The sequence below is a fragment of the Microbulbifer maximicatervae (SeqCode) genome, from assembly GCF_052467385.1.
Window position 1 is genome coordinate 1959558 of sequence record NZ_CP174311.1, and the last position, 57671, is coordinate 2017228.

General features: G+C 45.6%; 40 protein-coding genes and 3 pseudogenes (1 of these 43 only partly in view). 25 read left to right on the forward strand and 18 right to left on the reverse strand.

Annotated elements, in window-relative coordinates; translation table 11 throughout:
* Nucleotides 1-87: 87 nt before the first annotated feature.
* Together ACJJIR_RS08425 and ACJJIR_RS08430 are read right to left on the reverse strand one after the other, a co-directional pair.
* A complete protein-coding gene (locus ACJJIR_RS08425) occupies nucleotides 88-927 on the reverse strand; it encodes a right-handed parallel beta-helix repeat-containing protein (protein ID WP_444908006.1) in 840 nt (279 codons plus the stop codon).
* 679 nt (nucleotides 928-1606) lie between these two features.
* Nucleotides 1607-2035, reverse strand: a complete 429-nt coding sequence (locus ACJJIR_RS08430) for an Rrf2 family transcriptional regulator (RefSeq protein WP_444908007.1) — start codon at nucleotides 2033-2035, stop codon at nucleotides 1607-1609.
* A 115-nt stretch (nucleotides 2036-2150) separates the two neighbouring features.
* On the opposite strand from ACJJIR_RS08430, the gene ACJJIR_RS08435 reads away from it, so the two are divergent.
* Complete coding sequence (locus ACJJIR_RS08435; protein ID WP_444908008.1) at nucleotides 2151-3050, forward strand: NAD(P)/FAD-dependent oxidoreductase; 900 nt, start codon at nucleotides 2151-2153, stop codon at nucleotides 3048-3050.
* Between the two features lie 107 nt (nucleotides 3051-3157).
* On the opposite strand, the gene ACJJIR_RS08440 is transcribed toward ACJJIR_RS08435, so the two are convergent.
* From ACJJIR_RS08440 to ACJJIR_RS08455, 4 genes are all read right to left on the reverse strand, one after another.
* On the reverse strand, nucleotides 3158-4543 hold the full coding sequence (locus ACJJIR_RS08440; RefSeq protein WP_444908009.1) for an L-serine ammonia-lyase: 1386 nt from the start codon (nucleotides 4541-4543) through the stop codon (nucleotides 3158-3160).
* Nucleotides 4544-4731: 188 nt separating this feature from the next.
* Nucleotides 4732-5709, reverse strand: a complete 978-nt coding sequence (gene cmoB / locus ACJJIR_RS08445) for a tRNA 5-methoxyuridine(34)/uridine 5-oxyacetic acid(34) synthase CmoB (RefSeq protein ID WP_444908010.1) — start codon at nucleotides 5707-5709, stop codon at nucleotides 4732-4734.
* A 7-nt stretch (nucleotides 5710-5716) separates the two neighbouring features.
* Nucleotides 5717-6460: a carboxy-S-adenosyl-L-methionine synthase CmoA gene (gene cmoA / locus ACJJIR_RS08450; RefSeq protein ID WP_108733518.1), complete on the reverse strand. Its 744-nt coding sequence runs from the start codon at nucleotides 6458-6460 to the stop codon at nucleotides 5717-5719.
* 101 nt (nucleotides 6461-6561) lie between these two features.
* Complete coding sequence (locus ACJJIR_RS08455; protein ID WP_444908011.1) at nucleotides 6562-9471, reverse strand: insulinase family protein; 2910 nt, start codon at nucleotides 9469-9471, stop codon at nucleotides 6562-6564.
* Nucleotides 9472-9648: 177 nt separating this feature from the next.
* Between ACJJIR_RS08455 and ACJJIR_RS08460 the strand changes: the two genes are divergently transcribed.
* The 3 genes from ACJJIR_RS08460 to ACJJIR_RS08470 are packed head-to-tail and all read left to right on the forward strand — an operon-like array spanning nucleotide 9649 to nucleotide 11489.
* Entirely contained in the window at nucleotides 9649-10380 is a 732-nt protein-coding gene (locus ACJJIR_RS08460) for a DUF599 domain-containing protein (protein ID WP_108733516.1), read from the forward strand.
* The gene (locus tag ACJJIR_RS08465; protein WP_444908012.1) at nucleotides 10367-10705 is read left to right on the forward strand and encodes a nucleotide pyrophosphohydrolase; all 339 of its coding nucleotides are present in this window, start codon (nucleotides 10367-10369) and stop codon (nucleotides 10703-10705) included. Before ACJJIR_RS08460 ends, ACJJIR_RS08465 begins: the two co-directional genes overlap by 14 nt.
* Nucleotides 10698-11489, forward strand: coding sequence for a methyltransferase (locus ACJJIR_RS08470; protein ID WP_444908013.1), 792 nt, complete (start codon nucleotides 10698-10700; stop codon nucleotides 11487-11489). Before ACJJIR_RS08465 ends, ACJJIR_RS08470 begins: the two co-directional genes overlap by 8 nt.
* On the opposite strand, the gene ACJJIR_RS08475 is transcribed toward ACJJIR_RS08470, so the two are convergent.
* Entirely contained in the window at nucleotides 11486-11995 is a 510-nt protein-coding gene (locus ACJJIR_RS08475; protein WP_444908014.1) for a DnaJ domain-containing protein, read from the reverse strand. The genes ACJJIR_RS08470 and ACJJIR_RS08475 overlap by 4 nt on opposite strands.
* A gap of 157 nt (nucleotides 11996-12152) precedes the next feature.
* Between ACJJIR_RS08475 and msrA (ACJJIR_RS08480) the strand changes: the two genes are divergently transcribed.
* The 7 genes from msrA (ACJJIR_RS08480) to ACJJIR_RS08510 all read left to right on the forward strand — a co-directional run bounded on the left by msrA (ACJJIR_RS08480) (nucleotide 12153) and on the right by ACJJIR_RS08510 (nucleotide 23133).
* Entirely contained in the window at nucleotides 12153-12776 is a 624-nt protein-coding gene (gene msrA / locus ACJJIR_RS08480) for a peptide-methionine (S)-S-oxide reductase MsrA (protein ID WP_444897012.1), read from the forward strand.
* A gap of 623 nt (nucleotides 12777-13399) precedes the next feature.
* Nucleotides 13400-13879 carry a YopT-type cysteine protease domain-containing protein gene (locus tag ACJJIR_RS08485; protein WP_444908015.1) on the forward strand — a complete coding sequence of 160 codons (480 nt, stop codon included), beginning with the start codon at nucleotides 13400-13402 and terminating at the stop codon, nucleotides 13877-13879.
* Nucleotides 13880-15601: 1722 nt separating this feature from the next.
* A complete protein-coding gene (locus tag ACJJIR_RS08490; protein WP_444897014.1) occupies nucleotides 15602-16171 on the forward strand; it encodes a hypothetical protein in 570 nt (189 codons plus the stop codon).
* Between the two features lie 871 nt (nucleotides 16172-17042).
* Nucleotides 17043-18818, forward strand: coding sequence for an FG-GAP repeat protein (locus tag ACJJIR_RS08495; RefSeq protein ID WP_444897015.1), 1776 nt, complete (start codon nucleotides 17043-17045; stop codon nucleotides 18816-18818).
* Between the two features lie 1133 nt (nucleotides 18819-19951).
* Complete coding sequence (locus tag ACJJIR_RS08500; RefSeq protein ID WP_444897016.1) at nucleotides 19952-20182, forward strand: hypothetical protein; 231 nt, start codon at nucleotides 19952-19954, stop codon at nucleotides 20180-20182.
* A 750-nt stretch (nucleotides 20183-20932) separates the two neighbouring features.
* A complete protein-coding gene (locus ACJJIR_RS08505) occupies nucleotides 20933-22819 on the forward strand; it encodes a VCBS domain-containing protein (protein WP_444908016.1) in 1887 nt (628 codons plus the stop codon).
* 32 nt (nucleotides 22820-22851) lie between these two features.
* Nucleotides 22852-23133 (forward strand): hypothetical protein, encoded by a 282-nt coding sequence (locus ACJJIR_RS08510; RefSeq protein ID WP_444908017.1) that lies wholly within the window; start codon nucleotides 22852-22854, stop codon nucleotides 23131-23133.
* A 1301-nt stretch (nucleotides 23134-24434) separates the two neighbouring features.
* Here ACJJIR_RS08510 and ACJJIR_RS08515 read toward each other — a convergent pair.
* Nucleotides 24435-27896 (reverse strand): hypothetical protein, encoded by a 3462-nt coding sequence (locus tag ACJJIR_RS08515; RefSeq protein WP_444908018.1) that lies wholly within the window; start codon nucleotides 27894-27896, stop codon nucleotides 24435-24437.
* A 1536-nt stretch (nucleotides 27897-29432) separates the two neighbouring features.
* Between ACJJIR_RS08515 and ACJJIR_RS08520 the strand changes: the two genes are divergently transcribed.
* Nucleotides 29433-29636, forward strand: a complete 204-nt coding sequence (locus ACJJIR_RS08520) for a transposase (RefSeq protein WP_444897020.1) — start codon at nucleotides 29433-29435, stop codon at nucleotides 29634-29636.
* 326 nt (nucleotides 29637-29962) lie between these two features.
* On the opposite strand, the pseudogene ACJJIR_RS08525 reads toward ACJJIR_RS08520, so the two are convergent.
* A pseudogene (locus ACJJIR_RS08525) lies at nucleotides 29963-30167 on the reverse strand (integrase core domain-containing protein); the annotation flags it as partial.
* Nucleotides 30168-30431: 264 nt separating this feature from the next.
* Nucleotides 30432-30563 (reverse strand): annotated as a pseudogene (locus tag ACJJIR_RS08530) (IS481 family transposase); the annotation flags it as partial.
* 1375 nt (nucleotides 30564-31938) lie between these two features.
* On the opposite strand from ACJJIR_RS08530, the gene ACJJIR_RS08535 reads away from it, so the two are divergent.
* Nucleotides 31939-33252 (forward strand): alpha/beta fold hydrolase, encoded by a 1314-nt coding sequence (locus ACJJIR_RS08535; protein ID WP_444908019.1) that lies wholly within the window; start codon nucleotides 31939-31941, stop codon nucleotides 33250-33252.
* 127 nt (nucleotides 33253-33379) lie between these two features.
* On the opposite strand, the gene ACJJIR_RS08540 is transcribed toward ACJJIR_RS08535, so the two are convergent.
* Both ACJJIR_RS08540 and ACJJIR_RS08545 read right to left on the reverse strand, forming a co-directional pair.
* On the reverse strand, nucleotides 33380-33889 hold the full coding sequence (locus ACJJIR_RS08540; RefSeq protein WP_444908020.1) for an OTU domain-containing protein: 510 nt from the start codon (nucleotides 33887-33889) through the stop codon (nucleotides 33380-33382).
* Between the two features lie 310 nt (nucleotides 33890-34199).
* Nucleotides 34200-34553 carry a hypothetical protein gene (locus tag ACJJIR_RS08545; protein ID WP_444908021.1) on the reverse strand — a complete coding sequence of 118 codons (354 nt, stop codon included), beginning with the start codon at nucleotides 34551-34553 and terminating at the stop codon, nucleotides 34200-34202.
* 2038 nt (nucleotides 34554-36591) lie between these two features.
* Here ACJJIR_RS08545 and ACJJIR_RS08550 point away from each other — a divergent pair.
* From ACJJIR_RS08550 to tnpA, 6 genes and pseudogenes are all read left to right on the forward strand, one after another.
* The gene (locus ACJJIR_RS08550; RefSeq protein ID WP_444908022.1) at nucleotides 36592-37437 is read left to right on the forward strand and encodes a hypothetical protein; all 846 of its coding nucleotides are present in this window, start codon (nucleotides 36592-36594) and stop codon (nucleotides 37435-37437) included.
* 55 nt (nucleotides 37438-37492) lie between these two features.
* On the forward strand, nucleotides 37493-38395 hold the full coding sequence (locus ACJJIR_RS08555; protein WP_444897025.1) for a helix-turn-helix transcriptional regulator: 903 nt from the start codon (nucleotides 37493-37495) through the stop codon (nucleotides 38393-38395).
* Nucleotides 38396-39423: 1028 nt separating this feature from the next.
* Entirely contained in the window at nucleotides 39424-39768 is a 345-nt protein-coding gene (locus ACJJIR_RS08560) for a hypothetical protein (protein ID WP_444908023.1), read from the forward strand.
* Between the two features lie 32 nt (nucleotides 39769-39800).
* On the forward strand, nucleotides 39801-39995 hold the full coding sequence (locus ACJJIR_RS08565) for an EscU/YscU/HrcU family type III secretion system export apparatus switch protein (protein WP_444908024.1): 195 nt from the start codon (nucleotides 39801-39803) through the stop codon (nucleotides 39993-39995).
* Nucleotides 39996-40026: 31 nt separating this feature from the next.
* Nucleotides 40027-40494, forward strand: a complete 468-nt coding sequence (locus ACJJIR_RS08570) for a type III secretion system chaperone (protein ID WP_444908025.1) — start codon at nucleotides 40027-40029, stop codon at nucleotides 40492-40494.
* An 860-nt stretch (nucleotides 40495-41354) separates the two neighbouring features.
* Nucleotides 41355-41789: pseudogene (tnpA, locus tag ACJJIR_RS08575) on the forward strand (IS200/IS605 family transposase).
* A gap of 214 nt (nucleotides 41790-42003) precedes the next feature.
* Here the strand turns inward: tnpA and ACJJIR_RS08580 are convergent.
* Entirely contained in the window at nucleotides 42004-44058 is a 2055-nt protein-coding gene (locus ACJJIR_RS08580; RefSeq protein ID WP_444908026.1) for an FG-GAP repeat protein, read from the reverse strand.
* A 1181-nt stretch (nucleotides 44059-45239) separates the two neighbouring features.
* Nucleotides 45240-46256, reverse strand: coding sequence for an IS630 family transposase (locus ACJJIR_RS08585; RefSeq protein WP_444908027.1), 1017 nt, complete (start codon nucleotides 46254-46256; stop codon nucleotides 45240-45242).
* Nucleotides 46257-46565: 309 nt separating this feature from the next.
* On the opposite strand from ACJJIR_RS08585, the gene msrA (ACJJIR_RS08590) reads away from it, so the two are divergent.
* The 3 genes from msrA (ACJJIR_RS08590) to ACJJIR_RS08600 all read left to right on the forward strand — a co-directional run bounded on the left by msrA (ACJJIR_RS08590) (nucleotide 46566) and on the right by ACJJIR_RS08600 (nucleotide 49629).
* On the forward strand, nucleotides 46566-47036 hold the full coding sequence (msrA, locus tag ACJJIR_RS08590) for a peptide-methionine (S)-S-oxide reductase MsrA (RefSeq protein WP_444908028.1): 471 nt from the start codon (nucleotides 46566-46568) through the stop codon (nucleotides 47034-47036).
* 429 nt (nucleotides 47037-47465) lie between these two features.
* Complete coding sequence (locus ACJJIR_RS08595; RefSeq protein ID WP_444908029.1) at nucleotides 47466-48101, forward strand: YopT-type cysteine protease domain-containing protein; 636 nt, start codon at nucleotides 47466-47468, stop codon at nucleotides 48099-48101.
* An 808-nt stretch (nucleotides 48102-48909) separates the two neighbouring features.
* The gene (locus tag ACJJIR_RS08600) at nucleotides 48910-49629 is read left to right on the forward strand and encodes a YopT-type cysteine protease domain-containing protein (protein ID WP_444908030.1); all 720 of its coding nucleotides are present in this window, start codon (nucleotides 48910-48912) and stop codon (nucleotides 49627-49629) included.
* Between the two features lie 311 nt (nucleotides 49630-49940).
* Here ACJJIR_RS08600 and ACJJIR_RS08605 read toward each other — a convergent pair whose 3' ends face one another.
* From ACJJIR_RS08605 to ACJJIR_RS08615, 3 genes are read right to left on the reverse strand one after another with little or no spacing between them, the layout of a single operon-like run.
* Nucleotides 49941-50777, reverse strand: coding sequence for a sulfurtransferase (locus ACJJIR_RS08605; protein ID WP_444908031.1), 837 nt, complete (start codon nucleotides 50775-50777; stop codon nucleotides 49941-49943).
* Between the two features lie 59 nt (nucleotides 50778-50836).
* Complete coding sequence (locus tag ACJJIR_RS08610; protein ID WP_444908032.1) at nucleotides 50837-52489, reverse strand: alpha/beta fold hydrolase; 1653 nt, start codon at nucleotides 52487-52489, stop codon at nucleotides 50837-50839.
* Nucleotides 52490-52549: 60 nt separating this feature from the next.
* Entirely contained in the window at nucleotides 52550-53167 is a 618-nt protein-coding gene (locus tag ACJJIR_RS08615; RefSeq protein ID WP_413662328.1) for a trimeric intracellular cation channel family protein, read from the reverse strand.
* A gap of 215 nt (nucleotides 53168-53382) precedes the next feature.
* On the opposite strand from ACJJIR_RS08615, the gene ACJJIR_RS08620 reads away from it, so the two are divergent.
* Nucleotides 53383-54282, forward strand: coding sequence for an EamA family transporter (locus tag ACJJIR_RS08620; protein ID WP_444908033.1), 900 nt, complete (start codon nucleotides 53383-53385; stop codon nucleotides 54280-54282).
* A 412-nt stretch (nucleotides 54283-54694) separates the two neighbouring features.
* On the opposite strand, the gene ACJJIR_RS08625 is transcribed toward ACJJIR_RS08620, so the two are convergent.
* Nucleotides 54695-55879 (reverse strand): acyl-CoA dehydrogenase, encoded by a 1185-nt coding sequence (locus ACJJIR_RS08625; RefSeq protein ID WP_282932536.1) that lies wholly within the window; start codon nucleotides 55877-55879, stop codon nucleotides 54695-54697.
* 320 nt (nucleotides 55880-56199) lie between these two features.
* Here ACJJIR_RS08625 and ACJJIR_RS08630 point away from each other — a divergent pair, with 320 nt between their 5' ends.
* Both ACJJIR_RS08630 and ACJJIR_RS08635 read left to right on the forward strand, forming a co-directional pair.
* The gene (locus tag ACJJIR_RS08630) at nucleotides 56200-57636 is read left to right on the forward strand and encodes an efflux transporter outer membrane subunit (RefSeq protein ID WP_444908034.1); all 1437 of its coding nucleotides are present in this window, start codon (nucleotides 56200-56202) and stop codon (nucleotides 57634-57636) included.
* Nucleotides 57636-57671: the start of an efflux RND transporter periplasmic adaptor subunit gene (locus ACJJIR_RS08635; RefSeq protein WP_444908035.1), read on the forward strand. The gene runs 1203 nt beyond the window's last position; only the first 36 of its 1239 coding nucleotides appear in the window; it begins with the start codon at nucleotides 57636-57638; its stop codon lies off the right edge, out of view. Before ACJJIR_RS08630 ends, ACJJIR_RS08635 begins: the two co-directional genes overlap by 1 nt.

Sequence of the window (57671 nt, forward strand, 5' to 3'; positions counted from 1 at the left end):
AGAATGTGTCGCTTTAATAATAATACTTAAAACCGCATCACCACCCCTCTAATAAGTGGTGATGCTGGATTTCGAAATACAGGTAGTTCATTCCAGACAGGCTGGATCAGCAGTTACGAAATTATTGGCAACCCATTGGTTGCTGCCTGTACAGTTTGGATCTATTCTATCCTTTAGGTCGAAGGGTAGATTGTTCTCGGCAGTATTCCCAAGTATTAAGTTATTAGATGAAGATTGACTGGTAATTACAATCCCTCCAGAATCTCCGGAAATACCATCACCATTATTCATTACTGTATTTTGTACTATCGTATTATTGTCTGAGGCTTCCATCTCTATTCCAGCTCTCTGACTGCCTGTTACGAAGTTAAAAGCCACTGTACCGAAATCATTATCGGCCTCAATGCCGTCACGGTCACTGAATTCAATATAATTCTGTATAACGCTACTGAAATCTCCCTGCATGTCGATACCATCTTCACCACTGAACTGTATATGATTTTTTATGGCGGTATTATTGTCGCTTCTTAGATCTATGCCATCTTCTAAGCTGTTAGTGATTGTCATATCTGAAATGGTATGGAATCCAGTGCCAACTACAAATATTCCATAATTGCAGTTGTTTACCGTTCCATCAGTAACAAGAGATGCCATGCCGGTGATACGAATACCCGCTGCATCGGTAAATAGTGGGAGGTTGTCAAGATTGCATGTTAGCGTATACCCATTCATATATAGACTCCCTGAAGGACCTTCAACAATGAGACCATTTTGGTTATCTATGTCTATCGGGCAGGTAAGATTCTCTGTAAGTACAGTAGGGGTTGTAATAGTATCACCACAATTGACAGCAGTTGCGCTGTTGGATGCAACAAACAGAATTGCGGTAAAAGTGCTTATTTTATACGATTTTTGAAAATTAATCATTTGTATCTCCTTTATTGATTTGAAAGTTATTGATGGCGAGTAAGTTTCCTGGCTAATTAGATCTCGCATCAATTTTGCATTCTGTCTCAATAGTCGTTTTTCTTAAAAGTATGATTGGTAATTTACTATCTGTTTTTTATTTGATTTTATTCGGGTTTCTAAAGTTAGGTTTCTTAAGGTTTGGCAGGGTAGGATATATTGTGGTTATTAGGTGAGGCTCTTATTGGCGACTATTTTACAATAAATCTTTATAAGCCATTTTTAATGGGTGATTGCTAGGTGAGTCTGCTCATATTTTGGTTGGTTTTTGGGGGAGGTTTTTTAATTGTTTTAATGGTCAAAGTTCTAGTTTCTTTGTGGGGATTTTTAAGGGTGTGTTTGGGTTTTTGCTGCAAAATAATTTAACTTATATTAAGGTCCTTGAAAATGTTTATACTATTTTTCCGATTTGGATAGTTGCAGCCTGCTATGTAAACTAGATAACAGGGATGCCATAAATTTAGTTTTATTATTCTTAAGGAATACCTGGGGTTTCCAAAGTCTCTTGACGGAAAAAATATTTAATGAGCCCCCAGGCTTTCAATTTGAGGGGCAAGTCGCTTGCTAAATTTCTGGCAGAAGTGGGTGTTTGGGGGGCATTATAGGCAACGTAGCCTCGCTGGCCGTCTGGTTATAGTAGTTATTTCGAGGCTCCTGGTGGTTCGAAATCTCGCCCGAGCAGGTCTAGAGTGATCTCACCAAATCGCGTGAGCAAAATATTTTCTGCCTCATCCATTGCGTCTTTTAATGTGGCGTTAACGGCATGTTCAATAACGCAGTTAGTGTGTTCGTCTGTGAGGCCAATGGTAAAAACTGAGCTGTCTCCCAGTGCTTTATGGATATCCAGAAGTGTAATTTCATTCAGGGGCTTCGCCAGTGACCAGCCCCCATTGTGCCCTTTACTGGAGCGCACGTACCCCTGATCCCGCAATAGCGCCATAGTTCTGCGAGCCACCACAGGATTGGTGAGGAGCATAGCTGCCATCTTGTCTGAAGTAACCGGCTTGTCGGTCATGTTTAAATGAATCAGGACATGAAGTGCCCTGGATAGTCGGCTGTCTTTACGCATAAATCACCTAGGTTTCCGTCCTGTAGCTTATCACGAAACTTTTTCTGTTACGTGTATTGTCTAGGTTCGAATCTTTGTGTAACAATAAAAGTTACATGATATTGGAGAGGTGACTATGGATACGGATGTATTGATCATCGGTGGAAGTTTTGCCGGTTTATCTGCGGCGATGCAGCTGGTTAGGGGAAGGCGTAAGGTCGTTGTACTGGATGCTAAGAGACCTCGAAACCGCTATGCAAAAGCGTCACACGGCGTGTTTTGCCTGGATGGAAAGGCACCAGAGGAGATCCGAACCACGGCGCTTTCTCAACTACAAGCTTATCCGAGCTTCCAGCTGGTTGAAGGGGCTGCGGATAGTGTGGATGTCCAGGAAGAGGGTTTTGTTGTCGCTGCACAGGGAGGTGCCACTTTTAAAGCGAAGAGGCTGATTCTTGCAACGGGTATTACGGACCAGCTACCTGATATCCCCGGGGTAAAGGAGCGCTGGGGTAGGAGTGTGATTCACTGTCCCTATTGCCACGGTTATGAGCTGAGTGATCGCCCTTTAGGTGTGCTGGCTACCTGTGAGCTGTCTTTCCACCAAGCGGCGATGATTCCCGATTGGGGCGCAACTACCTTGTTTACCCAGGGCCAGTTCAATCCGCAGGGGGAAGTGCTCGATCATCTGCTGGCTCGGGGAGTCATGCTGGAAGAAGCCCCGATTACGCAGTTGGAGGGAGAGGGGGATAGTTTAAGTGAAGTTGTTTTAGCGGATGGCCGCAAGTTGCCACTGGAGGGTCTCTACGTGAGCCCCAAAGCGAAGTTGACCTCTCCGTTTATCGATCAATTGGGGTTGGAGCTGGAGGAGTCGTTTACCGGGCGGATTGTAAAGGTGGATCCCTTTAAGGAGACTTCTGTAAAGGGGGTCTTTGCTGCTGGGGATTTATCCAACCCGATGCAAAGCGGAACCTTTGCGATTGCATCCGGCACCATGGCAGGTGTTGGAGCTCATCGCTCATTGATATTTAACCAGTGATTTTTAAAGACCGGTGGGGGTTCGTTGGAGATATGCGACAAAAAGAATTTGGTATCTTCCGGGCTAAGTAAGCGGCAGGAGCAGATTTGTGCTCCTGCCGAAAAATATCAGCAGTTCACAGCGTTTACTGCGAGCCCGCCGAGAGAGGTCTCTTTGTATTTGCTCTGCATATCGATACCGGTTTGACGCATCGTCTCGATAACGCTGTCCAGCGGTACGATATGAGCGCCATCACCGCGCAGGGCCAGGCGCGCGCCGTTAATGGCTTTTACTGCACCCATGGTGTTGCGCTCGATACAGGGGACCTGCACCAACCCGCCGATTGGATCGCAGGTAAGGCCGAGGTTGTGTTCCATTCCAATTTCAGCAGCGTTTTCAATCTGCTGGTTGGTGCCGCCCTCTACGGCGGCCAAGCCGGCGGAAGCCATGGAGCAGGCTACGCCGATTTCTCCCTGGCAGCCCACCTCAGCGGCAGAAATAGAGGCATTCTTTTTAAACAGCATGCCGATAGCGCCGGCGGTGAGCAGGAATTTCACTACCTGGTCTTTCAATTCACCGTGAATATTGCTGTCGTGGACAAATTCCACGTAGTAGGCGATAACGGCGGGAATCACACCGGCGGCACCGTTGGTGGGCGCGGTGACAATGCGCCCGCGCGCGGCATTTTCCTCATTGACGGCGAGGGCAAAAAGGCTAACCCAGTCGAGAATGGCGAGGCCGTGGTTGCGCTCTTCCGGACTCTGTTTACTCAACTCCCGGTAGAGTTCAGCAGCGCGGCGGCGAACATTGAGGCCGCCGGGCAAGATGCCATTCTGGTGGCAGCCTCGCTCAATAGAGGCATCCATTACTTTCCAGATATTCCATAAACGGTCTTTGACTTCCTGCTCGCTGCGGAAGGCTTTTTCGTTTTCCATGGCCAGCTCGGCAATAGTCCAGCCGTGATGATCACAGATCTTCATCAGCTGTTCTGCACTGCTGAAGTCATAGGGCAGAAGGGTGGCGATCTCCTCTTTGTGAGCGAAATCTTCTTCGGAGAGCACAAAGCCGCCGCCGATGGAGAAATAGCTGCGCTCGAACAGTAGCTCTTCGCCAGCGTATGCCTGGCAGGTCATACCGTTGGAGTGCTGGGGAAGAAATTCCTCCATATGGAAAACCAGATCGCGCTCGCGAATAAACTCGACATCCTGGTCACCGTTTAATGACAGGTGGCGCTCGCTCTGGATTTGCGCCATTTTCTCATCGATTGAATCGACATCAATGGTGTCTGGAGATTGACCCAGAAGCCCCATCAGTACCGCCATATCGGTACCGTGACCAACCCCGGTCAGGGCCAGCGAGCCATACAAATGGACTTGAACGCGGTCTGTGTGTGGCAGCTGGTCACGGTCTTGCAAATCCTGCACGAATTGGCGGGCAGCGACCATAGGGCCCACCGTGTGGGAGCTGGAAGGGCCAACCCCAATTTTGAAAAGCTCAAAAACGCTAATACTCATAAATATTCTCTGCGCCGGGCTGCATCCTTCGGCAGCCCTCCCTAAAGGATATAGTTGCACTATTTAGGGGCGCACTTTGCCTTATGAGTCGCAACAATCAAGATGGTGCTCCCCATTCCGTACAAAATTCTATTAGCAGCAAATTTTGCGGAATTTATGAGTTCCCAGACCTTAAGCGTATAGACAAGCTACGGCGCTTCCGCGACCAAAACCGCTCTCTTGGGCGCGGGGTGACCTTCCACGGTTTTGTCTGGCGATTCCGGGTCGAGAAAATCTGCCAGGGATTCGAAGTGCATCCAGTCGGTGCGCCGCTGTTCCTCCAGGCTGGTGGTGTTTAAATCCACGGTCCTGGGGTTGCGGAAACCGCACTTGCGCAGCCAGCTCTCCAGGGTGGCGCAGCTGGGGAAAAACCACACATTGCGCATCTTTGCATAGCGGTCTTCGGGTACCAGGCAATCGCCGAGTCCGCCGTCGATAACCAGTGTCTCTAATACAAGCTGGCCACCGGGGCGGAGGGTCTCGCGCAATTCGCGCAGGTGGTCCATGGGTGAACGGCGGTGATAGAGCACCCCCATGGAAAAAGTGGTATCGAAAGCGCGTAAGTTTGCCGGGAGAGCTTCAATACCCAGGGGCAACAAATCTACCGGTGCTTCCTGGCCCAGGTATTTTTTCAGCGCGTAAAATTGCGCGACAAATTTGGCCGAGGGATCAATACCGATTACCCGGCGCGCGCCGGCGCCGTAGGACCGCCAGCAGTGGTACCCATTGCCACAACCCACATCCAGCACCAGTCGATTTTCCAGTGGTGCCAAGTGTGGAATTACCCGATCCCATTTCCAGTCGGAGCGCCACTCAGTATCAATATTTAGTCCAAATAACCCCCAGGGGCCTTTGCGCCAGGGATGTAATTTGCGCAGTTCCTGCTCCAGGGCTTCGAGTTGTTCCGGGCTGGCATCGGCGGCAGTGCCTGCGCTGACCTTGCTGTTGAGTTCGATAGCGGAGGGCGTGATTTCCGGTAGGGCTTCCACCGCTGCGCGCCAATCGGGCAGATCGCCCCAGCGATGAGGACTCAGGTTTTCAGCCACCTGTGTTGGCAGCTGGGCCAGCCAGGTGCGCAGGGCGGGAACGTGTTGCAGGCCTTGATAGAGTTGGGTGTAGTCGATCACGGGGTACTTACTTTTCCGGCGCGCCTTTGATGGCGATTAAAGAGGCAAAATTAAAACACTGGAACCAGACATCGACACTGGTAAAGCCGACATTTTTCAGTCGTGTGCGGTGGGTATCCAGGGTTTCCGGAATTAATACATTCTCCAGGGCAGAGCGCTTCTGTGCGATTTCCAGCGCGCTGTAACCGTTGGCGGCTTTAAAGGAGTGATGCAGTTCGATCATTAACTCGTTATGGGCTTTATCGGCGAAGTCCACTTTCTCGGAAATAATCAGAATGCCGCCGGGGCGTAAACCATCGTGGATTTTCTGCAGGATTTCTTCGCGCTCTTCCACTGGAATAAATTGCAGGGTGAAGTTGAGCACTACGACCGAGGCATTTTCGATAGCAACGTTTTGCAGGTTGTCGCAGATAAGTTGAACGGGAACCTCGCCGCTATCGGCTTCGAGGACCGTGCGCGCCTGATCAACCATGGCTTGCGAATTGTCCACGGCGACGATTTCACAGTCGGCAGCGGGAATGCGATGGCGCATGGCCAGGGTTGCCGCGCACAGGGAGCTGCCCAGGTCATAGCAGCGGCTTCCTGCTTGGGCGTAGCGCTCTGCCAGGGTGCCGATCATGGCTACGATCGTGGTGTAGCCGGGCACGGAGCGCTTGATCATATCGGGAAAAACTTGCACCACCTGGCGATCGAACTCGAAGCCGGCTACCTGGCCCAGTGGGTTTGCATAAATATTGTCGTGTTTACTCATTGGAACTTCGCTAGAGGATAACGGCGATAGATCGGCGCCGGTTTTTGGCCGGCGCCGCAGAGCTTCCCCGGACAAATTGCCGGGGAATCGTCGAGCTCCAGTTAGAGCTTCTCTTCCTTCAGGTTGAGTTTGGCTGCCGCTTCGCTACCTTGGGGACCGGTAACAATGGCGGTACTGGCCTTGCTCGGGTCCAGATAGGTGGCACCGACGCGTTGCAGGTCTTCCAGGGTAACTTCCGTAACCTGCTTGCGGAATTGTTGGCGCGTCTCGTGGGTGCGACCGTAAAGGCCCGAGTGGAAGTTCTTCTTGGCTTCACCAGCGGGGGAGCCGGGTTTATCCAGACCGCCGACGACGCCGAGGATCGCTTCCTCAACCTGTTCTTCCTTGTGCTTCTCTTCGGCCAACCACTTCAGGGATGCGTCGAAGTCCTCCAGGGTTTCACCCATACGCGGATCGCGGTAGGAGTAGAAGCGGAATACCCCGATATTGCTGTCGTGGCCGGCACCGCCGCCGTAGGCGCCGCCCTGTTCGCGGATGGTGCGATGCAGGAAGCCGTTGCGCAGGAAGCCGCTCAAAACCGACAGCGGTGCCGCATCCGGGTGGGACATAGGCACAGTGGCGTAGGCCTTGGCGCAGAAGTTCACCTGGCTGTTGGCAACCCAGAGTTCCTCGATTTGCTTGCGTTCGAAAGGTGCAGCGGGGTTGGCTGCGGCGATGCTGGAAGTCGAGGTCAGCGGCATCAGTGTCTGGCTGAAATCGCCAATTTTCTCTTCTTCACCCACCAGCAGGAACTGGCGCGGTGCTGCGAGGATTTTCTGGTGGATAGCCTGGAATTGGGTGGAAAGGTCTTGCAGGCCTTCCTCTTTTTCCAGTCCGGCAACCAGGGCTCGCAGGTTGCGCAATCCCAGCAGACCACCGCTGGCATGGCTCTCCCAGGCGGCGCGGTTGTAGCCGGCACTGGCGGCAGCCATGGCGAGGGCGTGGCCGTTGCCGACAACACCCTGTTCGCGGCGGGCGAGGGTTTGCAGTAGCAGTTCCTTGATGCGGGAGTGCTCGTCAAAACGCACCTGCTCCATGGTGGCTTGCATCAGTTCGGTGAGGCCGCCCTGATTGCGGGCCAGCGCTTTACCAGACAGGATAAAGTGGCCGGACAAGTGATCCAGGTTGTCGATAGCAGTGCGGCTGCTGGTGAAACCGTGCAGGGCACCCACCACGCTGGTCTGCCACTGCTGGACTTCCAGGTAGTCTTTTTCACCCAGACCGACTTCGCTCAGTACCTGGCAGTAGTAAGGGAGCAGTTGTTTTTCAGTTTCGGTGAATTCCGGCAGCGCGCAGACCATTTGTTGGTAAACCAGGCCGTTGGTGCCCGCGCTATAGCGAGTCAACTTCTGCGGGCCCAACTCTATTGCTTCGCCTTCGACATCGGGAAGCTCTGCGGGAATATCTTCCACGCCGACCTTGGGCAGGATAGAAGCGTCGTCCTCGCGGTTTTGTCGATCGGCCAGGGCTTTGGCGGTTTCGACAATCTGTGCTTTTTCTTTTTCGCTGAGAGCGGCTTTGATTTCCGCCAGCTGGTCTTTCTCCGCCTGCTCGCGGCGCGCAGCCAGCTGCTCATCGGGACTCAGAACCATACGTACGCGGTGCTGGTTTTCCAGCAGAAGTTCACGGGCTTTATTGGCGATAAACTTCGGATCTTTGATCTGCTCGCGCAGTCGCTCCAGGGTGGCATCGATATTCAGCAGGCCAATGGCATCGCCACGGTGAGTGGCGCCGGTCAATGCGGTGAGAATCAATTGCAAGCCGAAGGGGTAGCCGTCGCCACCAATCTCCCGCTGTTGCAATTCCAGCTGGTGCAAGCTGGCTTCTACCTGTTCGTAGGGGATGCCGTTTTCCGCCACGTCCCTCAGCACGTCGAGAACTTGTTGCTCAAGCTCGTCGGCACTTTCGCGTTCGCTACCCTCAATGCCACAGACAAACACCAGTTCGCGTTGGGAATCGTCCAGGCCAACCAGCGGAGAAGGGGAAGTGCCCAGGTCGGTGGTTTCCAGCAGCTTCATCAAAGGTGAAGCGCTGTTATCCAGCAGTACGCCGGCGAGCAGGTGTGCGGTCAGGGCTTCTTCAAGATCGGTGACATCACCCAGCAGCCAGCTCAATACGATATGGGTCTTGGCCTTCAGAGGCTCGCCATTTAACGGGTAGTGCTCTTCGACTTTCAGCGGCGCCTGGTAGCGGTCTTCGCGCCCAACGGAAATGGTCTTGTCGAGTTTCTCGAACTTGTGCAGCGCTTTTTCTTCAAACGCGGCCTGGTGTTCCGCTGCGGGAATATCACCGAAAGTCATAAAGGTGGCGTTGCTGGGATGGTAGTGGCTGCGGTAGAAGGCAACCAGCTGCTCGTAACTCAGCTTTGGAATATCAGTAGGTTCGCCACCGGAGTTGAAGTGATAGGTGGTGGTGGGGAACAGATATTTGCTCAGGGTGTGCCACAGCTGCGAGGTGACGGAGCTCATGGCGCCTTTCATCTCATTGAACACGACACCTTTGTAGACGAGCTCGCTGCTCGCATTATCCGCTTCGGCAAATTCCAGGCGATGGCCTTCCTGGGCAAAGTCCAGCGGGTCCAGGCGCGCAAAAAATACTGCATCCAGATAGACGTCGAGAAGGTTGTCAAAATCCTTTCGGTTCTGGCTGGCAAACGGGTAGGCGGTCCAATCTGAACTGGTGAAGGCGTTCATAAAGGTATTGAGTGAACGCCGGATCATCATAAAGAAAGGATCGCGCACCGGGTACTTGTCACTGCCGCACAGGGCGGTGTGTTCAAGAATATGGGCGACACCGGTGGAGTCTTCGGGCACGGTGCGCAGGGCGACAAGGAAAACATTTTCCGAGTTGTCTGCGGCGATGTGCAGGTGCTGGGCACCGGTCGTAATGTGTCGGTATTCCTCGACGCGCACGCCGAGAGAATCAATATCTGCGCTGGTAACCAGTTCAAATGCAGGATGTGAGTTGCTCAAAAGACAGCTCCCTGGAGTTATATGAATTTTCTGGCCGGCCACTGCTGCCGGCGAAAGGGCGCTATTCTACCGCTTGCACACATCGGAAAGACAGTGTTGACAAGGATGCCAGTAGGGCGAAGACTTCGCTTGCCGAAGCTACGGCATAAATGTAGACGAACACGGAGATATTAGAGGTTGTCCTGGTTGGATATTGCCAGTGTCATTGGCTTTTTTATCACATGGGTGGGTTACACCGTTTTTGCGCGAAAAAAAGCCAAAGAAACCTGGTGCCTTACTTCATCGCTTCAGTGGTACCGCGTTGAATGGATGATGCGTATGCTCGATAGGGATATGCGCATGGCGGATACCGCTATTCTCAGTAACCTGGAGCGGGTCATTGGTTTTTTTGCCTCCACCAGTATTCTTATCCTGGCGGGTTTAGTCACGGCATTGACGGCGAACAAGGCCGCCATCGAAGTGCTCACCAGTTTGCCTTTTGCGGAGCCCACCACCGTTGAGCAGTTTGAGCTCAAGGTGATGTTGTTGATCCTGATTTTTATCTTCGCCTTTTTCAATTTTACCTGGTCACTGCGCCAGTACTCCTTCGCCAATGTACTCATTGGTGCAGCACCGCCGCCGGAAACCGGTGATCTATCTGAGGAAGAGCGACGCCGGTTTGCCATCAGTACTGCCAAGGTGATCGACCATGCGGGCCACAGTTACAACTACGGTCTGCGCTCTTATTATTTCTCAATGTCAGTGCTGGGCTGGTTTATCCACCCAATCCTGTTTGTTGCCGGCTATCTGTTTGTTGTCTGTGTTTTATACAGGCGTGAGTTTTTGTCCCGCGCACTGAATTCAATTTTGGCGGCCCGGGAGGGCGGGCTGGAGCGCCAGCAGAGGAAAAAATTCGATGAAAGACCGTGAAATCCTGGCGGCTTTTGATGAAGTCGCTGAAATGCGCGGCTGGCAGTCACTGCATACCCCAAAAAACCTGGCCATGGCGCTATCTGTGGAAGTTGCAGAGTTAGGGCGACACTTTCAATGGTGCAGCGATAAAGATATCCAGAATCTAATGGCAGACGACAAGGCCGAGCAAGTTGCCGCTGAACTGGCAGATATTCAGATGTACTTGAGCAAACTGGCCGCTGTACTGGGGGTTGATATGGAAGAGGCGCTACAGCGCAAATTTGCCGAGAACCGCCGCCGATGCAATGAGGCTTTGCAAGGTGAGGGCTCCTCCGATGGGTGATAGCCTGCGTAAAGATCGGAACTTTGACGATCTCGCTCACCGTTTTCGCAACCGTATCTACGGTGGCCTCAAAGGGGATATCCGTCTGGCAGTGCTCAACCGGGATCTGGCGCCGCTGTTGGGGAGCGAGCAGCGTACTCTAAAAATCGTTGACGCTGGGGGTGGCCAGGGCCATTTTGCGATGGATCTGGCTGAAGCGGGGCACGAGGTTTTTCTCGCAGATATTTCTGCGCAGATGCTTGAACTCGCGGATGCGGAAATTCGCCAGCGCCATTTGCAAAAGCAAATGACCTTGCTGCATAAACCCCTGCAAGAACTGCCGCAAATAGAAGCATTAAAGGGCGCAGACCTGGTAATTTGCCACGCTGTGCTGGAATGGTTGGAACAGCCGCAACAGGCATTGCAGCAGCTGCGCAGCCTGTTAAAGCCTGGAGGGCATCTTTCGCTCACTTTCTACAATCGGCGTGCCCTTGAGTTCCGTCTATTACAGCGGGGCAGCTTTCGCCAGCTGGACCGCAATATTGAAGGGGATAATTGGGGTGGCCACCCTGGCAGCCTTACTCCACAGAATCCACTTCTGCCGGAATGGGTGGAAGACTGGCTGACCGAAGCGGGCTTTTCCGTGGTTTGTCACAGCGGTATCCGCTGCTTCCACGACTTTATGACGCCATCAATCCGGGAAAAGTTGCCCGCGTCGGCCATTGTGGAAAAGGAGCTTGAATACTCCCAGGTGGACCCCTATCGGCAATTGGCCAGGTATATCCACCTGCTTTGTAAGGTTTAACCAAGAATGCTTAGTAGTAGCTCCTTGGCGGCGTTGATACGCGATGCCAGGTAATCGTTGCCGCCGCGATCTGGGTGGAGTTTTTGGATCAATTTGCGGTGTGCACTAATGATTTCATCTCTGCCAGCATCGGCATCAACGCCAAGGATTCGGCGCGCTTCGTGTTCCGAGAGTGGCGGGCCCTCGGAGTTGTGTGGCGGAGGATGTTGAGTGGCCCCTGGATTTGGGCGCCTGTTTGAATACTTTTCAAACAGTGGCATCAACCAGGGTAAATAACGGGAGAGCTGACTGAGTAAACGGCCCAACACAGGAAGAATGAGCACCAGCGCTGCTCCTACCCAATGCAGGCGCCCGGTGATAGCCAGCACAACCACTATTACGGCGACGCCGGCGATACAGGCCATAAAAATCTGCTTGCGCCGCTCCTGCGGTGAGCTAGATTTGATTTTTTGCCAGAGATACCAGGCACCGATGGCGATTAAAATCAGTAGGATTAAGCGCGCCAATGACGACTCCTTATAGTGTTGATCTGCCAATGTTTGTTCTGCGTATCATAGAGTCCTCTTAACTACTTGATTCGCGGATTAATATTACTTGATCTGGGAGGATAAGCGCCTTAGAGCTATCCTGACAAAAGAAAATACCTGCACTTGAGAAAACAGTATGCAATACGACAAATTTCAGATACCCGATGCGGACCAGGTGCTGCCCGGTCGGCCCCAGCCGATGGAGATCAGTGGCACCCACTTTGTAAATGGCAACACCATTAAAGAGCCATTCCCTGAGCACTTGGAAGTCGCCATTTTTGGTATGGGATGCTTCTGGGGCGCAGAGCATGTGTTCTGGGATACGGATGGTGTGTTTGCCACTGCCGTTGGCTACACTGATGGCGCCACCGAAAACCCGAACTACGATGAAGTCTGCACCGGCCGTACAGGGCACGCAGAGGTGGTGAAAGTAATCTTTGATCCCAAAAAGGTGAGCTACGCAGAACTCCTGCGGGTCTTTTGGGATCACCATGACCCAACCCAGGGTATGCGCCAGGGTAACGATATCGGCTCCCAGTACCGTTCCTGTGTTTTCTGTCTGAACGAAGGCCAGAAACAGGAGGCGGAAGCGAGCAGGGCGGCTGTGCAAGAAGCGTTGGACGCCAAAGATCGTGGGTCAATCACCACCGAAATTAGCATGGCTCAACCGTTCTACTACGCCGAGGAGTACCACCAGCAATATATGGCTAAGAATGAAGACGCGGTTTGCCCAATTCTTCGCAACCCAATGCATGACTAAGAATTGATAGATTGCAGAAGCAGGCGGCGCGGTGACTGCTGCCTGTTTTTGTGATGCTTGGCACAGTTACTTTCCCGTCACTTTCTTTTTCCCACCTACCTTCACCAAGTTAGTTTTCCTGCATTTGGATGTAGACAAGTTTTGGCCAAAGTCTAAAAAATTAAGCCTGCAATCTAAAGTTATCTGCGCTCTCGGCGCGTAAAGTCTTATCTCTAGGTTAGCGTAGAGAGTGCCTTGGAACGCTTCATTACTTGATGTAGCGGTGGCTTAAATATAGGAACAGGTTACAAGTTTCGCTTTAGCCGCGTACTTAGGCACAGAGACATAGTAATGAAATACGATAGCAGGTTTAAGGAGAGATAATGTGGGTAAATAGAATTGCGAGAGCACATAGAGGGGTTAAAACCTGGGGATTTTCGCAAAGTTCACCTCGGAGCTGGGTGCACTATGCCAAGTATGGTCCGCGTGGAATATGTGCCGCGCTCAGTGCGCACTGGATCAAGACTCATGCGGTAGATGATAAAAGCCTACCAGACAAGCTTGGATTAACTCCATGCTCTATAACTCTAGGTCCAATAAGATATCCCACTTATAGATCGCTTAATACAGGTGAATTAGTCAAGGTGGCAAAGGATTTTCATTTTTGGACTAACGGGGGAGGTAGGCAGAGGGATAATATCGATAATTGGTTAATTCACAATGGTCTTACTAAGGCGAAGGAGTATTGCACTAGTTGGGCAGATTTAGCCCTACAAAACCTTGCACCAATAGTACCGGGCAATCCGCAGCCACCTGCGAACCCCATTCCACCGGTTAATAGATGTCTTGTAAATGCATTTGGACGCTTTCAAGAAACCTATGGATATGTTTCTATTAGTTCACGGCGTGCTGGACATGCAATAGCTGTTTGGATCGCGGATGAGCGTATTCCCACTGAGGTTGGTGCTCTGTTCTTTGACCCAAACTATGGTGAATACCGCTTCCCATCAAAAAATGATTTTCTTAATTTTTTTGATGCTTTTTATCGCCATGCTTATTTGTCACGTTGGCAAGCTTACTCGGGTCAATGGAATGTTAATGCTTACAAGATAAGCGCTTGGTAATAATTTTTAGTTTTGAGTAAGTAGTGTTGAGTTTCAGGTAATGAAATGGCAAGAATAAATCTGATTTAATCGCGACTTGTTGAGGGTGAGTTCACTGGTGTGCACAATAGTCGATCCAGCTGTCGGGATAGGAGGCCGGCAACTTGCCCGCCGTTACCGATAGAAATTAATTTAGGTGTAATGGGTCGCCACTGCTGTAAGTCCGCTAAATGTAATCACAATCCGTAGAGATATTGTGAGATTATTTAAAGGTTCCCTCGGTTATCAGGGGCTCTTGGAGGCCGGTCCCCTTAACTTACCTTTAATTACCCTATGTCGAAAAGCGCCTAAAACCTAAAAATATTTATCCAGTACCCAATGAGGCCGACTTTGTAAATGGCAATACCATCAAAGAGCCATTATATGGCTAAGAGTGAAGATGCGGTTTGCCCTATTCTTCGCAACCCAATGTACGACTAAAAATTGTTAGATTGCAGAAGCCGGCGGCGCGTTGAATGCTGCCTGTTTTGTGCTGAGCAGAGCTCCCCCCCCCCATCGATTTTCTTTTTTTCTGCATTCTCTAAGTTTATTTCCCGTTATTGGGCTGTCTTCAACTTATGTCCAAGATTTAGAAACTAGCGCTCATATCATTGAGTCGATTATGGGGTCTAGGGCATAACAGTGCACCTGGTTGTGGCTGCTTGACCTGAGGAGCTTCAAATTTCGATTAGCTTGAGGCAAAGGTGGTAAAGGAGAGGCTCATCTTACCTTAATTGCAAATCCAGGCTTTAGCGCGAAAGCAGCATGACGAAGCTTGTGATGACATCGGTACCCAGCACCCAGGCTATCTAGGCCCATAGGATACTTCATTATGCCGGATTGCTAAGGAAACCTAATTAATAGTTATGCGCAGTTGCCTCATGATCGGATGTATTCAATCAAAATACCACATTACTGTGGAGGAACTTCTGAAGGACCCTGTATTACTATTGCATCCAATAACTAATATTCTATTGATGCACATCCTAACTGTCTAGGAAGCGAGGTATCGAAGTAAATTAGGGGGATATGAATATGAGCAATATTGAACATGAATGAGATGGGGGACACTTAAAAGCGGACATCTGAAACAAAATAATAACTATATGCGTTATGGTATAACTAGTTTATAGGAATTCTGCCTGTTTTCATTATTTGGTGATTATCTATGGATTTGTTGGGGGTCTTCAGATGTATCTGGACGAGTGCCCCGTATTTTACAATAACGATCATGCTTATTGGGGGGTAAGGATATGGTGGATTATTATCTGAAACCAAGGAGTTAAAAACTAAAGCCCATAAAATAAAGCATTTAGAGGTTCCTCAAGATAAAATATAGAAATTATTAGCATCATAAGAAGAAGTGAAAACAATGGGTGTAAATTCAGTCGGTAGCACAAGAGCAACAAGTGGAGCGCCTCAGCATAAAAATAACACACAAGGCAAGCGATCCGCTGAGCGTAATACATGTCGAAAAAGATTAATCGAAGTGCGCAGGACCGATCTCTGTGCCCGAATTTTTACTAGATTCTGTGGCAGAAAACAAACTGATCACGCCCCAAAGCCGTCCGTCCGAATCAAATAAAGACTAAGTCACTAAGCCTAGGGGACATAAAACCTACGGTTATGTCCACATTAATTTACAAAAGTCCTCACCGTGCAGCCTTATTACTTACACATGTGAGTTCCGATCAACAGAATGGCATGATTGAACAGCTAGATCCAGGCCAGCAAATGAAGTTACTTGGAGGCTGTCGGGACCCAGGAATGGATAAGCTCGCGGACAAGCTTTGTCAAAATTTGAACAACAGTCAAATTTTTGATGGATATCTAAACGCAACCGATGGAAAGTACCTGAGACGGAACTATACATGCTTTATTCATAGGATTAAATCCGATAACAATCTATTCTTTGGGCTCGTATCATATCTTTTTGATGGCTCAGTAGCACTGATGTCTGTGATGATCCATAAGCAAAACCTTGCGCTCGCTGCAATTTTATCTACCCAGCTGAAACCTGAACAGCAACATAATATTTTCAAACAATTATTTCCTGATCGGCAGTTGAAGCTGTTGGTAAACCTTCGAAGTAATAACTTGGGTGCATTGGCAGATAAGTTGTGCGGAGAAATGAGCTATAAAGAAAAGGAATCTCTGATACACTTCAATGCAGTTTTACTGGACAAAGGGAAGCTTGGTGAAAACTGCGCACATGAGGTGAAAGATTTCTATAGTAGGCTCGGTGGTGAAGCACAAGAAAAAAATATTGGATGATATTAGGGTGCTGCATACAGGAAAGGGTGCGAACGAAGATCATTATCGGACAAGAGGGGATATGCTGCTAAATTTTTTAGGTGCATAAATTTAGAAGGTAATAGCTGATACCTAAGCTTTGAAATTTTCATTTTAGCTAATATTGACTCTAATAATTAAGGGGGTAGGCATCTGTAGATGAAATATCGCAGATGCTCCTTTCCCCTAGAAACTGTTTCATAACTTCTTTAGCGTAATTAACATGCAGGCAATATGGAAAAAACTCTGTAAGAAGATAACTATCGATCCCACTGACGACTAAACTGTAGTAGTTCAGATTTGGTCTGAACTAATCCAACTGATGCTTACTACCATATTTCCAACAGTCAGTCAGCCGTTTGACAAAATGCCGCATCAGCAGCACTGTCTGTTTACTGTGATTATGCTGATTCAGCGGTGTGCTGTCTTGTGGCCCAGGTGGGATCTGACGAACAATAAACCCGTTGGTCCCGCATCTTTGTGATTGCGACAGTCATTTTTTATGCGCTAATTTTATATCGCCGTCGCAGCGTTGAAGAAAAACACTTTCTACCCGGTGGGGCAGAATCAGCCTGGGTTCACTACTCCACTCTCATTGCCACAATTGCTGCCCTGTACCTGTTCTGCTGGTTTTCCGTAAGCAATACCCGGACTGGGAATTGCGCCTGTGTGCACCCAACTCCTCGGATCATCATCTTGACAGGTACATTGAACCTAAGACCCCACTGCTCAGTGCCGTCTTATTAGTTTTGTGACTCTGTGACCTATAAAAAATGCCCAAATCCTAAAGAAACAGCACGGGCGATATGAATAATTGAGCTGTTGTATTAAAAAGCGTAGAGATCCTATCACCATGCCCCCGCAGTCCATTAAAGCCATCTTTATAATAACTATCCTCTCCCTCCTTACTGCTTGCAGCAGTGGAGGGTCCGGTAGCAACGAGAGTAACAACGAAGAGACACCTGCCGTAGAAGAGACACCTGCCGTAGAAGAGACACCCGATATTCCTAATCCACCACAGGATTTCACCCTAAGCTTTGAGCCCGTTAAGTTGTTCCGCTTTAGTTGGACCGATACCGGCAACGCCAGTCATTACCATTTACTGGAAAACTCAGATGGGCTATCTGGGTTTACTCCTGTCGCAGAGCATATTCCCCAGGGGAGTGAAACCATAACGCTAGAAGTGCCGCTCTACGCGCGGGCAAATGCTCAGTACCTACTACAAGCTTGTAACGGGGAGGGTGAATTGGAGCAGTGCAGTGACTCAGACCTTATCTCAGTGAGCGACGCATTGGTCGCTGCCATTGGCTACCTCAAGATCGATGATACCGAAGAGCTCTTCTCTGTCAGCCTCAGTGGTGATGGCCACACCCTAGCCGTAGCTAATCACAGTGAAAATGCAGTCTTCCTGTTTATCAGAGAGGGGGGAGTGTGGGTGCAGGATGCCAATCTCAAAGGCAATAATACTGAAGAGGGTGACGAATTCGGGAGCTCTATCAGTCTCAGTGCCGATGGTCAAACTCTGGCTGTTGGTGCTCATTTTGAGGGTAGCAGCGCCCAAGGTATCAATGGCGATCAACACAACAATGATGCCCCAATTGCTGGGGCGGCTTACGTGTTTGTACGAGAAGCCAATACCTGGCAACAGCAAGCCTATCTCAAGGGTAGTAATACTGAAGAGGGTGACGCTTTCGGGAGCTCTATCAGTCTCAGTGCCGATGGCCAAACTCTGGCTGTTGGTGCTGTTTCTGAGAGCAGCAGCGCCCAAGGTATCAATGGCGATCAACATAACAATGATGCCCCAATTGCTGGGGCAGCTTACGTATTTGTACGAGAGGCCAATATCTGGCAGCAGCAAGCCTATCTTAAGGGCAGCAATACTGAAGAGCGTGATGAATTCGGGAGCTCTATCAGCCTCAGTGCCGATGGCCAAACCCTGGCTGTTGGTGCTGTTTCTGAGAACAGCAGCGCCCAGGGTATCAATGGCGATCAACACAACAATGATGCCCCATTTGCTGGGGCAGCTTACGTATTTGTACGAGAGGCCAATATCTGGCAGCAGCAAGCCTATATCAAGGGCAGCAATACTGAACAGGATGACTTTTTCGGAATGGCTATCAGCCTCAGTGCCGATGGCCAAACTCTGGCTGTCGGTGCTGATCTTGAGGACAGCAGCGCCCAAGGTATCAATGGTAATCAACACAGCAATGATGCTATAAGCTCTGGCGCAGCTTACGTGTTTGTTCGAGAGGCCAATATCTGGCAGCAGCAAGCCTATCTCAAGGGCAGCAATACTGAACAGGGTGATCATTTCGGGTTCCCTATCAGTCTCAGTGCCGATGGCCAAACTCTGGCTGTTGGCGCTATTTTTGAGGGCAGCAGTGCCCAAGGTATCAATGGTGATCAACACAATAATGGTGCTATAAGCTCTGGTGCAGCTTACATGTTTGCACGGCAGGCCAATACCTGGCAGCAGCAGGCTTATCTCAAGAGTAGCAATACTGAGCAGGGTGACTCTTTCGGAACGACTATCAGCCTCAGTGGCGATGGGCAAACGCTGGCTGTTAGCGCATATGAATACCCAGTAGACCCGGATGGATCCTCAGCGATAGAGATCTATACTTACTAATTATTTTTGCTCGCGACTCTAATACCCCCTCACATTAAAGCGGGGGGGATTAGCATGCGACAGACAGTTGTATGATTATTAACAGGTTACTGGTATTCTTAATACTTACAGTTTTCAGAAAGGTATAGGAGCAATCCCATATGCACATCCCCTCCGCCGTGCTGTTTATACTCGAGGGTACCTCTAAAAAATCACATCCTCATTTTTTCGCTCAACAGCCGCGTCGCTGAAGTGGTGGACTGGCCTTGAGTCTGCCTTCGCTAGCTCCCCTTTAATATTTCTATAAAGAGTTCTCGCCAGGCGTTCACCCGATACGCTGAAATGCCAACCAAAATCCGGGCCTATCGCATTTGGACTCTACAACCTATGAAAATGCCCGAAAGCATAAAGTCATTATGGTATCCGGGGTTAGTGGGTCACTTCATAAGCTACATTTAAAAGCCAAGAGACTCCAGCACTATACCCCCGCAATCCATTCTGGTGTTGACTCTAGTAATCACAAAGAGGAACCTGCCGTATCAAGCATACCCAGTACGCCACAGGATCCCGCCCTAAGTTTTGAAACCATTAAACTGTTTTGCTTTAATTAAATTGATACCTGCAATGACACAAATTGTTGGTTTCGGATAATAAGAGTAATTGGTAAGAGTGGGCTCAGTTGGTAGAGCCGGAATCTATCTCAATCAAGTGAAAGAAAATGATGAGCTGCTACCAACGGAGCGAGATCGAACGATGCCAGATTTACAGTTTTAGAACATCCATGCATTCTTAGAAAACAATAGCAAAACCGTTAGAGAGGTATCTCGCAATGATCGACTAAAAGCTGCAGTGTAATACTTAGGATATCGCCCGGGACAAGAACATAAGCTTGCAGCGCTAAGACGCTAGCAAGTGTATAAAGCACAGAGGGTGACTGATGGCATGTGGAAACAAATAGAGGCCCTAACTCAGACCACAGCAAGTCGTAAGCTATATGAAGAGGTGTACGGGGTTGTCGTTACACGGTGAGATGATCTACCAACAAATTTATTTAGATCGGAAAATTATGAAGCTAATACAAGCACCTTAGGATTGCATCAAAGCCCCATGGCAAGTGCTACGATAGGTGTGATCGACGCGGTTAATTACTGACTATGCCTGAACGCAAGACACTATTTACTGTTATTGTTACATTGATATGTAAACAATCAGACTTGCTGGCTGAAGCAGCGATTAGTCGCAAGGTAAGTTTCGAAGATAAAATCAAAACGATTACCTTTGATAGTAGTCTCGAATTCGCTGAACAAGAAACAATTGTAGATTGCTTAGAAGTAGATATTTTACTTTGTTCACCCATATTTATCTTGGTAGAGAAGAATCAGTGAGAATACAAACGGCTTGGAGCGAAAATATTTCCCAAAGGATGCCGGTTTTAATAAGGTGATGGCCGAGCAGGATCAATTTGTAATGGATCTTTTGAACAGTAGATCAGGAGCGAGTAAAAGAGGATGGCCGTCAAATGAATTATTTGCCAGGCCACATGGTGATCCACTTGTGGAATAAAGAATCGTAGTTATTCCTTGGAATAAAAATTAATCATCGTGTAAAGATTCTTCCATATTGTCTAGATGGTGGTTATGTAAATAAAAATGTGGAAAAGTAGACCAATGTAAATAAGCTGGAGTATTCCCTGGTTAAATAACATGAGTCGATAAACTTATTGTGTGGCGGTTGTGGAATATATAATCGAATAAGTTCGAATATATGAGGGGGTGTTGGATTCCGGCGAGGGTGTCGATAACTGAATAAAGTTCACAAAAGTAAGAAAAAATACCAAATACCCGTTAATAAAGACCAATTCCTAAAATTATCAGACCAAAAAATAATGAAAATAATGGGTTATGTAAAATAATGACGCCTTCACCATTTGACATCAGGTATAAGCATTTAATCAATATACGTCGAATGAGTGGTTGTATACGCAATATAAGGGTTGTATATAGATGGTTAATTGTTCTATCTGAAGTTTTTATTTCTATGACACCCGCAGTATTTACTTACTGATAGGTTTATGTTTATAGAAAATAATGTAGGACAAAGCCAAACAATCCTAGAGATAGTACTTTGGAGAATATGTGAAAAATATACGAGAGATTGCCGTTAGCATTTTGTTGTCTGTTCTTATAGCCTCATGTGGAGGTGGTGGGGGAAGCTCAGGCCAAGCTACCGATGAAAGTTCTGCTGGAAGTGGCGATAGCGCAGGAGGTGGCAATAACTCAGGAGGTGGCAATAACTCAGGAAGTGGCAATAACTCAGGAGGTGGCAATAACTCAGGAGGTGGTAGTAACTCTGGAGGCGGAGGTTCGTATCAAATAACAGGTGGAACCGGTAGAATTTCAGAAAATATCGAAGAGAAAATATCTGGAAAGCTCATCAGTGATACAAATAGCGGCCTTCAATTCGCTCAAGGCAGTTTTCAGGGAGCATATGGGGAGATTGAAGTAAGTATAGATGGGAGTTGGGTGTATGTACTTGATGAGGCTCTATCAGATCCAATTAAGGGAGAGGAAGTTGTCAGAGATAATTTTGTTATAGGTATTGACTCAAGTAGTGAAACAACACCTATTACGATTACTATTGTAGGTTTTGATGATCCATACGAATTTAACGTAGAGTCTCCAATTGGTACATTAGTCGTTGGCGATACAGAGTACTTATCTGGAACAGTAACTATTACTGATGTCGACGGAAATGCCCCAACATTTACTGAAGATACCATTGATGGTGAATATGGTGAATTTAGTGTAGATAAGAATGGTGACTGGGAGTACCGCCTTAATGATGGAGTTGAAAATATTGCCTCAGGAGAGTCAGCTACTGAAACGATAAGTCTGTCATTAAGCGATAATACTTCTCAGGTAGTATTGCTTTCTATTAATACGATAAAGGTAAAGGAAAGTAGTATTGTATTTGTTTACATGGAGTTCGATGGCAATTCATCCTTAGATAGTCTCGGTATATCTGATTTGGCTAATAGTGTTTTTAATAACCCAAATTCAATGAATAGAGTGTATTATTATAACTCTTTAGGTCAGCATAATTTTGTACGGCATCGTGTTAATGATAGCTCTCTAGATAATTATTGCTATGGAACCTCTGGCCAGGAAAACTCATCAATTGATTGTGTAATCTACAATGTGCCCGATGAAATAAATGGCGACATGCTCAGCTACCAGGAGTTACTCGATAGACAACACCTTGGTGGTCGATATACAGATAAAGGTATGACCTTTCGAGATGAAGCTGACGAATGGGCCAGAGAAAATTTATTAGATGAAAATAATGAACCTCTGGATTTAACAAAATGGGACCATCGAGTATATCTTTATCCGATATCTATATTTGGTGCGGCTGGAGTGGCCGCAACTTGGGGGAACTGGTCGTTTGTAGGGTTAGAGGGCGGGCCAGTTGCAGCCTTAGCCACTATTAAGCATGAGGTGGGTCATAACTTTGGACTAGGCCATGCAAATTTTGATGAGAATAACGATGGAAATCTTGAAAGTTATTATGGGGGAAGAGGAATAATGGGCTTAGGGTGGTCTAACCTATTTGGGAGTGGCCAGCGTGAATTTTTAGGGTGGTATGAGCAATTCCCTGAGTATACAAAGGTAGTCACACCATATCTGGGTGGATTACAAGAAATAGAAATTCAGTCAATTTATCTTGGTCCCGGAGAGCTTTCAAAAAATCTTCCTCAGCAAGTAAAAATAGGAGGTGAAGGTCATAGTCATGGAAAAGAATATTATTATGTTAACTATCATGCTTCCCACCCCATAATGAATCCCTACCAAATTGAGGATGAGTTATTTATCAGCTATGCTGATGGTGGGGCATATAATGATGTGGCGATTGTAAAGGTCGGTGAGTCTTTCACAGACTCCAGGAATGGCCTGTCTATTAAATTTGAATCGGTGGACTCTATGAGAAAGTTTGCAAAATTTACTGTAAAATATAGTAATTAATTTTTAAATACAGATCTTTTTTGGTGTAAATTATGTTTAGAATACTACTGATGGCGATTTCAATTTTTTTGTCGGTGAGTGTCGCGGCTGAAGATTTTATAGTCGGAAAGCTAGAGGAAGTCACTGTAGAAGATAAAAGCTTTAGTAAGGTTGAGCATCTTTTTTTGATTAAAGATGAGGTTTCTGGAAACTATTTTTTCTTAGATAAGAAGAAAATAAAAGGCCTTAGTGTGAAGCACGGAGATCGTATAAGTATTGATGCTGAATATGAGGGTTCTCAGATTGTTGAGGTTAGACATATTAGTTTGCTATGAAGTATATCATTAGGTACGAAATGTATATAAAGTAGAGATTGATGATTAGATTTAATCAATCATGCTAATATATTGCTGGAAGTCGGTAAGCTGCTTTCTACGCTCGATTATAAGTCGGTATAAGATCGGCTTCCAGTTTTGGATAAAATTATCGACTTTTCGATATATTCCCTGCATTGAAGGTTCATTAGGTGGTTGAAATTTATGTGTTTTTAGTTTATCCGATCATGCTGTTGTGGCGCTTTAGTATATTCGTTGTATAAGTTAATTTATGAATCCCGTACGGATTTCCAAACAGAATATAAAAGTTTGGCTAGTGTACTGCTCTTGGACTTGCTAGTCTGTGGGTAATTGCTGCCTCAATTCTCAGCAGAGAGTGGCTTATTCCCGGAGCTATTTTTTAGACCAGCGGCAACCGCCTCGAAGTCTGTCGATGAATCCTACCCCAGTTTTTACTTGATGCGAATCAACGTGATGTAAGATATTCTCCTGCAGTCGCTACGGAAAATACCTTCAACTCGATGAATACTACACGAACAACCAGAATTTAACATCCACTGTTCCTCTGAGATATAAGATCAGAGGGACCCTCTGGCCTTCCATATTGACGCTTAGTGCTTTTTGGGGCAGCGTGAAGCGCAATTTCTTTGAGATGGATAACTGCGGACTTCCAATCCAGAGGATGTGTGTGCCGACCTATCTCGACTTCATAAGCAGCTTAGTACCCTATAGCGCAAAATCTGCAGAAATATAGATCCACAGTTTCCTCATGGGTATTGACGATATTGCGGGTGCATACTGAGCCAAAATCCGGTTATCGATCTGTGTTAGATGGGTTGGCCCTGTATTAACAAGTTGACTTTTAAATTATCCGGTTTGACAGTAGAGACCACTTATTTCAACTCTACTATGTTGCCCTTTAAGGTGAGTGGAGTTATTACCGCTGTGGTTGTTGTCAAAACCTCGAACAGAGGGGGGGTGCGCTCAGCCAAAACCGCCTATTATGTTGATAGGCATCTGGGTGAGTCAACTAAGGGTGTTTTCAGTCATTATTTTACTCATGAGACACTTAGGTGTTGAGTGTTGGAAAGCAATTAGTTACACAGTTAAAAATAAATCAATAGTATCACCATAGTGCTGGCTGGTTGTATCACTAGCCCCTGCCTCAAGAGAACTGTTGCTAGTTACTATATCGGGAATTCAAATTCGTCAGATCAGTTTGCTGCTAGCACCTTTTTAAGATGCGCTTATGAAACCTCTTGTTAACGAACTCATAAGCGCTTAATGAGGTATAAGAATATTTAATCAGTTACCCGTTCAAAAAGCCATTTAGTGCTTGTTGAAGCATTTGATAGATTCCCAGCAGCTGACATATATTTGTTGTTCATATAGACAGACTTAATAGTATTTGCTCCCCCGCTAAGTGACTCGAGCCTAAAGTGTTGAGAATAATTTGATTCAAGCTCTTGGTCATTGTTGGGAATAGCCCTAGTAAAAAATTTCTCCGTTAATGAGTTAGGTTGAGTAAGGATTGTATTCTGGCTAGCAGAAATTATTCGAAACTCGAGTGGGTTGACGGCATCGAGTATCCATATTTGTGAAAGATCATCATCATTGCGCGGCGATATATCGACAATATCATTGTCTCCTGATCTCTTGTCTAAATAATTTCCCGTTTCAACATTTTTAATTCGATACCTGTAACCATTGGTTAACCCGCTAGTGTAGGGCTGGGCAAAAACAATTTCAGACATTTGAACCCGATAAAAAGATGCACTTTTTGCGGTGGCACGTACTGCTTCAGCAGTTAAGTGGTACGGCAGTCCTCTCGTAGTTGTTGGGGTAGATGACGTTCTACGTTCGATGCCACTCCAGCTATCACTATTACCACAGATTGAACTATAATGACTTCCAGTGGATGTGAGAGGTCCCTTTTTTGATAGGTCTACCTTGTGCCTTCCCACGCAAAGTTTATTTACTTGACCATTATCAACATCAAGGCCAAAATTGGTGAAAGCATATGCTTTAGTGTTGTCACCATCTACAAAATTAAAATCATAAAAATGCATATTGCCATTACCGCTATACTTATCACATGATTCAACAGTTGAGTTGAAAATAAAGAATGGCTCTTGTGGTTTATATGTAGGTAGGATTTCTCGTGAAAATATACCTATTTTGAGGTTGGCATCCGTACCAGGAGCTCTAATTACTGATTTGGCCTTCATTCCCACAATGATGGAGTTTGAGGGAATCGCACAATCTACATCACCTGAAAAAGAAGGGGTTTGACCGCGTGGCATTAGTAATCGGTTTCGAATTGGCATTTTGTTCAAGTTGAAAAGAACTTGCTCTTCTGACAGATAAGTTTTATCGAATTTATCTATTGAGTCGAAACACTGGGTTATTGTATTCAGGTTATTATCACATACGGATGAAAGATAAAATGCATCATTATTGATGCCGTCTACTTTTTCTCGCAAGGTGTCAATATCTGATATTAATCCCATTCTTATATAGTAATCTTTATCGGTACTGCTAATCTCTTCCTCATAGTATTTAAGGTGCTGACTAAGGCTAATTGCATAGTTTTCTGCAAAAGTGATTCTTCTTTGTGTTTCTTTGCTATATTTTACAGCCGTGGGGCTAACCGGTGTTTCTGAGATGTTCCCTAAAGTATTTTCTACTTTCAGGGTTAAGTTACCTAGATCGGAAATATTATTTACAGACTTGAAGTAGTTATTACTTCGTTCTCCGGATTCTAGTTTGGGTTTTAATGGGTTACATTGATTGCCATCGCATATCTCGACACTCTTTATTCCCAAATGATCATTAATGACTGCGTGCACTTCTATATTATTAGTAATTCCATTGTCACCATATAGCTGGAAAATATCATAGTTTTTCACTATTGGATACAGTGGGATTTGTTGAGTAATGGTTACAGTTGTTTTGGGTGGCAATCGTATATCCCAAAAATTAGAGCTGTTATTTTTTGAGGTTAGTTGCTCTACAAAATTTGGGTCATTAATTACGTTAAAATTGCTATCTGTAAATGTGAACTCAAAACTGGATGCGCGATCATTGTCGCCGCCAATAATAAAATCACCTTCTGAAGTACGATAACATAAGGCTGCATCTGTATAGCCACTGTTCTTGCAGTCTAGCTGGGTATAGGCTATATCAAATGCTTCCTTAATGGTTACCGACATGTCTGGTAATAAACTACCTTCATCATAGGCATGAACCCAGATATTGTGATTGAAGTCACTACCGTTCGCAGACACGCCTTTTACACTTATACGTGCGAGATCAGAATTGAATGAGTTAATAAGGGCTGACCAGTCCGCATTGTTATTGAGTTGACCTGTAGCATTGTTGAAGAGAGTCACTTTTGCACTTGCAATATTTGTGGCTAATCCAACTGCACCACCATTCGCTAAGTAATCTGTTTCCTCCACACTTAAGCATGACCCTTCTTCACTCCTTCCAAGTACAACTAGTCTCTCACTCTGACCAGCAGCTAGTGAGAACCCATTGCCTTCATAGTCAACGGTTCCCCATAATTGATCGCCAAAATATATATCCCAGAATGGAAATATTTGAGAGGCCGCGTCTGACCCAGTATTTGTTACCTTTAAAGTCAGTGCCATTGAGGAAAAGCAGCTATTTGAAACTTCAGTAGAAGTTTCACTGCTTAAAGACTCAAATGTGCTTGAGCCCGTCTCTATTGCCTCACTAGAGGACCATCCGGTGCTTTGACCGTAACCCCCACCGGTATTTACTCCGATGCTTAGGCCATCGGTACCAGCATTGCCTTCAAAGTTTAATGTAACAAACCATAGTTTTTCTTTGGTTTGACTATTTTCCTTTGTCTGATACTCACCGATTTCCTCGCCGACTTCGGTGCCGTTAGATTCACCAATTGTAGTCATATCATAAAGGGTTATGCCCTCGAGTGTTGTTACAAGTTGTGGCATTGCTCCAATTAGTGGGTGTGATGCTCCATGGACCGGTTGGGAGGCTCCAAAAATACCAATTGCCTCTTCTCGGTCACTATAAGGGTCAAAATCTGTGCTGTATCTAAAAGGGTCTGTAAAGAAGATTTCTCTAGCGGGGCCAAAAGAATCACTATTGATCATGATCGCCGCCATTACGGATGCGATGGTTCCATCTTCGCGGGGAGACCCGGTAATTACCTGATGTGTTTCCGGGTTGGCAACACCAAGTCCATCTAACTTACTGATAACATGGGAGCGGATAATATCGTACATCCCATCAACGATGAGAACTCTGAAGTCTTGCTCGCCTCCTGTATCGAGATTTGATAATTGTTGTGTAGTGACCTTTCCAGCAGCTTCGAGTGCTTTAATTGCCCACCTTGTAGTTCGAATAGTTATGCCGTTTAAAATGACATTATGTGAGGAGTTATCTCTCATATCTAGCCATATATCTGACGGAACAGCTCTTTGTGCCCCTCTCAATAAGTTTCCATCATTATAATACCCGTAGACTTCAGTGAAATCTGTAATTTGGTCTTCGTCGCTATCGATAGATGGGTTAACTAGAAAATGATCCCGGTTAATTGTGCGACCAGTATCGACCTCAATAAAATCTCTAAATTCATAAAACTCATCTGGATCAAGAATGCCATCTTGATCAGAATCGGAATTATTTGGGTTTAACCCTATTAGTTGTTCAACATGATCTTCGAGCCCATCTCCATCGGAATCCTTCGCGAAACTTTGAGTGCTTAGTGTCATTATAATGCAGCTTAAATAAGCTAGCGATTGAGGTATTTTTTTCAAAATTAAGTAATCTTTTGGTAATATAATCATTAATTTTAATGCAGTTGCTTAGAGGAATTTTGAATCTATTGGCCAGTATCAGTGTTATCTCATATGGTTGTTCCTTCCTGACTAATTTAAATATATTAAACATGTCTACCCCTTCCTTTTCTTGCTCTGAAAGGCCCCGTGTGGGGGATGAAAATCAGTAGTTATTGTAATTATGTTTTATTTTAGGTGTTGTTTCTTATTGGTGTTTTAACTATATATTTTTGGGTTTCTGGTTCTATCAATATTGGTCTTTTTTTTTTGGGGTGTAATCGATTGTATTTGTTTAGTGGGGGGCGAAGGTGGTCTTTTATAAAGCAAGTCGTTATTTCTTTGGGTGCTTTATGTGTGGCGGTAGTGTTTGCTTAATATTCATAGTTTCATGGGGTCGTATTGTCTTCGATCTGTGACTGGTAATACTTCCGTATTTACCAAAGAGATATGGATATGCTTTCTACTTTAGAAAAAGAATAAAGGCATAGGTAGAGTGTTGGGGTGAATAATAATGATCAGATCATTAGTATAAGTTCATCAACTTTGTCTGTGTGAGTTCGGACGATGGATGAAATGTTGTCCCCCCTAACTTTTTTTGTGAATATAGTGTTTCTAGGGGCCTTAATTTTATTTTTAATTTTCTTTGTGGTCATCATTTATGTCTGCATTTTTCATGAATGGATAGGTCACTTCCCTTTGGGGGTATGCATGTACCAATTACCATTCTTTCTCTCTATTTCTGACTTTTGGATCACAGAGATCGGTATTTATTTCTCTGCATGAATAAGGGCTTTCTGGTTCGAAAGCTCACATCTTTAATCCAAAACAATTCCTTTCAAGTTTTTTCTGAAAAATATTTTAGTTGTTATCTAGCGTGCAGGCTGTTTATACTGTGTCTTTCCTAGTAGCCAGGCTTTGTGTGTTCTTCGGTCTCAATAGATCGTCCACAGATGTAAATTACTTGAGGATATTCGACCCCTGTAGTTATTCTTCAAAACACCCCCATCAGTGCCCATCTTCTAGTCGGGAGAGGTGCTGACTCTACCAACTGAACCCTACTTTCCCAGCCACACTTATTATCTAAAATCAAGGATCATTAATATCTAAGGATTAAATGATGTGCATTACAACTATTTTCGGATAATATGTTAATTTTATTTTCCATCTCTAGGCGAGATATCCCCATTGTGCCGGTGGGAATGCTCACAGTTGCTGTAAGCCATTAGGTTCTGATTTTAATTTTATAAATGTATAACCTGGAGAAGGAATCCATTCAAATCCGAGGCTCAGAAACAGTCCTTCCATTGGTACACTTCCCTGAGCTTTATTCGTTGCTTCCATATTTTTTAAATGCTTTTAATCAATCGGACTTTTTAACTAATAGCTAGTAGGTCAAGTTCAGCGGCGCTCGATATAAGACTTACCCAGGTTAAGTAGACACCCTGTATAGTTAGGTTTCGGCCTTGTACCATGGGAAACAAAAGAACTCAGGCGTATACAGAGGAATTCCGAATCGAGGCAGTAAAAAGGGCGGAAAAGCCTGGAGTGACAACGGCTTCTGTGGCACGCGAGTTGGGTGTCAGTGCACAGCAGATCTATAGCTGGCGCGGTCAATTTAATCGTCTCTCAGATAAGCAGCTCAATAGATTAAATGGTATCGACTACTCCAAGTAGGAAAGTGCAGTAGTCCGCAGGCTCACGAAGGAACTGCAGGAGGCGCGTCAGGGGGTCGAGTGTCTAAAGAAGGCAGCTGCGTACTTTGCGAACCACTAAGAGTAAAGTACGCACTGATACAGGAGCATGTAGGGCTATTCTCGATTAACTTGATGTGTCGGTGTTTAAGGTTCTCAAGATTGAACTATTATTGGTGGCTTGGGAGACTGGTATCTTCTAGCACTATTAGAAAGTTGCGGGTAGCTAAAAGGGTCCGAGTGATCCTACCCATCAACTATAGTAGCTCAGGTTTGATCTGACAGTTACCGGTTTTTCAGGAGGTGCTATTTACCCTGATGGGTTCTCCAATTATTGTAATATGTGAGCCTTCGTCCAGATCCTTTTGTAACTCTTCTATTGATCCATAGATCTTGCGGCGTATGAAGGTTGGTAGAACGCTTGTAAAATGGTTTTATGGAGGCATTCACAGATCCCATTTATTTGTGGATGCCTGGCTTTTGTCTTAGTGTGTTCTATTTCGTTCACACTTAGAGAGCCTCTGAATAACTCCGTGATACCCCTGGCATGCGGAGCGGTTCACAATCAAGGCGCGGCTTCGCAGGAATGTCTAGACCTTTCAAGAAGTCGCAACGCGGAGTGTGAATCGCTCTGCAAGCCCCGAAGGGCGGGTCTTGAAGGCCGCATCTGCTGCGTTGCAGCTTTTGCAAAGGGCTACGGCCATTCGCGGCAAGCTGCGTCTTACATCTGCAGCTTTCAAAACCCGCAGAGGCATTACGGAGTTATTCAGAGGCTCCTTAGATATAACTGATAATCGTGCTGTTCCAATTTGCCACAATACTCGGTACCACGATCAGTTAGGATGCGCAGCACTGGAAGATCATGTATGGCATAAAACGGTAGTATAAAGTCATTCTGGAGGTCCGCCGCGCCGAGATATCAGTCATTATCTAATGACTTACTATAACTGGGAGCGCCCCCACCACCGCAATGATGGGGTCCCGACTGCAAAAGCGGAAGAAAAACTTAACTTATTTTCCGGAAACAGTTGGTCGCTACAGTCGTACTCTAGTTCCATAGGTTCTTTTCAATGATTGGTCTGGGCACGAGTGCCAAGGTAGATAGTGCCATATATAGATGTTGGGTGCTGAAGATACATAGAGAGGTTGTTGGCCGACTGGTCACATTTGGAGTTGGCTTGGTAGGGCATAGATAGTTTTAGGTTAGCCTTTGGGCCACTTTTCTGGGAGGGGACAGGTGATGCAAGTGCCTCTCAGAGCGGGTGCAGCCTGAGGAAAGCTTTCTAAAAATATTAGGTTTTTTGGAGGCCTTGTTGCGGATTATGAATTGATCATAGGATGCCGTAGGGCCAGCGTAATAACACTTGCAATGACTAAAAAGCTATTTCCTTTAAAGCTTAGCCTATCACCGATATTCTTTGAGGTCCGACGGGAAGTCTAGGCGTATCCAGAGCCCCCTGATTAATGTTTCTTTGTATCTAACAACAATCAAGTAAGTGATGCCAAAAAAGTAATACTCTGAGAACTTTTCTTTGAGACATCATCGATCATGTCTGATGCGCGGAGTAGTAAGAGGGAGATAAAAATCAAGATATTCGACTTTCTATAATACTTTAAGCCTAATAATGCATGAAAAATAGACAATGTGTAGTTTCTTCCTTTTTAACGTGACTTTAGTACCATCTATTACTAGCATACGATGACTGCTCTTGGTCAGGCAGGAGCATCCGAGCTCCTCAAGTTCGTGGTACAAAATATTTATATCAGGCTAATAGGAAAGCCACTAACTGGATATTTTCATAGGTATTACGGGTAGTCAGCTATTCGAGTAGAACCAATGGGTCAAAAAATTACTTTGGATTAAATATGTCTTTTTGATGGCTGCTACGATTGTATAGACGCTTCTTAAGGGCTAAGGCTAGGTGTGGCGAGTTGCGCTTTACGCTTCAGCCCAAAGATGATCTGAGGTAATTTGGGACTCCTTAGGACTTTGTACAAGAATTGGTAAATAGGTTGTTGTGAATATATCAATTCAAATGTTTGGCGAGTTGGCTGTCTACCATGATGGTTCAGCGATAAGTTTACCTCGCTCCAAAAAAACCCGAGCAATCCTCGCGTTCTTGTTATTGGCTTCAAGGCCACACCGTCGTGATCGTTTGTGTGAGCTCTTCTGGGATCTGCCAGATGATCCTAGGGCATCGCTAAGGTGGTCTCTTAGTAAGATCAGGCCTATTGTGAATGACCCGCACAATGCGCGCTTAAATGCAGATCGAGAAAGGGTTCGCATGGATACGGAAGATATTCATATTGATGTGAGGGAGCTAGCTTCAAAGCTTAAAGCTCCTGAGTTATCTTACAGTGAGCTTCTGTCAATTCATGATGAGCTAAAGGAGACTTTCCTAGACGGTATAGATTTGCCTGATCAGGAGCTTTTTCAGCAGTGGTTAGCAGCAGAGAGGGAGGAGGTGGGACGCTTGCGAGGGCAAACCTTATCGCGCTTGTCATCCCATAAAAACAGCCCGCCTCCAGAGCAATTAAAGTGGGCGCGAGATTGGGAAACGCTAGAGCCATTTAATCCTAACGCAGCAACTCAATTACTAAACAAGCTAGAAATGTTAGGGCGTATTGAGGAGGCTGATAGTATTCGCCCAAAACTTTTAGAAAGATTTAAAAGGGCTGGCATATCATGGGCACCAAAGAATAACTTTGCGATAACTTATGTAAAAGGATTTAAGAAGCAGTCATTAGAGCGTACATTAATTAAGAGCCAGAAAATTAAATTTTGTAAAGCATCAGATGGTGCTCGAATTGCCTACGCATCTATCGGTAGGGGAACTCCAATCATAAAAGCTGCGAACTGGTTAAGCCACTTAGAGTATGATTGGGAATCCCCAATTTGGAGCCCTTTGTTCCAAGCTTTATCCGCTGAACACCAGTTTATACGCTATGATGAGCGTGGAAATGGTCTATCCGATTGGAATGTGGATACCATTTCATTTGAATCATTTGTAACTGATTTAGAGACGGTTGTGGAAGCAAGTGGTGTTGATAAGTTCGCCTTACTCGGGATTTCTCAAGGGGCAGCTGTTTCTATTGAATATGCAGTACGCCATCCGGAGCGCGTTAATAAGCTGATTCTTTTTGGAGGGTATGCAGCAGGTTGGCGGACTGGGGCAACTGATAAGATCATTAAAGAGCGTGAAGCTATAATAACACTTACAGAGTCAGGTTGGGGGCAAGACAACCCTGCATACAGGCACATCTTTTCGTCCACCTTTATGCCTAGCGCGAAAGCTGATGAGTTAGATTGGTTCGACGAATTTCAGCGACTTACAACATCAGCGAATAATGCAGCCCGATTTCTTTCAGTTTTTGGTAGTATAGATGTTCGCGATAAACTTAAAATGGTTACTGTACCGACACTGGTTATCCACTCGCTGGGTGATCAAAGAATACCAATACAGCAAGGGATTGATATTGCAGCAAGCATCCCAAATTGCAAGTTCGTGGGTTTGAATAGCGATGGCCACCTTTTGCTTGGGCGTGAACCGGCTTCTAAGGTTTTTGTAAATGCAGTGAAAGAATTCATCTCTACTTAGCTCAAAGGAGGCGCAGATTTGTAAATCTCAATGCATGAGAAAGTTTCATTTCGAGTATAAGGTTGACGGATCAAAGAGGGAGGCAAGCCTTCCTGGACAGATTGGAAACACAACGCAGCAATGCAGACTAAATAATTTCATTAATGACAAAACCTTGAGCTAATGAGTGGTTAGGATTATCTGCTACCCAGTCACCAAGTTTCTGTCGAAGAGATGCATAATTAATCTGAAGGTTATTTAAATATTTAGCTGTTGCTGCAAATAAGCAATTTCCATCTTCTGGGGCATTAGTTGATTCTAGCTGCTTTGCTTTTTCTAACTCAATCAAATCTGATGGATTCTTGACTGCATTGTTAATTAGTTGATAGTGATTATTGTCTAGGAATAAATTTACTGCAGACGAACTAGAAAACTCTTCACCTATCGCCAAGACCTGGTTGTAGCCAGGAGAAATTATATTGATAGGCCTTATTATACATTGAGACAAAAGAGATGGGTGCATATCTGAAAGCTTGGTGTTCCAAGCTCCGCGCTTCTTAATATCATTTACACACTTATGTAAAGCTGATTTTTTTTGTATCGGAGAGGGTGGCTTTTCGATCGATGCAGAAGATGTTATTTCTGAGGGGGTTTCCATATGCTGACCACTATATACTCCACTGGTATCAGCAAAAACTATAATATACGATTTAAAAGTATATCTACGAAGTCTCTCAAAGCTTGATGCAGTGTTAGGTTCTAGTGTGCACTGTAGAGATTTCTTGGATGGTTTACTTGTATGGAAAATCTTAGGTGGACTAAAGTTAAAGGACAGCATAATTTATCCTGTTCATAATTATTAGATTCTTTAAGGGTGGTATAAAATTAATCAGTTCAGCGATTTTTGGGTAATCAAAAGTAGTAAATCTATATACGGTTGAATAAATTGACCGTTGTGCTAATTACCCTTATGATTTGCTATGCAAAATATCATTTTCAACATTCTCTACAATTTTTACAACTTCAGTGAGTTTTTCTGCAATATTTAAAGTGCTGGCCGCTCCTGTTATTGTACTTAGTTGTTGTAAAAAACGAATTAGTGCTCGTTTAGAAGTACTTGCATCAATAGACGCGTCGCCCCCAGTAATAAAATTGGGGGAGGAAAGAGGTAAGCGATTAAAGTTTATATCTATCAATCTTTGCATATCTTTACGCACATGGCAGAACTCCCCCTGATACTGGTCGACAGCAATGTCAGCTGAGTACTTAGAATCTATTTTACCTGTGCTAATTATCTGGTTTACATGAGTTATTTTAGACATAAAGTAGTAATTTCAAACCTTAACTATAAGACCTGCTAAGCTAATCCTATGAAGATCTCGGGTATTTTACAAATTAAAAAACAATATACGGCCCTCTATATCCATACAAAAGGTATATATAGGTGGAACCTAGTTATCATAGAGTGAAAATCCTATAAGTCATTTACTTGAGTTATGGTAACTAAATGCAGATTTTCCTGCTTTAGAATTCTTCGACGAAATTATTAGTTCTGGTCATTTTTAGTACCTCTGGTTACAGTAGATGCCAATTTCAAGCTTGTAAAAAATATATCGATTAAATAAAAAATATTCTAGCGTTGATTAACCAATATTCCGCAAAATATTTTACGGCAATTTTCGTGGGAGGCTTCCGCCATCAAGAATTAGGTGCCTCTGAACAACTTCACGATACCTCTGGATGCAGAGCGGTTCACAATCAAGGCGCGGCTTCGCAGGAATCGCTAGATCTTTCAATAAGTCGCAGCGCGGAGTGTGAATCGCTACGCAAGCCCCGAAGGGCAGGTCTTAAAGGCCACAGCTGTACAGCCATTCACGGCGATCTACGCTTAACCCTGCAATATTCAAGGCCTGCAGAGACATTGCGGAGTTGTTCAGAGACTCTCGAAGAGACTTCTGATTAAGGAGGTCTTATTATCGGACCAGCCTGGGCTGGATAAAAATTGGGCTTCTCACGAAGATAGCTTTAACTTTTGCACAAATCTCCCAAGTTTTTGTCTGAATTCCTCTGTGTACGGATTTCAGGCGCAATATCCCAAGGCAGCAAGATATTTTCTCCCTATCCATAAAATCGTAAAGCCTACCTGTAATTACAGGTGTCAAGTATTTTTCACCAACCCGCGTTATCGAGCATTATTGTAGCCAAGCTGACACTTGATATAGCGGAAGGGGTGACCCTAACCTGCATCTCTTTCTTTTCCACTTTACGAAGTGACATTTGACCTGGAAGGGATTTAGCTTGTTCGGTCTAAACGCTATGTACCAGCCCACCATTGTCTCTTTCAGCTATTCCCGCTTTACCATACCGATGTATCCAGAATCACCTTAGGTGATGCAAATCCAAAGAGCTGGCAGCTGATGTGGTATCCATAAGGAGATACTGATGATAGAGAGTGACAGTTTTAAATACAAACCATAAAGAAATCCGCAGATTAAGGAAGCTAAGATTATCTTTGTAGAACCTGCCAAATGGAAACACATGAACAGTATTGATGCCACGCTGAGTAAGTAGAGTATAAATCAGTCGCATCATCAAGACTGATAACTTGGCGGGGAGGCGGGGCAATCAAGGAGTGATAAAAATTTTCAGCTATCGGCCGTATAGCAGACAGAAGCTCGTAAAGAGCTGACCCCAATTGTTGATCACCGATAGGGTGTGGATGTTTGTGAGGTCGATGACTGAGTCGGGGCTGAAAACGGAAATGGAAGGGCACAGAACAATCAACTGATAGATCAAACGATACTTCAAACGCTAGATCAAATGGATACAGGGTTTAATAGGATTAAGTTGAATGAGGCTTAAATAGGTCAGCATAAATAACTTTGAGAGATGTCCAGCGAAGAACAATAAACTGGGAAGTCTCGCTTCAAAAAAATGTACTACTTCAGCATGAGTTAAATCAAATTTAGAGCGATAGATGTGAAGCAGAATGAACTTTAAGCCTTGCAGGACACTTAATACGCGAAGTCAGACACACATATTAGTGGAGTGATTGAGGGGGCTAAGCTAGATGAAGCACTGTGCCACGAAACAGGGAAAAAAGTCTAAAATCAAAAAAAAAAACAGGAAAATCTAAAGCGTGAATTCTGATACTACGTAACATGGCTACTAAATATTGTACTGAAACAAGAATTTTCCCCGGGGCATTTAGCAAAGCCGAAAATTCTTACTGGGTCACTCGATAACATATAGATTTCGCACAAGATGTATACAAAACTGGTGTAGGCTCAAAGGAGACAGTATGACCGGAATCAATTGGGGGCGAGCCTAAGGGTTATTAGTATGGCCTCCCAGAATAGTATGAAAGCGACCAAAAGTGAAGAAACTAACCTATCTGATAGTGGTGGGGATGTTTGGCTTTTTGGAGCATCGAAATTTCGCTATGACAGTGATGGGAATGTACGTGAAGCAACAGAAGGTGAGATTCTAGGTCAAACTCGAAGTTCGCCTACAGCTATGATTACTGTGCTATCAGAAGGGTCCAAGTTACTTCTGTTTGATGCGAATGGTGCATTCGAACAAGATGTGGATGCAATTACGAAGCTCTATACTCAGGATGATCAAGCACCCGAGCAAATAAGTGAGGAGGTTCGTGCGGCAAGAGTAGCTTTGCGAAATAAGATGAGGGCGGATATCAACGCGGATGTATTTTCGGTCTATGATGCAGGTAAATATTATCATAATGAAATTGAGGTTGCACCAGAGAAAATTGTTTCTGAGATGAATGGGCTACTTGTTGAGCATTTAGTGGATAAACAAAAAGCTTTTACAGATTTAAAAAGCAGGATAAATGCAGTAGATGGTTGGCTTCAAGAGCAGCTTTCACTAAAAGGCGAAATTGAAATGGTCGTAATGTATGACCTACATGAAAGACTCTATTTTGAGCAAAGGAAAGTGAATACTCTGGACCCTGCTTACAATCCCATGCCCTGGAAAAAATCATACAAAAATAACGCAAGTATTGCTGATTGGAGAGGTGTAGGGGACTACCAAACCCCGCTAAGTAAATTTTCCTCAGAAACTTTTCCTAATAATGCGCAGATAAACTTAGTCGATAACCTAAATAGTGCATTTCAATCTATGATTGATGATCTACACTCTCATAATAGTACAACAATTAAGGCACTATCAAAGTCTATTGTATAGATATTGAGTTTGAGCGGTATATTTAAAGAAATAATTTTAGTGAGTTGTTGAAAGTATGAATATTGCCTTGAGTAAAGGGCAGGTATGCTGTTCAGAACGGGAAATAACTATTGAAAGTCACCATAGTGGTGATTTAATAGAATTGATAACTATTTCAATTCCTCAAGGAAAATCTGCTGCCTTCATATTTGCACCGGTTATTAATTTAGTCTTGATGGTAGCCGGTTCTGCAAGTATTACATATAACCAGTCCAAATTTGAGTTATCAGTTGGGCAGGTTTGGCTTGTTGGTTCTGATACAGACTTTAATTTGAGTAATAAAAGTGAGTCCCAGGATATTGTAGCTATTTGCGTTCGTATTCGTGAAGCAATGTTAGCCAGGTTCTATGACAGGTATGACAATGCGCTTATTCTCAAGAAACAGGCTGCTAAAATGGTGGAGTCCTCATTACCGAAGTATGCTTCCCCAATCATCTTTCCAAGCTGTGAGCTAACGAGAATAACTTTGGACTCCTTTAGGCTGCTAGGCCGATTAGACAATGATGGGTTAAATGCTCTTAAGCTGGAAGAATTGCTTCTCTTGAAACTAAATAGTGAGCATGGGGAAATTCTTGCTGACGAACTGCTAAATAGGGTTAATCCTACACATGAAAAATTTAGAAGATTCATGGAATCTAACACTACGAAGAACTGGTCTGTGGCTACATATGCGAAGCAAATAGGCATGAGCTTGACATCTTTTAAAAAAATGTTTGGACAAGTTTATAAAGAAAATTCACCAAAAGCCTGGATTAACGAAAAGCGGCTCCGACACGCAGATATCCAAATTCGTACTACCAATAGAAGACTGGTGGATATTGCCCTAGAGAGCGGTTTTTCTAGTCAGTCGTACTTTACCCAGCTGTATAAGTCAAAATATGGAATATCTCCATCTGAGGCTCGACAAAAATGTACCTGAGATATTTTTTATCATGTCTATTTGGTTCTACAATAATAGGTAGTGCTGTACAAAAGACAAGTGATGCAGAGATAATTTCGACACTAAGTATTGGAGTGCAAGTTGAAAGCGTAATATCAAGTAAAGCGTCAGATGTTTTGTTTTAAAAATATAATTGCTTAGAAGGATTTCCCCCTTTTTCAATTGACAAACTATCAGCTAGAGATCTTCAAAGAAAGCTAGCGTTAGGTAATTATGATGTTGTCATTAGTCAATGGATTATCTCAGATCAGGGGGGTGTGCAACAAGTTGGGAAAGAAGGTTGATTGGTGAGGCATCTATTAATTGCTTTACTCTCAAGGAAAGGTATAACCTAGCAAATATTTCTGACAGGGATATTTTTTCGAAAATAAAAACTATAAGCCATGTTGCTGATGACTCGTCCTTGAGCGTTGATCCAAGTTTGATAAATTTACATCCAGATGCTTTTGCATTTGTTGACTGTAAATCTATAAGTAAGTGTATAGACATGCTTAAAGAGGGCGATGTAGATGTTATTGCAGCCAAGAGTCGGGATTCGATGCATTACATGGAGCATACGGTTCGGGGATATAATTTAGAGTTATACAGGGTGGAATTTTCTGAGCCTGGATGTCTCTATATCGGATTGAATCCTCGAAGTCTTTCCCCAGAAGAGAGAGAAACGATAATGAATAATTTTAGTAAGCTTTGGGAAGGTAGGAGTTGCTTGACAGCAACACACGATAATTAATTGTACGTATAGCTATTAATTTATTTTGTTATATTTAAGGGGGTTAAATGAGCTCATATAACGGTCCGCCACTTGTTGTCACTCATATCGTTTAAAATCCCAAGGCTATAGATAGTATCCAACGTCAAGCTGAGCTGCCCCTTTAGGGAGGGCAATGCTTCAGGCAATAAATAATAGCCTTATAGAATTTTCATCATTTTTGCATAAATATAAGAACCTAAACCAAAATAGAGCTAAAGATATCCCGAAAAGATATTGATGCTAGAACATTAAAAAAATGACAAAAGCTTCTTTAAATGTGAAAGAGGTGAGTAGGGTTTCTGAGCTAGCGAGCGCAATTAATAAGGATGAGTTTACTGAAGCTGGAGCTCTAGAAGAGTTCAAGAGGTTTTCGATACACTTTTCTTTAGATATAACAAAGAAGGGAATAGCCCTTCTTTCATTGAGGTCACAGCTTTCGGAGTCAGCAAGTGCTTCGACTAGTAATTCGAAAATATTGAAGGAAGTTGATAGAGAGCAGGAGCCAGTATTATCATTATTTGAATTCAAAGGAGGAATTTTAGAGCATGGTGCCAGGTCTTTAATTGACGAAGCCGGTGTAGATCATAAGAATGTATACTGATCTATACAAGCACGGGGCTTCCGTATGTAACTATGAAAGGTGAATTTATATTACCCTGGAAGATAAAAATTTTAGCAAGCAAGAATAATGTCCCAATTATTGAAAATGTACCCTTAGCAAGGGCGCTATATTCTAAGATAGGCGTTGATCAAGGTATAACCGATGAATTTGTTGAACCTGTAGCTGATGTCATTCGTTGGCTGAGGGCTCATGAAAAACAAGTTTAACTATTTAGAGATCTTATAAAGAGTACTCACTGTGAATTTAGATTTTCAAAGACTGATCCAGGATTTATCAATTAACTTACAGCAACCATTAATGGAGCCGGTAGAAGATTCATGTCGTATTTCTTGGGATGATATTGATATGCATATCTATCACCATGAAGAGAACAGCCGAGAGTTTGTAGTTTTAACTCTAGATATATGCGGCATACCCCAAGGTCAGGAGTTGCATTTCTGTAACTTGATGCTTCAAGCAAACTACCTGTGGATAGGAACAGAGTATGCAACGCTATCAATCAATCCAGAGTCACAAAAGGTAGTACTTTGTGATAAAGAGTATTTTGAAAATATTGAGGTGGAGTCATTAACAAAAAGGGTTAATGAACTGTATCAGGCAGCTATGTATTGGTATGAATTGATTACATCAAATAATAACTCAATAAGTTCAGGAGCATTAACAGGTAATCTCAGTGTTGATAATAAGCTCGGTATAAAAGTATAATTTTTGTGCACCTTGTTCATGAGGTGCGCAAAATATTGCTGATTGGATGTTAATCAAGCTGTATATTGCATGATCAATAAATATCTTCAGATCGCTATACAATTGTCCTTTGCATAAAAAAGTTAAAATTAAAAGAATTTTTATGTTTTCGCTGTTGAAGTTCGAATAAATGACTATGGCGGTGCTTCGGATCATTATGCCGCTGAATGACAAACTAACAAAATTATGCCTCGATTTTCTCATATCTGAGATCATAGATGGCCCTGATAAATCTTATTGTTTAAATTTTGATTCAAAATTTAGCGTTTTATTTTATGAGTTACGAAATGAATATTTGCTAGTTAGTGTTAATCTGGAACTATCCATAGAGGGGTGCTCCTAACGAATGCTATGCGAAAGGGCTATGCATGGCCTGGGTTTGCAAAATCTATAATAGCTGACGTTGCAAAATATTTCGGTTTTCAGACCATTATCAAAAATAGCGTCTCCTATAAAGAATTTTATGAATTTACAAATTATCATTGTTCATTGTGTGAAAGTGTTTTGCCAAAGATTAACTCTAACGAAATTAAGGAAAATCAGCTATATAAATATATTGCACCTTAGTGTTATTTTTTCTAATTAATTTTTGTGCTGTTTCGGTTAATTATGTATTGGCTGAAGATCTACGGAGTGAACCATTTGAATTTTATGCTGAAGAGCAACCATTAACTGATGTACTAGCAGTAATTGCAACGCATTCTAATTAACAAATAGGTAAACCACCGCCTCAGGCGGTGAGACTAGACAAGGCTCCGCCGTTCCGGCGTGCAGAGTAAAATATGGCCTCCATGAACCGGCAAGTTCTTTAAGGAGGCCATATGCGAGATTGGCAGTGCCATGCTCACGTGAAACATTATTGCAGGTACCATGTGGCATTTGTGCCCAAGTATAGAAAGAATGCGTTATTTGGAGCATTGAGACATGAGATTGGAGCAATATTCCGAGACTTATGTCGTCAAAAAGGTATTGAGTTGGTCGAGGGGTACGCAATGAGGAATCACATTCATATGTTGTTAATGATTCCTCCAAGGTTAAGTGTTTCCAATACGGTTGGTTTTCTGAAAGGGAAATCTGCGATCCAGATATTTCGGAAGTACAGGCATGTGCAGAGAAATTTCACAGGAAGACACTTTTGGGCTCAGGGTTACTGAGTGAGCACAGTAGGTCTTGATGAGCAGATGATTCGAGAGTACATCAAGCATCAAGAGGTTGAAGAACGCCGGCAAGTGCAGATGCAACTGGCGGGGTTGTAAATAGCCCCCTCTGGGGGCTTTCACCATACCACCCGCTATGCGGGTGGTTGCTGATTTGAGGGCCGATCTTAAAAGCAAAGTTCTTACTAAATTCTTAGAATGCGATTTTCTTTGAAAGATACCAGACCTATAACCGAACTGCCTACGCAAGCGCCACTACCCCCCCCCAATCCAAGAAATAAGATGGGGGATTTTACTGGGCGTCAGGCTTCTATCAGTATATATAAACCGCACCGGATCCCTCAGCTTGGTTATTATCCGGATCACCATTAATACCAGTAGAGCTACTGCTTTCATTGGGAGCCCCAATAGCCAGGGTATCGCCATCTGCACTGAGGTTGACGGAAAAGCCAAAAGCATCATTTGCATCAGTATTGCCTGCTTTCAAATATGTTTTCTGCAACCAGGTCCCATCAACTAGAGCAAACATATAAGCTGCGCCAGCATTTTCGGCATTGTTATTGTTTTGGTCTCCCCCTACACCCTTAGCGATACTGCCCTCTCTGGGTGCTCCAACTACCAGAGTTCGACCGTCGGCAGTCAGGCTAACTGATTCACCAAAATTGTCAGAGGCATCTGAGTTGCTGGCCTTGAGATAGGCCTGCTGCGCCCACTGGCCATCTGCACGGGCAAAGACATAGGCAGCACCAGAGTCTTTGGCTGCATTATTGCTTAGATCGCCATCAGTGCCTATGGCATTGCTGTCTTCATTATTAGCACCAACGGCCAAGATGTTACCATTAGCACTTAGGTCAACTGACAAGCCAAACTCATCGTCATAATCAGAGTTGCTCGCTTTGATATACGCCTGTTGCGCCCAATTACCATCCGTACGGGAGAATACGTAGCAAGCGCCCGAGTAAAGGGCATCATCATTGCTTTGCTCGCCATTAATACCCACCGCTTTGCTATCCTCTCCGGTCGCGCCAACAGCCATAGTTGTACCATCCCCACTCAAGCTGACGGAAATTCCGAATTCATCCAGAAGACCGGTATTGCTAGCCTTAATATAAGCCTCCTGCACCCAGGTGTCATCTATATGGGAGAAAACATATACCGCTCCTGAATTCACAGTATTGCCGATTTCCTGACTCTCATTGTTATCCTCTATTTGCCAAGTTCCACTCTCGTCAGGGATGCCAAGTATAACAGTTGGATCTGTTTGATCGCCATTGATGCCAGTAGTGCTGCTATCTTCAAAAGGCGCACCTACAGCTAGAAGACGGCCGTCATCACTGAGGCTTAAAGAGCGTCCAAATAAGTCATAGGGGGATGTATTGCTAGCTTTGATATAAGCATTTTGTGTCCAGGCACCATCTAGACGTGTAAAAACATAGACCGCGCCGGATTGAGGGGCGTCAGTATTGGTTTGATCGCCATTGATACCCGTTGTGCCACTGTTCTCATAGAATGCACCAACGGCTAAAGTGTTGCCATCCCCGCTCAGATCTAAAACACCGAAAAGACCCCCTCCATTATTATTACTGGCTTTGATATAGGCCTCCTGTACCCAGGCGTTATCTACCTGTGTAAACACATAGACCGCACCTCTTGGGCTAGTTCCATCTGGGTTGACTCCATCATCGTTCTCCTGGTCGCCATTGATACCGGTCGCATCGCTTTCCTCTAAGGTAGCGCCTACCGCAAGGGTGTGGCCATCTGCGCTGAGGGCGATTGACACTCCGAAAACGTTCCTAATACCTGTATTACTTGCCTTGAAGTAGCCAATGCTCTCCACCAAGGTGTCGTTTACGCTAAGGGAGGTAGAATCAGTGCAAAGATCTTGCTCTCCCACCTTGTTACAAGCTTGCAGTATATATAGCGCATTTGTTCGGGCGTGCAGTGGGACTTGTACCTCAAGGGTCCCATTACCCTGGGGAATATCCTCAACTAAACGTGTGAAACCGGAAATTCCATCAGGATTTTCCAGCAGGTGGTAATGAGTAGCCCCTTCCGCATCGCTCCAATTAAAACGGAAAACCTTGATTGCCTCGAAGCTCAGGGTAAAACCCTGAACTGCTTCGGGGGCAGCAGGTGGGTCTTCCGCAGGTGGGTCTTCCGCAGGTGGGTCTTCCGCAGGTGGGTCTTCCGCAGGTGGGTCTTCCGCAGGTGGGTCTTCCGCAGGTGGGTCTTCCGCAGGCGACCCCGCTATAGTGGTATCTTCACCGCCAGTAGCGCCATTATTACCCCCTCCGCCACTACAGCCTGCAAGGGAGAATAGAAGCATAGCTATAGCCATGGATTTAAAAAACGGGATAGTCACTTTCATTAACTCTTATAGGTTTCACAAGGTTCAAGTATTATTAGATTTCACCCATATCTCATCTTTAGTTTTTGGTCATTATTTTGTTGATTTCTAAAGATTTCGGGAATAGATGGCCCTAATGAGTCATCGAGAATATCTATTGCCGCGTAAAGGTAAAAAAGGCCCAGGAATGAGCTACAAGTGAGGAGTGAAACACTCAGGCATCGAAAGTCTACAGAAGCTTCAGAGAGGTGGATATAGTATGCTGGGGGCAGGATAAATAATCAGCAGGTTAATACAATAAAGCACAATACATCGTCAGAGCAAAATCAAGCTATTAATTCAGGGGTGGCGAGATTATCTTATTCGCATAGAACAGTACAAATTTACTCCAAATGTTCCAAGCATCTAGTTGACTAAAAACTCAGACGAAGCTTCCCGGTCGACGCAATTTTGTCTCCAGTGGGAACTTTGAAAAAACGTATTTATCACAAGCGGTGGACTAATTACTCCCAGTGAGCGAAGCAAGAATGTAACCACTGTTAGTTTAAGCCTGAATTACTAGAAAACAGGGAAAAAGTAAGTAATTCTAGCTCGTACATGTGGCGTCCTCTATGCAATCGAAGTCATGCGTCGCTTTGCTGGGTTGGCACTGACAAAGCCTATCCCGGATAAAACAATCGTCTTTAAGTTTTGCTATTTGCTTGAGACACAATAATTTGCTCGTCAACTCTTCATGGCTATTCACAAGCAGATCATAGAAAATGGCGTATTACTGAAAAAAGGATGCATCGTAGATGCAACAACTGTCAGTGAACTATCAGTGCGCGCAGTTCTACCAAAAATAAGAAAAGCTCATAATCCAGAGATCTACAAGGTCAAGAAGGGTGGGCAATGGTATTTGATATGAAACTTATTATTGGTGTTGATGATGAGACCGGAATCGTACACGCCGTTGGCACTACATCGGCGTGGAAATGTGGGAAGATCGAAATATGGTCTGTAACATAACGTTGAAGCCGAGCAAGCTAAAAATCTCTTCCGGAGAAAATTTGATTTCGTATAATGGAAAGAAGTACAGGTTGGGACCAAGCTGGAGCAACCCTTTCGCTATATTAAGACCAGTTTAGCTACAATAAGGCACGATATCATAGGTTAGTAGAAGCACTGAATGCTTGTGCTGACAGGCAGGATTTTCGAGCTTATTACCTAGGCAGCAGCAAAGAATACAGACGACTCTTGAAAAAATGATTTACAAGTTTTCTATTTTTCTTGATGCTCTGCAAATCTGCATTTGCACGACTCAGTAGTGTCTCACCTTTTTTCAGCGGCTTCTTTGAGGTCCCTATATTTCTCATATGATTCCAGACCAACTCATCTGGATTTAGGTCTGGTGCATATGGCGGTAAGAACACCACTTCAAGCTTGCCATCCTGTGAATCGATATACTCCAATACCTTTTTCGATTTGTGTACTGGGTGCCCATCAACAATGAGAATCACTGGTCTTTTCGGACTTCTCTGGAAATTTTTGAAGCATTCTACGCACTTTTCTGCCGTGAACTTTTCACTATAAATATGACACCAGAAGCCAACTCTGTTCGATAAAGCTGAGATCGCATTGATTGACTGTCTTTGACCACTCGTTTTTACCACTGGAGTTTTTCTTTTTTCTCCCCATGTCCTTTGGAGTGGATCGTCTGATCTGATATTAGCCTCGTCCAGCCAAAATATTTCTGCCCCAGTTTTTTTCGCATAAGATTTAATCTTTGGGTAGATTTCCTTTACCCATTTATTCACCGTCTTCTCATCTCTATCGTAAGCTCTTCGTAGAGGCTTTTGTGGCGTCAGGCCCAGTGTGCCGACACCAGAAATGCTAAGTTCAACCTTGAATCTCTCAAAAATCAAATCCGATACGATCTGACGTGTCCACAATCCGAAGTCAAAGCCATATTGCCTTGGATCGCTACCAATAATCCATCGCTTGACTTCCTTTTCTTCAATAGCTGATAGTTTTCTACCGCCTCCAGGTCTAATTTTTGGAGATAGCGCTTTAATATTTTTCTCCCGAGCAGTCCTTAACCATGGGAAAATAGTTCTGCTCCCCAGCCCTAAGCTACGACTAACCTCCGCCGCAGATTCTCCATCAAATACTCGCTGAACAGCAATTTTACGTATGAGGTGCTGCTTCTCAGTACTAAGTTTTCTGGCATCGTATTTCATGCAGTTTATATTGCCAGAGTGTACTGATTATTTCTGCCTCGCTAGTAAGTGCTCCCCCAAAAGAGTGAGCAGCTTGTTGCCTTCGGGTAAGCCTAAAATTGGCGTGTATTTGTGCTTGAAGTGCCTGTCGTATTTTTGGTGAAATGTAATCACAATTCGTAGAGATATTGTGAGATTATTTAAAGGCTCCCTCGGTTATCAGGGGCTCTTGGAGGCCGGTCCCCTCAACTTAACTTTAATTACCCTATGTCTAAAAGCGCCTAAAATCTAAAAATATTTATCCAATACCCAGTGGGACCCACTTTGTAAATGGCAACACCATTAAAGAGCCACTCCCCGAGCACCTGGAGGTCGCCATTTTTGGTATGGGGTGCTTCTGGCGCAGAGCATGGGTTCTGGGATACGGATGGTGTCTTTGCCACTGCCGTAGGCTACACCGATGGCGCCACTGAAAACCCGAACTACGATGAGGCCTGCACCGGTCGTACCGGGCATGCGGAGGTGGTAAAAGTAATCTTTGATCCGAAAAAGGTGGGCTATGCAGAGCTCCTGCGTATCTTCTGGGATCACCACGACCCAACCCAGGGGATGCGACAGGGTAACGATATCGGCTCCCAGTACCGTTCCTGTATTTTCTGTCTGAATGAAGGCCAGAAACAGGAGGCGGAAGCAAGTAGGGCGGCTGTGCAGGAGGCGCTGGATGCTAAAGATCGCGGTTTAATCACCACTGAGATCAGCATGGCCCAACCATTCTACTATGCCGATGAATACCACCAGTAGTATATGGCTAAGAAAGAAGACGCTGTTTGCCCAATTCTTCGCAACCCAATGCACGACTAAACGTTGTTAGATTGCAGAAGCAGGCGGCGCGGTGAGTGCTGCCTGTTGTTGTGACGCTTAGCACAGTTAATTCCCCTCCACTTTTCTGTCTTTTTCCTGCCTTCTCTGAATTTGCTTCCCTGTATTTGATTGTCGTTAAAATATGACCAAAATCTAAAAACTTGCGCCCAAATCATAAAGTCGGCGGTGGGATTGGCGCGTAAAGTTCCAACTCCTGCGTCGGAGAAAAGAACCCTTGAGCCTCACTTTTATCTTGAGCAGAAATGGTTACGGTTAATAAGGGGGCCGTTACAGATTTCACTCTATCCGCGTAGTTATTCAGAGGCTCCTTAAGTACAGAGTCACAATAATTTTTTCGTAGGACCTTTTATGTACAGCGTTTACTCTATGGCGCGCCAGTTGGGTGGAGTATGTACTTGGGATTTTTCCCAATCATTTCCTGTGTTGAATATCCGACAGATTTCTGGCGGTGGAATCTGTTTGTCGCTGGTTTCACACTGGATTAAGTATCATGCTTATGACGACTCTTTAGTAAATCACTTGGGTGGTGTTTGGGGTCAGCGAAGATTTATCCCTTTCAATATGGGAAAATACCAACGAATAGCGGCACAACAGCAAGCCTGGCAGCAAAGTGCCAACTGGGAAGCTTCTCATAGGGCCTGGTTACTTTTAAATCGGTTGAGAGTGCTTTCTTCAGCTACCGGAAGATCAAACAGGGATTCCTTGCGACAGCGGCTTAAACAGATTAATGGAGCCTATGCGTTAATTGAAATGCGCTCTAGTCGAGACGAGAATCCGGGCGCTCATGCAGTAGCTGCTTGGGTTGGTGCCCAGTCATTTGGCGGGCAAAAGCAGGATGCTTGTTTCTTTGATCCGAACTTTGGGGAGTTTTGGTTTGAGGATAAAGAGGATTTTTACTTCTTCTTTCACTTGGTCAGTAATATGCATTATCGGGCGGAACATAAATTCGATTCATGGCAGATCGATAGGATATGGAAAAGCTAGCTCTATTCATAAATTGGTTCTGCTTAGTGTTGCAGGAAGTATTTCATCTCGTATAGAGTTTTGCGGTTTGCTTAAGATGGTTGGAGTTCTAGCCATCTTACTTTCCCCATACAAAACAACCCAATCTGCATGTATTTTCCTTTCCCTAAAGAAAGTCCAAAACCTAAAAACATTTGCCCAATATCTAAAGCGCTACTTGATAGTGCCGACATAATATAGATCTAAAGAGAGAGCTATTCTTTTGGCTTTTAGGGATGAATTACCCTTTAAGTTGGAGGTTGAGAGGGTGGAAAATTGGCCGGTAAGGGGTAAGTGTGGTTTAAAGCCATGGAGGCGCAGTTCTTTTCATATAAACAAATTCATTATTTCAGGTTTGGCATATTTAACTTTTACTGTTTTAACAGTGCGCTGGATATAGTGGGCGTTAAGTCTGGGAAAGGGAGTGTTAGAGAAGTAAATTTTGCTGATATTGGAATTACTTAGATCCTGTGCGGGTATTGGGCTGTGAGTCGTTGCTTGTCATAATTGGTTATAAAGAGATATTAAAAGTACAAAATTGGTGATGTTGATCAATTTGGCAATGTTCATTTGAGTCAATGGGTAAAGGATTGATTGATCTATTTTATTGTTGTTGGGTTGGCGTAAATATAAGAGTATGTCAATCTGCGCACCCCATTTTCTAAGAGAGTTATCAGTCCTTGTAGGTAAAAGCCTCTGGCTAGGTGTGGATCAGTATTTATTGTAGGTTTTTGTTCGAATTAAAATAGATAATTTTTGGATTTTAATTGTCTGTTGGGAGGTTGCTTGTATGCGTGTTAGTACAATTGCCGAGCGTCATCGAGGGCAAAAAATTTGGGGTTTTTCTCAGAGTTCGCTAAGAGTTTGGGTGCACTATGCAGGATTTAGCACGTTTGGCATTTGTGGAGCCTTAACTGCACATTGGATACATTGTAGGGCTTCTGAAGGGGTATCTCTATCAAGCAAATTGGGCTTGTATGAAAAGTGGAAAGTTGGAGCAGGTCCATTTACATTCACTCGACTTCGCTCTCTAAATATTCGTGAATTAAGAAGTGTTGCCAAGTCTCAGTGGGGGTGGGCACATGATAAAGATAATTCTTATATGAATAATGTAGGGGCGTGGCTGAGAGAGCGTGGGGTATACCCAGTACCTGGGCTTGGGGATGATTCCAATATTCAAATAGTTAATCCTGGAATTCAGCCTTTATCAATGACCGATTTTTTAATAACATCATTAGATCAATTAAACGATCATTACGTAATAATCACTGTGTCAGGTAAAGTCTTTGGGCACTTTTCAGCGGCCCATGCTGTCTCCCTCTATATTGGCCCCGCTGGGATGGCTCAACAGTGCACTTTTTTTGATCCTAACCATGGAGAGTACTGTTTTAATAACAAACAGGATTTTTTTAATTTCTTTCGCGAGTATTATCGGCGGAAAATCCTGTCGAATGGATTTGGTTCCCTAGGTCTTTCAGATCGTTGGCGCACCCATGTTTACACCTTATAAAGTGCAGAGCGGCGGGGTGTTATGAGGGGGCTTCCTCTAACATGTTATGCGGTAAAGAGGTGCTGCTGGATATCGGTTTAATTAATTTTATAGTCTTTATGTGTAAAAATCGTTGCGAATTCTCTGGTGCCCGACTGAATAAGCATCAAATAGCCCAATTACCGCCCATGCAGGAGTGATCTGACTTGGAGATGGGGGGGTGGGCATTTAAGCAATAGTAAAAACCGTCACTGGCTCATTAGCTTTTTTTTATATATACAGTTTGCATGTGCCTTCTCACACTGCTGTATTTAAGTTCCATGACTCCTATTTTATCTCCACTGATGTGCGCACCAATCACTCCAACTCCCTGGATAGAGTAGTGAGTCGTGGCGACCAGCTAAATATTGTGCATAGAAATTAACGCAGGCAGTAACTCCGGAGCCGCAGTAATTGAGAAGCGGTTTGCCGTCCGCCAAGTTGCCGAATTGCTCTTTGAGTTCGGGAATAGATTTCACTTTCCCATTGTTTTTGTCAGTTATGTTCTGCCAGGGCTGGTTGATGGCGGTGGGTATATGTCCGGCAATCGGGTCGATAGGCTCTTCAATTCCTTCAAAGCGCTGACTGTCCCGGGCGTCTACTAACTGCCAGGGTGCTTTACCCAGGTTTTGTTTGATAGTCTCGTAATGAACCAAAAGATTTTCTTTTGGTTGTGCGCTGAAGTTTCCTTGCTTGGATCGAGTGGGCTCGCTTGTGTCCAATGCCTCCCCTGCATCGAGCCAGGCTTTTAGACCGCCATTCAGAATGCTGATTTTCTTGTGGCCAAAGAAGAAAAACAGGAACCAGGCACGGGCAGCGAAACCCAGGCGGTTGTCGTCGTAGACGATTACCTGTGTGTCACTATCGACTCCCAGATTGCGAGCGTAGTCCTGGAACTGTGCAGCGCTCGGCATTGGGTGGCGGCCGCCGTAGCGTTGCACAGGGGCAGAGAGGTCACGGTGCAGGCAGGCGTAATGGGCACCGGGAATATGGCCTGCCCGATAGTCCCGCTCACCACTATCGTGATCCGCCAGGCTATAGCGGCAGTCCAATATTATGGGTTCGCCGGTCTTTTTGAGCTCTACCAAATCCGCAACTTCAATCAGGGCAAAGTTGTTGTTGCTCTCCATCGGCCTCTCCTCAATCCTTGGTACCGCTTTTGTCGTGTAACTTCAGCTGTTGTTTTTGGTTATTGGCCGCTTTCCGGGGCAGGGACCTCAGCTGCTTGGGGTTCAACGGCCTGTTGTTCGGCTTCTTGCTGGGACTCAGATTCTTCTTCGGTGGAAATCTGGTCTGCCAGCTCCGCTTTGCGGCAAGTCATGGTGGTTTCGGTTTGATCTTCGGCAGGGTTGTCGAGAAAGCGCGCAACTGCCCGCTCCGCGCAGTTGCTTGCGGAAATAATATCGTGAGCCAGGTTGGGAAATAGCAGCCATTGGTGATTCGGTAGCTCTTTGCGTGCGATATCGACATCATCTGCAGCCAGTACCGGATCCAGGCCGCCGTGTAACACTATCACTGGAACTGGGGTGGAGATGGCTTCTGACTCAGTGAGAGGAGCAGAGGGGATTGCCCAGATGCGACACTGTAGCTGCAACAAATTTAAATCTGATCGCACGGCCCCGCCGAGAATGCCGGTGTCTGCAGCGTTGGCCCTGGCCTGATCAAAATCGACAAAAGGAGCCTCTTCATAGCAGAAGTGGCTAACGCCGGCTGCATCCCCAAAGTAGGGATCCAGTACGATCTCCATAAAGTGTGCGATGGCATCCTGGGCCGGCTGTAGCCCTTCATCGCCCTCATTTTCCAGGCCCTCGATCATCTTGGGCAGTTCACTGTAGAAGTTTTCGTTATACAGCGCCTGGAATAGAACTCTCAGCAAGCGCTGTCCAGTAAGCACAAAGGGATAGCTTTGCTTTGAGTAGCGGTGCTTGATCGGAATGGTGCGCGGCTCTTCGTCTAAGGTCTGGATCAGGTTTTCCAATCTGCGACGCAAATTGGGGTAGCGACTGTTACATTTCTCGTCTTCGATGCAATGCTTCAGGCCGCGTTCGTAGGCCGCCAGGGAGTCCTGAGGGAGCTGTTGCGTGTAGACAATATTGGGGAATACCGCACTGTTAAGCACCAGGGTGCGCACTGACTCTGGGAAGTCGCGGGCCACTGTCAGGGCGTAGCGGGAGGAGTAGGACACCCCATAGAGGTCGAATTTATCGAGCTTGAGGGTTTTTCTCAGCTCTTCTACATCCCTGGCGATCACAGAACTGTTGTACTGGGCCAAGTCGGCACCTTTGCTCAGGCGGCTGTAACAGCGCTCCATACTGAAGGAAAAAACACGGGCCTCTTCTTCCGGAGACAGGTTGCGCCGGAAGGCGGTATCGGCATCTTCGATAAACTCGCTGCAAGTGAGGCGCGGCTGGGCCATACCGGTGCCCCTGGGATCTATAACAAAGAGATCCCGGCCATCTTCTACTGTCATGGCGGCATAGTTAAGCCACAACCAATCGCTGGCGTTCTCGGGCTCTAACCCCATGCTGGCTCCGGGGCCTCCGGCGCCTAGGTGGAGTAGGGGGATTTTCTTGGGATCGGGGTTTGTGGCGCGGAAGCGCACGACCGGAAAGCGGATTTTGCGCTTTTCTGGGTGGGCATAATTCTCCGGCACCTCCATCATGAAACACTGGGTGAAAGGCCAGGTTTCATCGGTTTTGAACCAGCAGGGCTTTGCGACCAGGCGAGCGTATTGTTTTTGCGGGGATTGACCGGTTTGGACAGAGTTTGTCGAGCGCTCACAGGCTCCAATCACCATGGAAAAGAGAATGATGAGGAGTATGCGCAATCGGGCTTTTTGCACTTAGATTATTCCTGTGACTGCTACTAAATAGTGGTTTATGGTTCCAGACCTTTGAGCGGGTCAGTGCTTGCCGAAGCGTGCCACTGGCGCGGAGATATTCCAGCGCAATGCCGCGAGGCGAATCGCTAAGGTCACAAATACAGCAATAGCCACCACCAGCTCATGGGGTAGCCACCCTACATTGTCCAAGGCAACGAGTATGGCCGTACCGGTAAGGGCAGCGGTGGCATAGATCTCTCGCCGGAGTAAAAGTGGAATGTCACCGGACAGCACATCCCGAATCACCCCGCCAAAAGTACCGGTCATTACGCCGAGCACGATTGCGATGGTCGCGGAATAGCCCAGTTCGAGCACTTTCTGGGTTCCGAGCACCACAAAAACGGCGAGTCCAATGGCATCTGCCACCATTAGCAGGCGCATAGGGACCTTTAGATAGCGTATCAGGTAAAAGCTTACTACACCGGTAATTGAGGCGATCCACAGGTAATAGGTGTGCTCAAGCCAGAATACAGGGACGTTGAGAATAATGTCCCGGGCGGTACCGCCGCCAATAGAGGTGACGCAGGCGAGTACCACGGCACCAAATAAATCCATCTGTTTGTGGCCGGCGGCGAGTACGCCGCTGAAGGCAAAGACCGCGATACCGATCAATTCAAACCAGTGCAGCAGCTCATCCATATCATCGTTACATCCAGAGATTGGCGGGCAGGGGAGAATAGCACTTCTGTCTACGCAAAGGGAATTGAGCAGCGATCTACTGGTGAGAAGTGTGAGGCGCCGCAATAGATCGGTACCAGGGAGCTATTGAAGCAATTACAAAGGGCCCATTAGGCGCAGAAGAGTAATGGAGGCTGCTACCCTTTGGTTACGTCCATTGTTTACTGGCTGTAGAGATGCCGTATAGAAGCATACTGTTGGCTTTGCTGGCAGTCTCAATTTTTGGACTGAATTACCCGATAACCAAGGTGGCGCTGGCCGACTTCCCGCCAATGTTATTGGCTTCGGTTCGCTTCACCCTCGTCGCTGTTCCTCTGGTTTTCTTTTGTCCATTCCCCAAGACCTCGATCCTCAATGTTGTTGCGCTCGGCTTCTTCTTAGAGTTTCTCTCTCTGGGGTTGATGTACTACGCCATGAAGGCCGATATTCAAGCGGGTGTAGCGTCACTGCTAATGCAGTCGCAGGTGCCATTCACCCTATTGCTATTCGCAATGCTGTTTGGCGATAAGATAAATATGCAGCAGTGCTTGGGTTTGGTAATAGCGGCTGTAGGGTTCTCTGTATTCTTCTACTATGCCGATAAAGGTGGGTCGACAACGATAGTGGGATTTATCCTTATCATGGGGGCGGGGCTGTCTTGGGCGATAGCGAATATCGTATTCCGCAGGATGCCAGGAGTTAACTTACTTCATTTAATGGTTTGGGCTTCATTGGTGCCGCCGGTACCTCTTTTGGTCTTGTCGATATTTTATGAGAGCCATACTCCCTGGGTTTTCTTTTTTCAAGCGCATACGGCCAGTTGGTTTTCAATTGTTTACCAGGTGTGCATGGTGACATTGGTTGGTTATATTTTATGGGGTGATTTAATTCGTCGCTATTCCTCTGCCTGCGTTTCACCATTTGGGTTGCTGGTTCCTATTGTGGGAATAATCGGCTCATCAATTATCCTCGGTGAATATCTTACACTTGTTGAGTGGGTAGCGACCTTTGTCGTGTTGCTGGGTATTGCTCTTTGTGTAGTGAAATTCAATGATCGAAATCCGGGGCAGGAGATTGTTGATGTGGAGGGAAGTTAGGGGAGGGGTAATAATTTTATTCAGCTTGTTGGGCTCTCTGTTTGGGCTTTCCGCGCTTTTCAAAACTTCCTTTTTATACCTTTATTGAGAGTTTAATAATTGCTGAGGGCTGTCTTTACTTGTTTCGCGGTTCGATGGTGCGTAAATGGTCACAGTGAGTTTTGGCCTGCTCTCAAATTATTTTTACTTTAAATTCAAACGTTTTTTTCGGTGCAGTACTTTACTTGGTGTGGGTATTAATTTAATACTGCTCCACAGTCTATGCGCCGCCTTTTTGCGTGATTATTCCGAACTTTAGTTTAATGCTTTTGTGCTACCAACCTGGGGGGCGAGGTAGAAGTAAGGAGATAAGAAGTGATGGGATAAGGGCGATGCCCACGGAAAATACCGTGAGCATCGAACTAGGCGTGTTTTACACGAATGCTTGCAGGCCGGTCTGGGCGCGGCCGAGGATCAATGCGTGTACGTCGTGGGTACCTTCGTAGGTATTTACAGCTTCCAGGTTCATCACGTGGCGAATTACGTGGAATTCGTCGGAGATGCCGTTGCCGCCGTGCATATCGCGAGCAATACGGGCGATATCCAGTGCCTTACCACAGTTGTTGCGCTTAACCAGGGAAATCATGGTGGGGTCGAACTGCTTGTTCTCATCCATGATGCGACCTACGCGCAGGGAGGCTTGCAGGCCCAGGGTAATTTCGGTCTGCATGTCCGCCAATTTCTTCTGGAACAGCTGGGTTTGAGCCAGAGGACGGTTGAACTGGGTGCGGTCCAGGCCGTACTGGCGAGCGGCGTGCCAGCAGAACTCACCGGCACCCATGGCGCCCCAGGAGATACCGTAACGAGCGCGGTTCAGGCAGCCGAAGGGGCCGCGCAGTCCGCCAATTTCCGGGAATTTGTTTTCTTCCGGAACGAACACATTGTCCATCACGATCTCACCGGTAATGGAGGCGCGCAGTGAGAACTTGCCTTCGATCTTCGGTGCGGAGAGGCCTTCCATACCCTTGTCCAGCACGAAGCCGCGAATAATATCGTCGTCATCTTTCGCCCAAACAACGAAAACGTCGGCGATTGGGCTGTTGGTGATCCACATCTTGGAGCCGCTGATGCGGTAGCCGCCATCGACTTTCTTAGCGCGGGTTTTCATGCCGCCGGGATCGGAACCCGCATCGGGCTCGGTCAGGCCGAAACAGCCAACCCATTCGCCGGATGCCAGCTTGGGCAGGTACTTCTGCTTCTGCTCTTCGCTGCCGTAAGCGTAAATCGGGTGCATAACCAGGCTGGACTGAACGCTCATAGCGGAGCGGTAGCCGGAGTCAACGCGTTCAACTTCGCGTGCCACCAGGCCGTAGGAAACGTAGTTGAGACCGGCACAGCCGTAGCCTTCGATGGTGGAACCGAGCAGGCCCAATTCACCCATCTCGTTCATGATTTCACGATCGAAGATTTCGTGGCGGTTACCCTCGAGAACTCTGGGCATCAGTTTGCTTTGGCAGTACTCACGTGCCGTGTCGCGCACCATGCGCTCTTCGTCGGTCAGCTGTTGGTCCAGCAGCAAAATATCGTCCCAATGGGCGAGTGGCTGATGTTTACTCATGGTTTGTCTCTTCTACTTCCGTTATTAATTCCACCGGAGCGTCCAAGAGGGCCGGCTGAAGAAGGCCGAGCACCTTTGTACAGAGGGGAGACTTTTTGGATAAGCTCCGCGTCAAACCCCGATGACTATTCAGTTTAGTGTGCCGCATCATACCGAAGTACTCGGTTTTCGGCACTCCTGCGGGCAGCAATTTTTTGCCTGATTTTACGCATGCTTTGTAAACAAGAGTAAAACGCATTGCGAGCGATTTTGGGGGGCGGATAATGCACGCAATAAATCTCTATTTTTTACGATTAAACGTTTAATTTCGGTGATATTCCTTGTCCTTTTACCGTATTTTGGCAATTTGTGTTCCGCTGCTTGTCAGCTGTAGTTCGCAGCCAATTGAGACCATTCAACCCGATGAAAATTTGGGGTTACCAGAATCTTTTCGTGCATCGGGCACTGTCGCACCGAGTTTGCGCTGGTGGCGAGATTTGGAAGATCCGCAGTTGGACAATTTGGTACAGCTGGCACTGAAAGATAATCCGGATATTCAGGCTACCTATTGGCGATTGGAGCAGGCCGCAGCCACCGCGCGGGGAGCGCGATCGGGACTTTGGCCAAGACTGACCGCCAGTATTGAAAATACTGAGCAGCGCTACTCTTCTGGCGAGTTCACCGATCCCTCTGCGGAGGGCAATAGTTGGAGTACCCGTATAGCCGCCAGCTATGAAGTGGACCTTTGGGGGCGGGTCCGTGCCGGTGCCAGTGCAGCAGAGGCGGCTTACCTGGCCCAGGAACAGAATTTACAGACGGCAGCCCTGACCCTGGCGAGCGAGGTGGCAGCTACCTGGTTGGAGTTGCGGGAGCAGTGGGGGCAGCGGGATTTGCTGCAACAACAGCTGGAGATCAATCGCAAAAGCCTGAAGGTTCTGGAACTGCGCTTTGGTCGCGGCGTCTCAGGTGCAGCCGATGTTTTGCAGCAACAGCAGCTGGTCCAGCAGTCACAGCAGGAACTGGATGAGGCGGAAGCGGATGCCGAAACTCTAAAAGTACAGTTAGCGGTGCTCTTGGGTATCAATGTCGAGGAACTTAGCAGCATTATTCACGAACAGGTCGGGTTGCCGGCCTTACCAGCCCTGCCAGAGACCGGCGTGCCATCGCAATTGTTATTGCGCCGCCCGGATGTTGTTGAGGCACAGCGAGACCTTTTACAGGGCTATCACTTAGCCGATGAGGCCTGGGCAGATCGACTGCCCGTATTTAGTTTGTCTGCGGTAGCCAGCAATGGCACCAGTTTAATTAGTGACGTGACTGAAAACTGGCTCTTGGCCATCGCAGCCTCTATTGAGGGGGTGATTTTTGATGGTGGCGCCCTGGCATCCGCCCAGGAGCAACAGGACGCCGTTCTGCAGGAGCGCTGGGCGCTCTACCGCAGTGCGGTTAATGAAGCTTTGTCTGAAGTAGAGCAGGCCTTGATTCGAGAGAGCCTGATCGAGCAGAGACTCAACCATCTACGTGAGCGTGAGCGTCTCGCAGACCTTTTGGTTCTGCGCCAAAGCCGCGCCTATGCGCGGGGAACCATCGACTTCCTCAATGTGTTGACCGCGACGAGTGAACAACAGAGTTTGGCGCGACAAATCTTGTCTGCCGAGCGCGAACTGATTGAAAACCGAGTTGTACTTTACCGCGCGCTTTCCGGCGGGATCCCCCAGGCGGATCTTCCAGCCCCCGAGCCAGTGGATTTGGAGTTGTACCTGGAGGGAAATAACTGATGTTGCAGAAACTCAATTGGCGCCTGCTGATCCCC

Bases quoted from the DNA above. Each gene is read 5' to 3' on its own strand.
- ACJJIR_RS08555 (WP_444897025.1), top strand. From the start codon at position 37,493: ATGAATATTGCCTTGAGTAAAGGGCAGGTATGCTGTTCAGAACGGGAA.
- ACJJIR_RS08585 (WP_444908027.1), bottom strand. From the start codon at position 46,256: ATGAAATACGATGCCAGAAAACTTAGTACTGAGAAGCAGCACCTCATA.
- ACJJIR_RS08425 (WP_444908006.1), bottom strand. From the start codon at position 927: ATGATTAATTTTCAAAAATCGTATAAAATAAGCACTTTTACCGCAATT.
- ACJJIR_RS08595 (WP_444908029.1), top strand. From the start codon at position 47,466: ATGTACAGCGTTTACTCTATGGCGCGCCAGTTGGGTGGAGTATGTACT.
- ACJJIR_RS08600 (WP_444908030.1), top strand. From the start codon at position 48,910: ATGCGTGTTAGTACAATTGCCGAGCGTCATCGAGGGCAAAAAATTTGG.
- cmoA (WP_108733518.1), bottom strand. From the start codon at position 6,460: ATGAGTAAACACGACAATATTTATGCAAACCCACTGGGCCAGGTAGCC.
- ACJJIR_RS08605 (WP_444908031.1), bottom strand. From the start codon at position 50,777: ATGGAGAGCAACAACAACTTTGCCCTGATTGAAGTTGCGGATTTGGTA.
- ACJJIR_RS08560 (WP_444908023.1), top strand. From the start codon at position 39,424: ATGACAAAAGCTTCTTTAAATGTGAAAGAGGTGAGTAGGGTTTCTGAG.
- ACJJIR_RS08440 (WP_444908009.1), bottom strand. From the start codon at position 4,543: ATGAGTATTAGCGTTTTTGAGCTTTTCAAAATTGGGGTTGGCCCTTCC.
- ACJJIR_RS08470 (WP_444908013.1), top strand. From the start codon at position 10,698: ATGGGTGATAGCCTGCGTAAAGATCGGAACTTTGACGATCTCGCTCAC.
- ACJJIR_RS08625 (WP_282932536.1), bottom strand. From the start codon at position 55,879: ATGAGTAAACATCAGCCACTCGCCCATTGGGACGATATTTTGCTGCTG.
- msrA (WP_444908028.1), top strand. From the start codon at position 46,566: ATGGCAACACCATTAAAGAGCCACTCCCCGAGCACCTGGAGGTCGCCA.
- ACJJIR_RS08545 (WP_444908021.1), bottom strand. From the start codon at position 34,553: ATGTCTAAAATAACTCATGTAAACCAGATAATTAGCACAGGTAAAATA.
- ACJJIR_RS08465 (WP_444908012.1), top strand. From the start codon at position 10,367: ATGAAAGACCGTGAAATCCTGGCGGCTTTTGATGAAGTCGCTGAAATG.
- ACJJIR_RS08435 (WP_444908008.1), top strand. From the start codon at position 2,151: ATGGATACGGATGTATTGATCATCGGTGGAAGTTTTGCCGGTTTATCT.
- ACJJIR_RS08490 (WP_444897014.1), top strand. From the start codon at position 15,602: ATGATTGAACAGCTAGATCCAGGCCAGCAAATGAAGTTACTTGGAGGC.
- ACJJIR_RS08540 (WP_444908020.1), bottom strand. From the start codon at position 33,889: ATGGAAACCCCCTCAGAAATAACATCTTCTGCATCGATCGAAAAGCCA.
- msrA (WP_444897012.1), top strand. From the start codon at position 12,153: ATGCAATACGACAAATTTCAGATACCCGATGCGGACCAGGTGCTGCCC.
- ACJJIR_RS08500 (WP_444897016.1), top strand. From the start codon at position 19,952: ATGCCTGAACGCAAGACACTATTTACTGTTATTGTTACATTGATATGT.
- ACJJIR_RS08565 (WP_444908024.1), top strand. From the start codon at position 39,801: ATGAAAGGTGAATTTATATTACCCTGGAAGATAAAAATTTTAGCAAGC.
- ACJJIR_RS08515 (WP_444908018.1), bottom strand. From the start codon at position 27,896: ATGACACTAAGCACTCAAAGTTTCGCGAAGGATTCCGATGGAGATGGG.
- ACJJIR_RS08535 (WP_444908019.1), top strand. From the start codon at position 31,939: ATGGATACGGAAGATATTCATATTGATGTGAGGGAGCTAGCTTCAAAG.
- ACJJIR_RS08620 (WP_444908033.1), top strand. From the start codon at position 53,383: ATGCCGTATAGAAGCATACTGTTGGCTTTGCTGGCAGTCTCAATTTTT.
- ACJJIR_RS08430 (WP_444908007.1), bottom strand. From the start codon at position 2,035: ATGCGTAAAGACAGCCGACTATCCAGGGCACTTCATGTCCTGATTCAT.
- ACJJIR_RS08580 (WP_444908026.1), bottom strand. From the start codon at position 44,058: ATGAAAGTGACTATCCCGTTTTTTAAATCCATGGCTATAGCTATGCTT.
- ACJJIR_RS08495 (WP_444897015.1), top strand. From the start codon at position 17,043: ATGCCCCCGCAGTCCATTAAAGCCATCTTTATAATAACTATCCTCTCC.
- ACJJIR_RS08520 (WP_444897020.1), top strand. From the start codon at position 29,433: ATGGGAAACAAAAGAACTCAGGCGTATACAGAGGAATTCCGAATCGAG.
- ACJJIR_RS08550 (WP_444908022.1), top strand. From the start codon at position 36,592: ATGAAAGCGACCAAAAGTGAAGAAACTAACCTATCTGATAGTGGTGGG.
- ACJJIR_RS08615 (WP_413662328.1), bottom strand. From the start codon at position 53,167: ATGGATGAGCTGCTGCACTGGTTTGAATTGATCGGTATCGCGGTCTTT.
- ACJJIR_RS08510 (WP_444908017.1), top strand. From the start codon at position 22,852: ATGTTTAGAATACTACTGATGGCGATTTCAATTTTTTTGTCGGTGAGT.